Here is a 55,939-nt window from a genome sequence, read left to right as displayed (position 1 = left end):
GACATTCGCAAGGTGCTGCGAGTAATGACCGGTGCGGCCACGATCCCACAGATCTTCATCGGCGGTATTCACGTTGGCGGTTCGGTCGACCTGCTTCAACTTCATGATGCCGGCAAACTCGTATCGGTGCTCGATAAAGCCGGCGTTACTCCAACCGGCGCCATTACGCTGACGGCGCGGAGCTACCTGCCGAAATGGCTCGCCGCCCGGCCCGCCGCCTGATGTCCAGCAGATCCATCTCCAACGCGAGCCCGAGGTAACCTTCTTCAAACCCGCCAGATCCACTGCAACTGCTTCCTGGCCTGAAGGAGAAACATGAGGCTCCGTGATGCGGCACGACATGCGGCTCCGGCGCCATGGCGCTTCTCGATTAGTCCATGCCTCTTCGTCGAACGCAAAAGGCCGGAGCGATGCCTCATGGGATCGCTCCGGCCTGGGCATGAAACGAGACGAAACGCGTCCTCAGCCAGCCTTGGCTGTCTTGGCCGGCGGGGTATTGCGCCCCCAGCGCAACGATCCAAGGCCTGCGGCCTTGGCGAGACGGGAGCGCTCCGCAGCATAATTCGGCGCAACCATGGGATAATCCTCCGGGAGGCCCCATTTGCTCCGGTATTCCTCCGGCGACATATTGTATTTGCTGCGCAAATGCCGCCTCAACGATTTGAATTTCTGGCCGTCTTCCAGGCAGACGATGAAATCGGGCGTCACGGACTTGCGTACTGGTACAGCTGGACGCAATGGAGCCGCCTCTTCGACTACCGGCTGCTCCCGGAGCTTCGACAGGCTGTCGTGAACCATTGATATGAAAGATGGCAAACCGTCCGTCGGAATAGAATTATTAGCGACGTAAGCTGCGACGATATCCACCGTAATATCGATTAAATTATTGTCAGCTTCCTGCATATCCGAAACGATCCCCGATTCACGTTTGATGAAAGCAGCATTTTGCCACGTTGGGCCAAAAAAGCACATTACATTTCGTTATAGTTAGAAATCGCTGCCCGGATCGACAGCCGACAGCCGCGACATATTGAGGCAGCCTGACACTCAGGCCAGGAATATTTGCCCAAATACCATCCCTCCTCATTCATCAGACATGCCTTTGCGCAGGACGACGCCCGCCCTCCCGCGTTGCTTTCCCAACCAGCGTCGGCGTTTTGGGTTGCACGAAACCGCTCGTGAGGCCTTTTTAAAGAAATGGCCATCGGTGCTGCCGATCGCCGGCGGAAGGGGAAAGGACACCGGCACACACCCGTCGAGCCGCCCGCTGGGCAAAACTCCGTAATGCTGCCATGACGGCCATGCACGGTGTCGCCGACGATGCGGTCGCCGCGGGAGAGCACTCGCCGGGACTCTGTGCCAACTGCCGCCTGTTTTTGCGCGTGCTCGCGGCCTGATCCGCCAGGAAGCCGGCGCTAGAAGAGGTCGGGCATCCTCGGAAACGGCAGCGAATCCCCGGCAGGGAACGCGCCGTATCACAACGAGGGAGACGCGGCGATCTAACGCAGCGATTGGGTGAGCGATACCGAGCGGCCCGGCCCGGATATCGGCCTTTTCTTCAAGGTGGCGGATTCGGCAATCATGGTGACCAGGATCGCGATTGCCAGAACGGCGACGATGCAGACGGAGAAATGGAACTGTCGGCCGGCATCGCCACGCGAGACACGGCGGAGACGGTGGTTTTCCTCGGTGAAGTCCAACAGCGTTTCGTCGCGAGGCATGGCAGCACTCCCTCTGTCACGACAGGCTTCCGATGCCCCTCAATGACAGCCAACCGGTGCTCCGCTCTGTGCGAAATTGCACAGCAGTCTTATGAATTTCGACCGTTTCAGCCCAAGAATTGATGGTACATGCTGGTTTAAAATGAAAACCGATGATCGTAAAATGGCCGGAATCGAGCCGTTACGAGAAGAGGCAATTCTATGGAAAAGCCCTTAGTTAGATTCCTGGGAACGAAGCCGACGCCGACCAGGCGATATTGATTGTACTTCTGCAGCCGATCTCTACGCTACCGCGATCAAAATGACATCGTATGAAGGAAGCCTTATTCCGTCCGCGTTGAGCCGGTTGCGCAGCAGGAGATCCCGCATCCTCGGGCTGACAGAGGAACATTTGAGCGCCCGGATGCATTTGCTTGCAAAGAGGTATTGCAACCATGATCCTAGACGACAGAAACACCCTCGTGCTGGTCGGTGATGGCAGGAAGGCGCTTTTTCTGCGCCAGATCGGACGTGGCAACAAGGCCAGTCTCGCCGTCGACCAAGTTCTGCAGGACGACAACCCCGCCACGCGGGAACAGGGCACCGACCAACCCGGGCGTACGGGCACGGGCAGCAATGGCCGCACCAGCGCCATCAAGGAAACCGATTGGCATCGGCTGGGCGAAGAGCGTTTTGCGGCCGGCCTCGCCGAAATGCTGTATCGGCGTGCTCATGCCGGCCAATTCGACAGGCTGGTCGTGGTCGCTCCGCCAAAGGTGCTCGGCGATTTGCGTCAAGCCTTCCACCAGGAAGTCCTGGACCGCATCAGCCGCGAAATTCCCAAGCAGATGACCTCGCACCCGATCGAAGATATCGCAAGAATGCTGCGGGAATAGCGACGCCGTCATCCGATTTTACAGATCGCAGCGGCCGATCCGGCGCTTGAACAGGACCGGGGAGGCGAGCGAGACATGGCTGGCCGGGCCTCTCGATGAGCTGCTGGTTTTTCAAGTCCCCTCCTGGCGCCCCTTATCGGGCCGGGCCGCACAGCTCATAGAGCGCCTGGCCCATCGTCACATTGACCGGGCGCGATCTGGCCAGAGGATGGCGGACGACATAGCGATCGAGCAGTTCGACCGCCGCCTCGTCGGTTACGCCGGCGAGGCACTGACGGCGGTGGCTGGTAACCTGGCAGCCATCGCCGAGGCAGGTCGAAAGCTGCTCCATCACGATGGCCAGGGCGAAGCCACGTCTATAATCGTCTGGCCAGCCGAGCCAAACATCGTAGCCCTGCGCCGGCGCCCCGGCACCCTCCCCGCTTTTGGAAGCGGAGAGAATGGTGGCGGGCGCTGTAGCCGCCTCGTTTCTGGCCAAACCTGGTTCGAACCCACCCCAGGGCGGGAACACCGCCGCTATGAGCAATCCACTTGCTGCAAGCCAGTTGCCGCTCTGCATCGCGCTCTCCCGCTGCTCCGGATGGCCGGATCGCATCGGTCTGCCGAAATCCGGCACCTCCTTTGCGGGTATCGGGAGATACACCCAAACAAGGCGTTGCGGGCGTGCGTCGCGCTGGCGGGATGACGTATCGCCGCGCGCCGGCAGCGGCCTATTTGAACGGGCGGGCCCATTCGGCAAGCCGGCGCCGAAAAGCTGCCGGCCAGGCCTTCACATCAGGCCGCACGACGATGAGCTTGCTGTGTTCCTTCCAGGCCAGAAAGGCCTGCTTCTTCGATACGTCGACGATGTAGAATGCCGTTTCGTCCGGGCAGTAGATCTTCAGGCAGGAAGAGCCGATCACTGCATCGTCCTCGACATCGACGCTGCCCAAGCCGTTCAGGAGGCGCTTGAATGTCGCCTCGTCCGGCCCGAGCATCTCGACCAGCCGGCTGGCGATCGTGCCATAGCTGAAGATCTGGCCGGGATGCTCCGCCTTCAGCTCGAGCGCGTTCTGCCAGATCATCGGATCGGGCGTGGTGGCCGTCTTCTGCGGGGCGGAAAAGCCCGTCTCCGGCAGCCACACCCATCGGGTGCCATTGCCATAGGAAGTGATTTCCTCGAAGACGAAGCCGACACCGGAGCTCACGAATTCCACATTCTGGCATTCCCCGATGGGACCATCAAAGCGCGCCGGCTTGCCCGGCAGGAACGCGATGATGAACCGGGCGGGCGCGCAGGCATTGCCGCCGCTGCCGGCATAGCCGATCGCATAGCCGGTCTGGCCGATGACACCGATCTTCTCCAGAGCGATCACGTGGTTTTCGGCGACGACCTTGCCCTCGACCTCGAGCTGGCGGCCATCCTCGTCGGTCTCGACGAGGGCAATCTTGCGCCCGAACAGTTCCAGAGGCTGCCAGCGCACGGACTTTCCGGCGTGGGCAGACGCAGCCAGGAAGAGGGCAACGCCAAGCCCCAAGCAGAGTTTCACGGCAAGACCCACACATGGGCCCGGCCGGAAAGCTCTGTAAAGGATTGGCACCCTGCAGATGCCTCGCGCTCGTACCCACAGGCCGATCGCAAGAAACTTGCCCCGCCTCATCGCACCCAGCATCGATGTACTCCTGTCAGACAGGCGTCGATAACGCGCATCTAATAGCACTCGGCCAGTCGCCGCCACTGTTCCGGCCGGAGCAGCCCGCGCCCGAAACCACCGCCGCGCGATACCTCTCTTGGAACCGATTCGGTCGACGTCATTCGAGGTGCCCATCTCCGTTCCCAAACGCACGAAGCGGACAAGGCCATCCGGCTGGGCAGATCAAATGGCGCATTGATCTTGCGTCGCGCGACGGCTACGAATTTTACCATCCGGTTACGCTGGAGTATCTCCGCCCTCAATCAACGACGATGCTTCAAAGAGGCTGGACAAAATCTCAATGCTCGTGGATAGCACGAGCCAAGAAAAAGCAGAGGAAAGAAGAAGCCATATGTTTCCAGATCCCAGAGGAATGTTACTGCAAGTTCTACCCAAAGGGGGTATCGGTGCCGAGATAGGCGTTCTTATGGGCGATTTCTCTGCTCAACTGCTGCAGGCTACCCAGCCCCGGAAACTATATCTGGTCGATCCGTGGATGCATTTCGACGATGCCGCCCATACGACAACCCTCTATGGTGGGACAGCTTTTACGCGCGAGGAAGTCGAGGGCCGCTATCCACGAGTGCTCGAACGATTTCGTGAGCAGACACAGGCAGGGCTAGTCGAGGTCGTTCGGGACTTCTCTACTCGATGGGCCAAGCGGGTCGAGGATGGGACGCTCGACTATGTCTATGTCGACGGCGACCATAACAAGGATGCGGTTGCCGCCGACATCGATGCATTTTGGCCGAAACTGAAGCTCGGCGGCATCATGGCATTCGACGACTACACCTTGGGCGGATGGTGGAAGGATGGCGTGGTTGCGCCCGTTCACGCTTTGCTCGGCCGCGAGCGCTGCCAGTTGGAACTAGCAATCGGCAGCCAAGTCGCGGTGCGCAAGCTATAGTGCCTGATGTGCCTTCCTATCGTTCAGGGAAGGCACATTCGGCCACCCACGCTGGTCGCAACGATATTTTCTCATCAGTCGTTTATCCATGTCCTCGTCACCCTCCGCTCAGTGGCGACGATGTCACCTCCACGGTTGGCGCCTCAAACCCCTTACGGTAGCTCCAAACAAGCGAGAGCGCAGAAATCTTGCTATCAGGCTGTGATGAGGCGCAGCGGCGTTATTTTGGGCGAGCATGCGCTGGTTCGTCCCGCTCTGCTAGAGTATCGGGACACCACCCCAGAGAAACGCTGGGTAAAATGGCAGAACATTCGCCGTCCTCTGCCGACAAAAATTGCAAGATCGCGATACTTGAATTTTTGCGAATTGAACTTGTAGAAATAGAGGATAGCCTCTCCGGCTAATGTCCCGAGAGGCTATCTCCGTTGGCGTATCACCGCACTCGAACACACTGCCCACTGCCGCTGAGGCCGGCTGAGCCTGAATAGAGAGCCGCCCCGATCAGATAGATAGGCGTCGTCCCCTGCGTTGAGGTCAAATCAAAGGTATGCGGGCCAGCACGCAGGGTACCGCTGCCAGGAATCTGCGACATCCCATAGCCAGGTGCAAGCGGCCAAGAATTGGGCGCCGTGTTGAACGAAACCTGCGTTGTCGTGATCGAGCTGCCGGTTCCCGCCACTGCAATTAGTCCCGCGGAGCACTCCCACATACCGGGCGTTAGATTGACCGTTGCAACAGTCACAGGACTTCCATTGGGCACGGATGCCACCGACCCAGCAACGCTCGCGACCTCGCCCGGCTGGCCCTGGTAAAGCGCCGAGGCTGCATCGGTAGGGCCCCAACTGAAGGCATTTACCGGTGGATGACTTTCCGCTCCATTTAAGCCAGCAAATACGTTGTCACGTACCGTTACGCTGGTAGCAGTCGGATCTACAACGATCAAGTTATTGTACTGCAAATTGTAGTGATAGAGGTAGTTATTGATGACCCGCACACCATTCGCGTTTCCTTGGGTTCCGCAAGGATTATTTGAACCAAATACGTGGATATAACTACCAATTGCAGCGCCATTTCCGTCGTTCGACAACCAAGCCTGCTCCAAAGTTCCGTTCGATACTCGGCAGAAACGAAAGAAATCCTGGTTTTGACCCTTCCATGTTGCGTTTGCGTCGGTAAACGGCTTGGCAACCAGCCAGTCCCCGCCGCGGATTGTCAGGAGACCGACAGACTGCGCGTCAACAAAACCGGATGTCGCATTGCAAGAGAAATTATCGATGTTGTATTCGAGGGGAGAGTAATCCGCTTTTGACGAATATATTTTGATACATTGCTTCGCGTTACCGGCGGCACTGTTAAGAATTGATACGTCCTCAAAAGGCCCTACGGCACCGGCTGCCCCGCTTGCATAAAAAGTGTAACCGGTCTTATAATTCTGTACGATTGTATTAGTGATATGATTTACAAAAGCTCCTCTTCCTATCATCGTAATACCATCTCCCACTGTAGGATCGGTGGTCCCGATGGGCTCAGAGTTGCCGTCGAAATAATTTATACCACTATAACAAGACGTATTTTCGATCTGAGATCCTCCAGCATTAACAATGTACATACAATTATTAAAGTTATTTATTTTAATATTGTGCGTGTAAAGATTCTTTGATGGCTTAAATACTCCATAGAAACCATAATTATTTCCGCCAACTTTCGCTTGCGCAGCCGTTAAATCCCGCAGCTCTATTCGATCCTCATCGGGGACATTGCCAATCGTGGAGGTACTGCATATATTCACGCCGTCTACAAATTTATCCTGAATCGGATTACCCGAGCTGTCCAAGAGCGGGCCTGTACCAGCATTATTCTTCCAGCTGCTGTCTGCTCCGAATATCAGATTGGTCTGATCCTGCCCGCTTCCCTGGAATACGATGGATATTCCACAGCTTTTAATAGGGCTGCTAAAATAAGCTCTCCCCTTTGGGAAACGTATATATAGATCGTTCCCAGCAAATGTCGTCCTATATTTTTGAATGATGGAATTGACAGCCACACCATCAATTTCATCATCGAGGGAATTCGCGACAAGGCCGGCATTCGTTTTCCACTGCGCAAGCGTCCAACCAGTGGAGTTCATGCCATTGAAGTTCGTAATCTCGAAAAGCCGGTGATGGAACCCGTCTCCCATATAGCCCCAGCCGCGCAGCGTTCCCTCATCCACATTGATCTGGTTTTGCGACGCCGGCAGCGGCGCCGAGCCAATGCCGAGCGTTCGAAAATCCTGGGGTGTTGCAAAGAGGGGGCTCGAATATTGCGGCGCTGGCACGGTCGTATCCGGAGGCAAAGTATCAGCCAGCAGAACTCCATTTTGCGACAGGAGACCCCCCAGCAGAGATCCCACGACTGTTATTTTCTTGCATACATATTCTAATTTCATACCGTCACCTCTCTAAATGTCGGATCAGATCTGAAAAACCTCTATTTTTCAGCCGCAAGACGAAGCTCCCACTAACTCAGACGGGAATTGGGTGCTTCTTCTTCATTGCGTGAACAAATGATGAACAAATAGGGATGATGTCTCAACGGCGGGCGTGTTACGAAAATGAGAGAGTCACCTCCTTGCATTTTGGAAAAAGGATATTTTTGGGGAGCTACGGCGCGCCGATGATGGACAACCGGCTGATATGTAGCGCGGCTTGTAATTCGACGAGCCTCGCATCCAAGCGAGGCGCTCGACGTCGGCGAGGTCCTGAAGCGTTCAATACCGCCTTCCCCCAAGGCATCCGAAGGATGCTTCGGCTGTAGCAACTCGACCTGCCTTCATGGGGGCGGTGGCGCAGAAAGGTGGAGTGCGGTTCAGTGCATGCAATTTTGGCAATAGGCAGCGCACAAAGCCGGCGCCCGGCCAAGCTTGCATAAAAGCCCGGAGCAACGCAGTGGTCCGCAAGGCTGCACCTGCGAACAACACCCTGCTCGATCATCTTTTCTATGAAAAAAATGGTAGCGGGAGAGGGACTTGAACCCCCGACACGCGGATTATGATTCCGCTGCTCTAACCAGCTGAGCTACCCCGCCACGAGGCCCGGCGCTGCCGGACGGGCGGCTTATGCAAGGCTGGGCCGAAACTGTCAAGCGGGTGGGAGAGGAAATCTTCTCCCCTCCCCGTCTTTACTGCGGTTTTGCCTTCGAATCCGCGCCGTCAGGCCTTGGCGAAGAGGCCGAGCAGGCCCTTGTGGATGGCTTCGTTGCCGGCCACGATGTCGCCGGTGTCCAGCATGGTGTCACCGCCACGGATGTCGGTGACAAAGCCGCCGGCTTCGCGCACCAGCACGATGCCGGCTGCCAAGTCCCAGGAGGAGAGCCAGCGCGAGGCGAGGCCGTCGAGGCGGCCGGATGCGACATAGGCCAGGTCCAGGGCGGTGGCGCCGAAATTGCGCACGCCGGCGACCTTGCCCATCACGGCGCCGAGATCGGCGAGATTGGTCTGGTGCTGGCCGCGGCCGAGGCGCGCCAGGCTCATGCCCACCATCGAATCCTCCATCAGGCGGCGGCCGGAGACGCGGATGCGCCGTTCGTTGTGGAAGGCGCCCTTGCCGCGCTCGGCCACGAACAGGTCCTCGGTGGCGGGATTGTAGACGACGCCGGCCACCAGCAGCCCCTCGCGCTCCAGCGCAACGGAAACCGCGAAGAAAGGCACGCCATGCAGGAAATTGGTGGTGCCGTCGAGCGGATCGATATGCCAGCGATGGGTCTTGTCCGCGCCTTCGACGACGCCGGTCTCCTCCATCACGAAGCCATAGCCCGGGCGGGCCCGCTCGAGTTCCTGATGCAACGTGCGCTCGGCCTTCTTGTCGGCGACGGATACGAAATCGCCCGGCCCCTTGGCCGAGACCTGCAGGTTCTCGAGCTCGCCGAAATCGCGTTTGAGCCCCTTGCCGGCCTTGAGCACGGCAGCAACCATCACATTCATCAAAGGTGAACGCAGCATCATGGAACTTTCAAATAACGGTCGCCCCGGAACACGGGGCGCAGGAATGGGAAGCGGCCTGTCTAATGGAAAATGCCGCCGATATGAACGGGAAAATGCGGCCGTAGTGAAAATTCGAATCGCCGCGGCCGGCGGGGCTCACAGGTCCCGGTAATAAGCCTTCCCATGGCCGTGCAGGGCCTCTTCCTCCGCGCCGATGTCATAGGCGGGCGACGAGATCGGCTTCACCGCCTCGACGCAAACGCTACGAAATGCGGACGCAGGGCGGCGAGGCCTCACTGGCCCGCTCGATGATCTCGCAGATGCCGCGCACACACGCACCCCGCCGGGCCAGTACGTCGACGAAATTGATCTCGACCACCGGGCGCTCCCGGGTTCGACGTACCGTGCGCCTTGACGCTCGCCACATAGCCGCGCGAATGACGCTCGATTACCGCCCTCGCCGCGGCATCCAATGCGGCCATGCCGCTCCCGATCCCTACATGCCGTAGAAGCGAGCGCCCTGAATGGCTGCGGCCCGCACTTCAGGCGTTTGCCGCGCGACATATTCGTCGAGCTGCTTGTCCTCGAGCCCAGCCGCCTTGGCCAGCAGATGCCACATGCAGGCCAGCACCGGATTGGGCGCCAGGCCCATGCCGGCCGCATACATCCGTGCCAGGCGGTTGCGGGCGATCGGCGAACCGCGCAGGGCGGCGCGCTCGAACCAGTCTGCCGCCATTTCCTGGTCGCGCGGCACCCCCTCCCCGTTGAAGAGGGCGATGCCATATTCCACCATGCCGTCGATGTTGTTGGCATTGGCGGAGGCAAGGAAATAATCGGCCGCCTTCTTCTTGTCGGCCGTTACGCCCTTGCCTTCCTTGGTCAGCACGCCGAGCGAATAGAGGGCATCGCCATTGTTGGCGAGCGCCGCCTGGCTGAAGCGCTTATAGGCGGTGGCATAATCGGGCGGGCCATTGGTGGTGCGCAGGGCGATGATGCCGAGATTATAGGCCGCCTCCGGCACGCCCAGCTCGGCGGCGCGGTTGAGCAGCAGCATGCCGCCCGGCTCGTCCTTGGGCACGGTCTTGCCCAGGAGCTTGGCCATGCCATAGGCGAACATGGCGTTGCGGTCACCGCGCTCGGCGGCTTCGGAATACCATTGCGCCGCCTTCACCGGATCGGGCGGCACGCCAAGGCCATTGGCATAGAGCTGGGCGATCAGGGTCATCGCCGCGGGGTCCTTGTCGGACACCACCCGTTTGGTGGCTTCCTCCAGGGCCTTGAGATAGTAGCCGCGCTGGAAGGCGCCATAGGCCAGATCCGGTGGCGGGCCGGACGGCGCAGCAGGCGCCGCGGCCTCCGCCGGCGTGGCCGCATCAGCCGGCGGGGGAGCGTCACCGGGCTTGTTCTCGGCCGGCTGGGCTTCCGCGGGCGCGGGTTTGGTTTCTTCGCCGGCGTTGGCCGCCTCGGCGGGCTTGCCGGCATCGGGCTCGGCCGGCGTGCCAGCGTCGGCGGGCTTGGCAGCTTCCGCGGGCGGCGGCGCCTGCGCCTGCCCGGGCATGGCGGCGAGAAGAACCGGCAGCGCGAGCGCGGCCGCAACAGCGATGCGCTTCATGCGAGACTCCCTCTCTGCTTCAGCAGCCGGTCCGACAGCGCAACCGCTTCGGCGGGCCCCTGCTCGTGATTCCAGACGGCATTGCCGAGCGCCACGAAATCGGCGCCGGCATCGGCGAGCAGCGGCACCGCCGCCAGATCCGGCGCAAAGGCGACGCAGGGCACCTCGAAAAGCTCGGCCCACCAGGCGGTGCGCTCCACCACGCCCTCCAGCGGCGGCAGGCGGCCATCGCGCGCCGGCTCGCCGAACATGACGTAGTCGACCCCGCTTTCAGCGACGGTCATGGCCTCGTCGCGCGTCCGGATACCGCCGGCCCCGACGATGCGCTCGGGCTTGAAGCTGTCCAGCGCCTCGGCGAGGCCCTTGCGGCCGTCATTGAGATGCACGCCGTCGGCTCCCGCCCGCGCCACCACCGCGCTCCAGCCGCTGACGAGCAGCGCCGCGCCGGCGCCCTGCACCACGGGCGCGATCTCCTTGATCAGCTTCTTGGCGCTGTTGTCGTCGCCGGCCACCGGGGTGAACAGTACGCAGGCAATGTCGCCGGCCGACAGCGCCGCCCGCAGGGCCGGCAGGAAGGCAGCGACATCGTCGATGGCAGGGGTGACCAGATAGATCTGGACGGGGGGGCGGGGTGGAACTTCAGCCATGGCGGGAATCCCGGGAATCCTTCTTCTCGCTACCACACTGCCGCCGATCCCGGAATCGGCGCCAATACTGTAAGGTTTCGCCTCCGCTTCGCATTGCGTCGGGAATGCGAAGCTTTTGTCCGGAATCGCTCACGCGAATTTCGGCTCGAACTTGCCGGCCTTGTAGCCCTTGGCCATCTCGTGCAGCGGGATGACCTTGATCTTGGCCGCCTGGCCCGCGGTGCCGAATTCCTCGTAGCGCTGCTTGCACAGCTTGATCATCGCATCCTGGGCGGGCTTCAGATATTTGCGCGGGTCAAATTCGCCCGGATTTTCGGCAAAGATGCGGCGGATCTGGCCGGTGATCGCCATGCGGCAGTCGGTGTCGATATTGACCTTGCGCACGCCATGTTTGATGCCGAGCTGGATCTCCTCCACCGGCACGCCCCAGGTCTGCGGCATCTCGCCGCCATATTTGTTGATGATGTCCTGGAGTTCCTGCGGCACCGAGGAGGAGCCGTGCATGACCAGATGCATCTCGGGCATGCGCTGGTTGATCTCCTTGATGACGTTCATCGCCAGGATGGCGCCATCGGGCTTGCGGGAAAATTTGTAAGCGCCGTGCGAGGTACCCATGGCGATGGCGAGCGCGTCGACCCTGGTGTCCTTGACGAACCTCACCGCCTCGTCGGGATCTGTGAGGAGCTGGTCATGCGAGAGCTCGCCCTCGGCGCCATGGCCGTCCTCGGCCTCGCCCATGCCGCTTTCCAGGCTGCCGAGCACACCGAGCTCTCCCTCCACCGAGGCGCCGACCCAATGGGCCATGTCGACAACACGGCGGGTGATGCTCGCATTATAGGCATAGTCGGCCGGCGTCTTGCCGTCCTCCTTGAGCGAACCGTCCATCATCACGGAGGTGAAGCCGACCCGGATGGCGGTCAGGCACGTGGCTTCGTTGTTGCCATGGTCCTGGTGCACGCAGACCGGAATGTCCGGATAGATCTCGACCGCCGCATCCATCATCTTGGTCAGCATGATGTCGTTGGCATATTGGCGCGCCCCGCGGGAGGCCTGCATGATAACCGGCGAACCGGTGGCCTTGGCGGCCTCCATGATGGCGATCACCTGTTCCATATTGTTGATGTTGAAGGCCGGGACGCCATAGCCGTGCTCGGCGGCATGGTCGAGCAGCTGGCGAAGGGTGATGCGTGCCATTGCGAGGTCTCCAGCGGCATGGGGCGGATCTTACACCCTCCCCTGGACGGGGAGGGTCGGCCTGCAAGGCCAGGGCGGGATGACGTGGCCCTCAATTCTCAAAAGTGATCCTGGACAGAGCGCGATTCGTGCGAAGAAGCCGCCCCACGCCAAGGTTTCGCATCGCCCCTCCCCTCCAGGGGAGGGTACCGCCCGCTCAGGCGCGCAGGATCTCCACGCCCGGCAGCGGCTTGCCCTCCAGCCATTCGAGGAAGGCACCGCCCGCCGTCGAGACATAGGAGAACTGCTCGGCCACCTTGGCGTGATTGAGCGCCGCCACCGTGTCGCCGCCGCCGGCGACCGAGAGCAGCTTGCCGGCCTTGGTGCGCGCTGCGACATGCTTGGCGGCCGCCACCGTGCCATGATCGAAGGGATGCAGTTCGAAGGCCCCCAGCGGGCCGTTCCACACCAGCGTCTCCGCCTCGTCGATGGCGCCCTTGATACGCTCCACCGATTGCGGGCCGGCATCGAGGATCATGCCGTCGAGCGGGATGGAATCCAGCCCATAGGCATGGTTCGGCGCATCGGCGGCGAAATGATAGGCCACCACCGCATCGACGGGCAGGATGATGGCGCAATTGGCTTTCTCAGCCTTGGCGAGGATGGAGCGGGCGGTATCGGCGAGGTCGCGCTCGGCCAACGACTTGCCGACCCCGACGCCCTGGGCATGCAGGAAGGTGTTGGCCATGCCGCCGCCGATGATGAGGGCGTCGACCTTGGCGACGAGATTGCCGAGAAGCTCGAGCTTGGTGGAGACCTTGGCGCCGCCGACCACGGCGACGACAGGGCGCTTGGGCTGTTCGAGCGCGCGCGAGAGAGCCTCGATCTCGGCCTGCATGGTGCGCCCGGCATAGGCGGGCAGAACGTGCCCGAGGCCCTCGGTGGAGGCATGGGCGCGGTGGGCGGCCGAGAAGGCATCATTCACCCAGATGTCGCCATTGGCCGCCAGCGCCTTGACGAAGTCGGGATCGTTCTTTTCTTCGCCCGGATGGAAACGGGTGTTCTCCAGGCAGAGGATGTCACCCGGCTGCAGGGCGGCGACAGCCTTGGCCGCCACCTCGCCGATGCAATCCTCGGCGAAGGCGACGGGGCGCTTGGCCACCTCCGCGAGCTTGGCGGCAACCGGCTTCAGGCTCTCCTTGGGGTCCACACCCTTGGGCCGGCCGAAATGGGCGAGCAGGATGACCTTGGCCTTGGCGCGGGCGAGCTCCAGGATGGTGGGGATGATGCGCTCGATGCGGGTGGCATCGCTGACGACACCCTTCTCCATCGGGACGTTCAGGTCGACGCGTACCAGAACGCGCTTGTTTTCCACATTCACGTCGTCGAGGGTGCGAAAAGCGCTCATGCCTGTCCTGTCCATCTGTTTTTCGGCAAGGTGCCCAGGTCGTCAGCACGGATTGGGCACCAACCCATACCGACGACACGCCCTAGCACACCCCGCCCGCCTCGCAAAATCACCGGCGAGCAATAGAGCAAGCGGGCGGATCGATCCAGCGGTGAACGTAAGAAACGGGCTGAAATTGCGTCGCCCGGCCAGGCAATGGCCTGGGAGCGTAGATGTCTTGGAGGGCAAACGCCCGCTGCTTCACTCCGTGTTCGAATGGTGATTCAGATTCGACCAATTGCTGCCATTTTCAGTTTCACCATGGCTGCTGTGCCGATTGATCTCACTTCTCTCGCGCATGCGATAATGGAAAGGCAGCGTGTGCCTGAAGGCGAGAAACAGAAAGCCCGCCAGTGCCACAAGGCCCTGCAGCCCGACGAACGTGTCCCCCATCGCACGCCCCCTTGATCAGCAGCACACGCCGATCCTACCACATCGCACAACAGAAACGGCGCCCCGGTTTCCCGGAGCGCCGTCTTCAACTCAATTCGAGCGTGCCGCTCAGATCAAGCTGGCGAAATGCACCGCCGTGTCGGCCATGCGGTTCGAGAAGCCCCACTCATTGTCGTACCAGGTCAGGATGCGCACGAACTTCTCGTCGATGACCTTGGTCTGGTCCAGCGCGAAGATCGAGGACGCCGGGTGGTGGTTGAAGTCACGGCTCACCAGCGGCTCGTCGGTATAGGCCAGCACGCCCTTGAGCGGGCCGCGCTTGGAGGCCTTGATGATGGCCTCGTTGACCTTCTCGACGCTGGTCCTCTTCCGGGTGTTGAACTTGAGGTCGACCACCGAGACGTTGGGGGTGGGCACGCGGATCGAGGTGCCGTCGAGGCGGCCCTTCAGCTCCGGCATCACCAGGCCGACGGCCTTGGCGGCGCCCGTCGAGGTCGGGATCATCGACAGCGCCGCGGCGCGGGCTCGGTAGAGATCCTTGTGCATCTGATCCAGCGAGGGCTGGTCGTTGGTGTAGGAATGGATCGTGGTCATGAAGCCGCGCTCGATGCCGAAGGCGTCGTGCAGCACCTTGGCAACCGGCGTCAGGCAGTTGGTGGTGCAGGAGGCGTTGGAGATGACCAGATGATCCTTGGTCAGGTCCTGGTGGTTGACGCCATAGACCACGGTGAGATCGGCACCGTCGCTGGGGGCCGAGACGATCACGCGCTTGGCGCCCGCCTTGAGGTGGGCAGCGGCCTTGTCACGCGCGGTAAAGATGCCGGTGCACTCCATCGCGATATCGATGTTCAGCTCCTTGTGGGGAAGCTGGGCCGGATCCTTGATAGCGGTGACCTTGATCTTCTTGCCCTGCACGACGATGGAATCGCCCTCGACCTTCACCTCGGCCGGGAAGGTGCCGTGGATCGAATCGTAGCGCAGCAGATGGGCGTTGGTCTCCACCGGCCCGAGGTCGTTGATGGCGACGACCTCGATATCCTTGCGCTTGCCCTCGACGATGGCGCGCAGGATGTTGCGGCCGATGCGGCCAAAGCCGTTGATGGCGACACGAACTGTCATCCGATATTTCCTTTCTCTGCCTTCAGCTAGAGCATTTTCCGGGAAAGCCGATCGACTTCTCGATTAGGAAAACGCATCAAAACAAAGAGTTAGAGCAAAGCGCGCCTGGGCACGCCTCGCCCGCTTACAGCTCATGCTCAGCCGTTGTGGCGGCGCAGGGCGGTTTCGGCCACGGCTTCCGCCGTGATGCCAAAATGGTTGTAGAGGTCCTTGATCGGGCCGGAGGCGCCGAAGCCGGTCATGCCGACGAAGCCTCCGTCGATGCCGATCACGGCGTCCCAGCCGAAGCGGACGGCCGCTTCCACCGCGACCTTCACCGGCGCGTCGCCGATGATCTTGGCCTTGACCTCTTCAGACTGCGCGATGAACAGCTCCAGCGAAGGCACCGAGACCACCCGGGTCGGCACGCCGCGCTGATTGAGTATGGCGCGGGCATTCATGGCGATCTCGACCTCGGAGCCCGAAGCGAACAGCGTCACCGCGGCCTTGCCGCCGCCGGTGCCGGCCAGCTCATAGGCGCCCTGAGCGCACAGATTGGCCGTCGTGGCTTCGCGCAGCAAAGGCAGGTTCTGGCGGGTCAGCGCCAGGATGGTCGGCCCATTGGTGCGCTCGAGCGCGAGTTGCCAGCATTCGGCCGTCTCGATCGCATCGCAGGGACGGAACACCCGCATGTTCGGAATCGCACGGCAGGCGGCCAGATGCTCGACCGGCTGGTGAGTCGGGCCATCCTCGCCGAGGCCGATCGAGTCATGGGTCATGACGTAGACCGGCGCGGTTCCCATCAGCGCCGCAAGGCGGATGGCCGGACGGGCATAGTCGGTGAAGACGAAGAAGGTGCCGCCGGCGGGAACGAAGCCGCCATGCAGGTAGATGCCGTTCATCGCCGCGGCCATGCCATGCTCGCGGATGCCCCAATGGATATAGCGGCCCTTGAAGTCCTTCGGCGTGATCTCGACCAGGCCCTTGGCCTTGGTGTTGTTGGAAGGCGTCAGGTCGGCCGAGCCGAGCACCAGTTCCGGCATGACCTCGACGATGGCATTGAGGGCGGCCTCGGAAGACTTGCGCGTCGCCATTGCGGTGGGGGCAGCGGCTAGGGCCTTCTTGTGGGCGAGAATGGCTTTGCCGAGCTTGGCCGGGCGCACATGGCCCATGCGGCGGTTGAATTCGGCCTGCTTGCGCTCGGAGAGGGTAGCAAAACGCTCTTCCCAGGCTTGGCGGGCAGTGGCGCCACGCGAGCCGGCTTCGCGCCAGGCCTTGAGCACGTCGGCGGGCACCTCGAAGGGGGCACCGGTGATGCCGAGATTCTCCTTGGAGAGCTTGGCCTCTTCCGGCCCGAGCGGCTCGCCATGGGCCTTGGAGGTGCCGGCGCGATGGGGCGAACCGAAACCGATGGTGGTCTTGCAGGCGATCAGGGTCGGCTTGTTCGACTTCTGGGCAGCCTCGATGGCGGCCGCGACGGCATCCTGGTCATGGCCGTCGACATTCACGGCGCGCCAGCCGGCGGCCTGGAAGCGCTTGATCTGGTCGACCGAGTCCGAAAGCGTCAGCGGGCCGTCGATGGAGATACCGTTATGATCCCACAGCACGATCATCTTGTTGAGCTTGTAATGGCCGGCGAGCGCAATCGCCTCCTGGCTGACGCCTTCCATCAGGTCGCCGTCGGAAGCCAGCACATAGGTGTAGTGGTCGACCACCTTCTTGCCGAACTGGGCGGCCAGCATCTTCTCGGCGAAGGCAAAGCCGACGGCGGTGGAGATGCCTTGCCCGAGCGGGCCGGTGGTGGTCTCGACGCCGACGGTGTGGAAATTCTCCGGATGCCCGGGGGTCTTGTGGCCGAGCTGGCGGAAATGCTTGAGCTCCTCGACCGTCATGCCCGGCACGCCGGTCAGGTAAAGCAGCGAATAGAGCAGCATCGAGCCATGGCCCGCCGACAGGATGAAGCGGTCGCGGTCGGCCCAATGCGGATTGGCGGCATCGAACTTCAAGAAACGCGTGAAAAGGACGGTGGCGACATCGGCCATGCCCATGGGCATGCCGGGATGGCCGGATTTGGCTGCCTCAACTCCATCAATCGCCAAGCCACGGATGGCATTGGCCAGGCGGTTCTGCATTTCGGTGAGTGCCATGGAGTGTTTCCTGATGAAATTCGCCGGAATTTGGCAAAAAAGGGCGGTGGGTTCTTAGCACCTCATCCCCGACTGTCAATGATCCCCAGGCTTGTGCCTGAAATTCACGCAACCGGCGGTGAGGCGATCGAAAGCCAGAGGTATCATCAGGGGAAGGCCGGCGGCTTTCGCTTGGCCGCGGTGCGAAACCGCGATACTTTGATATTTAAGCAAAAACGCGGAGCGGCGCCGTCATGATTCGATGGAATGCCGCGATAGGGAAAGAGTGAGTAGGCCCTTGTCTGTGGATGCAGCCTTGCAACGATTGAATACGGCCCTGGCCAAGCTCGAGGAGGCCGCCGAGCATCGCGCGGAACTCGACCGCACCATCGGCGGACATCGCATCGAAGTGCAGGCGCTCTCGGAAGACCGCAATCGCCTGGCCTTGGAACTCGACGCGAGCTATGCACGTTTCGCTGCGATGGAAACCGCCAATCGCGACGTATCGCGACGCCTCGACCAGGCGATGGATTCTATCCGTTACGTGCTTGAGCCGCAGGACAGCTAGCATGGCGCATGTATCCGTCACCATTGCAGGCCGTGCCTATCGCATGGCGTGCGACGAGGGCCAGGAGGAACATCTCCTCGGCCTCGGTCGTCAGCTCGACGCCAAGATCGATGCCCTGCGTTCCTCTTTCGGCGAGATCGGTGACATGCGCCTGGCCGTGATGGCCGGCATCATGGTCGCGGACGAACTGTCGGAAATGCAGCGGCGGGCAGCAACCCTGCAGCAGGATCTCGATGAATTGCGCCAGACCCGCGACAATGCCCTGCAGCGCGAGCAGCAGACCCAGATGCGCGTGACTCAGGCCTTGACCGACGCCGCCAGCCGGGTCGAGAAGCTGATCGATTCCCTGTCGAAGACCGGCGTCTAGAGCAAAGCGCGTTCAAGTGTGAACGCTTATTTGCCCTAACTCATTGGCTAGACGCGTCTTTGTCTTTTCCGGGATCGCGGGATGCCTGCGATCCCGGGCCGTTCGCGCTCTCAGCAATATTTTCATCGCCCTCTGGCGCTCGCATCGTCTCGACCCTATTATCTCGGCGCGGTGCTGCCTGGTTCGTCAGGACAACTGTATCCCCGGGGCCATACGACTCCCAAGGGAGCTGTCACTGTTCTCGCTCGAGGGCTTGGACATTACGGCGCCCACCTACATCAGTAGGCGCCCGGGATCGAACCGTCCAACGGCCGAGGTGGCCCGCTCCCTCCTCTTTTCATGCGCGTAATGGCCTCCACCGATCACAAGACCCAGTTGCGCCACAAGGCGATGGCGGCGCGTTCAGAGATCCGCGGTCATCAGCGCCAGGCAGCGACGGCGAGAGCCGCCCATCACGCCTTCAGCCGCCTGAAATACACCAGCGGCATCGTCGGCCTCTATCAGGCCTTTCGCGACGAGATCCATCCGGACGAAGTGGCCGAGCGCCTGCACCATGCCGGCCGCAAGCTGGCGCTGCCGACCACGCCGAAATACGGCCACCCGCTCACCTTCCGCGCCTGGGCGCCTGGCGACCCGCTGGTGGTCGGACGCCACAACATCCCCGAACCCTCGCCCGAGGCGGAGGAAGTCCATCCCCAGGTGCTCCTGGTGCCGCCCGTCGCCTTCGACCGCCGCGGCTACCGCATCGGCTATGGCGCGGGCTTCTACGACCGCACCATTCCGCAGTTGCGGGCGATGCATCCCGTCTTCACCCTCGGCTATGCCTTCGCCTGCCAGGAAGTCGCGTTCCTGCCATCCGAGCACCATGACGTGCCGCTCGATGCCATCGCCACCGAAAACGAAATCATCACAGTGACGGGGCGTTAGGGTCTACCCTCGGCCGTGATTTGGAATTTGATGAGGTCAAAAATGATTGGATGGGAGGAGCCAGCGCTGCCCAGACTCCCGTCTTGGCAAGCGAAGCGACGCTGCAGACGACCATTTTTAACCTCACCGCCTTCGGCGGCGGGGCGCTTTTGGCCGATGAGCGCGTCGTATCAGCCACAGGCTTTGCCTGTGGCGGAAGTAGCAAGCCGAAAGGCTTGCGTCCTCGAACTCCCGCGCACTTGCTCCACAACTGCGGACATCCTCGGCCAAAATCGCTCCCGTCAAATCCAAACCATAGCCGAGGGTAGACCCTAACATGCGCTTGCTTTTCCTCGGCGACATCGTCGGCCGCACCGGCCGCAATGCAGTGATCGAACGCCTGCCGGGCCTGCGCGAAGCCTGGAACCTCGATGCCGTCATCATCAATGGCGAGAACGCCGCCGGCGGCTTCGGCTTGACGGAGGCGATCTTCGACGAGGTCGTCGCCGCCGGTGCCGATGTGGTAACGCTCGGCAATCACTCCTTCGACCAGCGCGAGGCCCTCGTCTTCATCGAACGGGCGCCGCGACTGATCCGTCCCGCCAATTATCCCAAGGGCACGCCGGGGCGCGGCGCCACACTGGTGGACCTGAGGAACGGAGCCCGGCTGCTGGTGATCCAGGTGATGGGCCGGGTCTATATGGATGCGCTCGACGATCCCTTTGCGGCGCTCGAACGAGAGCTCGCCGCCTGCCCGCTCGGTCTCGGCGCCGACGCGGTGGTGGTGGACGTGCACGCCGAGGCCACCAGCGAGAAGCAGGCGCTCGGCCATTTCGCCGACGGGCGCGCCAGCCTGGTGATCGGCACCCACACCCATGTGCCGACGGCGGATCACCAGATTCTCAGCCACGGCACCGCCTATATGTCGGATGCTGGCATGTGCGGCGACTATGACAGCGTGCTCGGCATGGACAAGGAAGAGCCGGTGCGGCGCTTTATCCAGAAGACACCGGGGCTGCGCTTCGAGCCGGCGACCGGCGAGGCGACCCTGTCGGGCCTGGCGGTGGAGACCGACGACAGCACGGGCCTTGCCGTGAGGATCGCGCCGGTGAGAATCGGTGGGAAACTGTCGCGGGCCGAGCCGGCTTTTTGGGGAGTCTAGCGCACCGGGAACCCGCGGCATCTCGCCTGGCATCCCGGGATTTGCCTCTCGGTATGGATTTTTTCCGCCGCCTTTTCTATAAGCCGCGCCACAATTCATTGGGTTCGCTTCGCGGAGCCTCAGATCGACACAAGGCAGGACACATGGCCGGTCATTCCCAGTTCGCCAACATCATGCACCGCAAGGGCAAGCAGGATGCCAAGCGTTCCAAGCTCTTCTCCAAGCTCGCCCGTGAAATTACGGTGGCGGCCAAGCTCGGCCTGCCCGATCCGAACATGAATGCGCGCCTGCGCGCGGCCGTGCTGGCCGCCCGCGCCGAGAACATGCCCAAGGACAATATCGACAGGGCCATCAAGAAGGCTGCTGGTGCCGATGGCGAGAACTATGACGAGATCCGCTATGAGGGCTATGGCCCCGGCGGCGTGGCCCTGATCGTCGAAGCCCTCACCGACAATCGCAATCGCACCGCCTCGGACGTGCGTTCCTATTTCACCAAGGCCGGCGGCAATCTGGCCGAAACCGGCGCTGTGTCCTTCATGTTCGACCGGGTCGGCGTGATAGAATATGACGCCGACAAGGGCTCGCCGGATGCCATGCTGGAAGCCGCCCTGGAAGCCGGAGCCGATGACTGCGCTTCCTCCGAGGATGGCCATGAATTCATCTGCGCCGCCGAGAATCTCGCCGAAGTGACCAAGGCTCTGGAAACCCAGCTCGGCGAAGCCCGCAAATCCGGCCTGGTCTGGCGTCCGCAGAACACGGTGGCCGTCGACGACGAGACCGGCGAGAAGCTGATGCGCCTGGTCGACAATCTCGACGACCATGACGACGTGCAGCACGTCTATGCCAATTTCGAGCTCTCCGACGCCCTGATGGCGAAGCTGGCTGAGTAATCCGGGGACCGCCGGCTTTCAGTCGGCTCTTGGAATCAGACCATTCTCAGGAAAGGGAAGAGCCGGCTGAAAGCCGGCGACCCCAGGAAAATATGTCCCAGACCCCCATCCGTATCCTCGGCGTCGACCCGGGCCTGCGCCGCACCGGCTGGGGTGTCATTGAAGTACTGGCCAACCGATTGACCTTCATCGCCTGCGGCACGGTGTTTTCCGACGACAATGAGGAACTCGCCCACCGCCTGCTCGAACTGCACAAGGGCCTGACGGAGGTAGTGACCCGTTTCGAGCCCGACGAGGCGGCGGTGGAAAAGACCTTTGTCAACAAGGATGCCACGGCAACCCTGAAGCTCGGCCAGGCCCGCGGCATTGCCATGCTGGTGCCAGCCCAGGCCGGCCTTGCCGTCAATGAATATGCGCCGAACCTGGTCAAGAAGACCGTGGTGGGTTCCGGCCATGCCGACAAGCAGCAGATCCACCTGATGATCAAGGTTCTGCTACCCAAGGCCGACCCGAAGTCGGATGACGCGGCCGACGCCCTGGCCGTCGCCATCACCCATGCCCATCACCGCACCAGCCATAATCTGGCAGCGGTCCTGAAGCGGTCCTCCTGAGACGCCGGCATCTCGCAGATGCACGCGCTCCCAGGTAAATAGCGCTTGCCACCCCGGTTTGCCGCCCCTAGAACAAATCGTGAATTTATTCGAGGATTCGCCATGACCCAGGCTCGCCGCGCCGCCGTGTTCTCCGAACTGCACCAGCGTCCCGAACTTTTCCTCATTCCCAACGCCTGGGATGCCGGGTCCGCCAAGCTTCTGGATTCGCTTGGCTTTTCTGCCATTGCCACCACCAGCGCCGGCCTCGCCTTCACCTTCGGGCGCAAGGATGGCCAGATGTCACGCGAGGAAACGCTCGCCAATGCCCGGGCCATCGTGGAAGCGACCGGCCTGCCGGTGAGCGCCGATCTCGAAAACGGCTTCGGCGATGCGCCGGAAGACTGCCGGGCCACCATTCTCGCGGGCATCGAGGTCGGGCTCGCCGGGGGCTCGATCGAGGACGCAACCGGCCGGCCCGAGCAGCCGATCTACGAATTCGGCCATGCCGTCGACCGAGTGCGCGCCGCGGCCGAAACCGCGCGGGCCGGAGGTTTCGTGCTCACCGCCCGCGCCGAGAATTTCCTCCACGGCATCGCCGACCTCGACGATACCATCCGCCGCCTCCAGGCCTTTCAGGAGGCAGGGGCGGAGGTGCTCTATGCGCCGGCGCTGACTCGCCTCGACCAGATTGCCAGCGTGCTGAGCTCGATCGACCGGCCGCTCAACGTGCTGTTCACGGTGGGCGGGCAGGATTTCACCGTCGCCGACCTCGCCAGGCTCGGCGTGCGCCGCGTCAGTGTCGGCGGCTCGTTCGCCCGCGCGGCTTTCGGCGCCCTGAAGCGGGCCGCCCTCGAGCTGCGCGACCAGGGTACCTTCGGCTTTGCCAAGGATGCCATGTCCTATGCCGAGCTTTCTGCTCTCTTCGGCAAGTGAGAAATCGTGGGATCGCCGGCTTCCAGCCTGCTCTTGAAGCCGCGACACCGGCGGGAGCGAGAGCAGGCTGGAAGCCGGCGGTCCCAGGATTAGGCCCATGCCCCGAATCACGGCAAAGCATTAGAACTGCCGTGAGAGGATTTTCATGATCGGTAAACTGCGCGGGATCGTTGACAGCTATGGCGAGGATTGGGTGATCCTCGACGTGCAGGGCGTGGGCTATGTCGTCTATTGCTCCACCCGCACGCTCAGCGCCCTGCCCTCCGTCGGCGAAGCGACGGTGCTCGCCATCGAAACCTATGTGCGCGAGGACCAGATTCGCCTGTTCGGCTTCACCAGCGACAATGAACGGGATTGGTTCCGCCTGCTGCAGACGGTGCAGGGCATCGGCACCAGGGTGGCGCTCGCCATCCTCTCTACACTCAAACCGGCGGATCTCGCCTCCGCCATCGCGCTGGGGGACAAGGCTGCCGTGGCCCGCTCGCCCGGCGTCGGCCCCAAGGTTGCCCAGCGCATCGTTTCCGAGCTCAAGGACAAGGTGCCGAGCTTCGGCCATGTTCCCGCCGACGTCATCAGCCTGCAGAGCGATCTCGGCGAACAGCGCGCCGCCGGCCCCGTCAGCGATGCGGTTTCGGCCCTGGTCAATCTCGGCTACGCCCAGACCCAGGCTTCGGCTGCCGTCGCCGCCGCCTTGCGGGAAGCGGGTGAAGGCGCGGAGACGGCCAAGCTCATACGCCTCGGCCTGAAGGAATTGTCACGATGAAGCCCACGCGCAAGAGCGCCGGCGGCGAGGCACCCAAATCCGCCCGCCTCCTGAGCGGCGATTCGCGTGACGAGGATGCGGCCGATTCCAAGCTGCGCCCACAGGACCTCGGCGAGTTCGTCGGCCAGGCCAAGGCGCGCGAGAACCTGTCCATCTTCATCGAGGCCGCCCGCAAGCGTGGCGATGCCCTCGACCATGTGCTGTTCGTCGGCCCCCCGGGCCTCGGCAAGACCACGCTGGCCCAGATCGTCTCGCGCGAGCTCGGGGTCAATTTCCGCGCCACCTCGGGGCCGGTGATTGCCAAGGCCGGCGATCTGGCCGCCCTGCTCACCAATCTCGAAGAACGCGATGTCCTCTTCATCGACGAGATCCACCGCCTCAATCCGGCGGTGGAGGAAATCCTCTACCCCGCCATGGAGGATTTCCAGCTCGACCTCATCATCGGCGAAGGACCGGCGGCGCGATCGGTGCGCATCGATCTCGCCAAGTTCACGCTGGTGGGCGCCACCACCAGGGCCGGGCTGCTGACCACACCGCTGCGCGACCGCTTCGGCATTCCCATTCGTCTGCAATTCTACACGGTGGAGGAGCTTGAGCTGATCGTGAAGCGCGGCGGCCGCGTGATGGGCACGCCGATCGCCGATGACGGCGCCAACGAAATCGCCCGCAGGGCCCGCGGCACGCCTCGCATTGCCGGCCGCCTGCTGCGCCGTGTGCGCGACTTCGCTGCGGTGCTCGGCGCCGAAACCATCACCAGAACCATCGCCGACAAGGCCTTGAGCGCGCTGGAAGTCGACCAGGCCGGGCTCGATGCCATGGACAACCGCTATCTGAACCTGGTGGCGCTGAGCTTCGGCGGCGGCCCGGTCGGCATCGAGACGATCGCCGCGGCGCTGTCCGAACCGCGTGACGCCATCGAGGACATCATCGAGCCCTATCTTATTCAGCAGGGCTTCCTGCAGCGCACGCCGCGCGGCCGGGTGATGACGCCGCATGCCTATCGCCATCTCGGTCTGGCAGTGCCGAGTTCGACAGCGCCCCAGATGCCGCTGTTCGGCGACGAGGACTGACGCAGCTTTTAAAGCGTTTTACAGAAAAGTTGATGGACTTTTCGATTAAAAAACACTGAGAAACAGAGAGTTAGAGAAAAACAAGAGGCGGACAGGACGCCCGCGGTCCCCACCTGAGCGTTGCCGTTGCAAACCTTGCAAGGTTCGTGTGGCCAATGCTTCGGCTGGAACCGCGGACGTCTCGTCCGCCTCAAAAAACACACAGGATCAGGCGGGTCCGAAGACCCGCCCCCGCTTAAGAATTGCCGCCGTTCAGCACGGTGACGGCGCGGCGATTCTGCGACCAGCAGGAAATGTCGTTGCAGGTCGCGACCGGGCGCTCCTTGCCGTAGGAGATGGTGCGCATGCGGCTGCCCGAAATGCCCTGCGCCATCAGATAGTCGCGCACGGACTGGGCGCGGCGCTGGCCGAGGGCGAAGTTGTAGTCGCGCGTGCCGCGCTCGTCGGCATGGCCTTCGATGGTGACGGAGTAGCGCGGATAGGCCTTCAGCCACTGGGCCTGCTTGTTCAGCGTCTGCTGCCCTTCGGGGGTGATGTCGGACTGGTCGACAAGGAACAGCACGCGGTCGCCGACATTCACGACGAAGTCCTGCTGGCTGCCGGGCGATGCAGCGCCGCCGGCGCCGTAGCCGCCACCACCAGCACCGCCGGGCCCGCCAAGGCCATCGCCGGCACCCGACTTACTCTTACAGGCCGCCAATGCGAGCACGCAGGTCAGTGCAGCGGCAAAGCGCAGTGCAGGGACCGCGCGCAGGGACGTCATCATTCCGGTTACTCCTCCGGTCGTCAGAATTGGTAAACCAGCCATAGCGAAAGCTGGTTAATCGAACGTTCCGCAAACACGGCCCGCGGCGATTTCTTGACCGCCGCGCCGCGGTCGCACCCCACCCCAAGAGCTAAACTGCCACTATGGTTAACCAAGTGCTGATCAATTCCGGCACAATGGTGGCCCCGGCTGGGCTCAAGCGAGGCGCGCCGCCATTCCCCGCCACTGTCGCATTTATGTCACACAGAGGCCACATGTGGATTGAGCTATAATACCTTTAGTCCATGCATTTTATAGATTGACAAGGTTGATTGATTTAGTGGAGATTTGGTCAGCTTCTCTCTCGACCGGAAACCATCCCATGACGATCAAAACGCTTCGCCTTGCGCGCCTTAGAGATACGCTCGGCGTCCTCCTCGCCCTGGGCCTGGTGCTCTGGCTGATTTTCGGCGCGCTCGCAGGGGCTCGCGCCGCCGAACTGCTGAATGTCTCCTATGACCCGACGCGCGAGCTCTACAAGGAGATCAACACAGCCTTCATCGCCGATTGGAAGGCCAAGGCCGGCGAAGACCTCACCATCAAGCAATCGCATGGCGGCTCAGGCAAGCAGGCACGCTCTGTGATCGACGGCCTCGAGGCGGATGTGGTGACCCTCGCTCTGTCCGGCGACATCGACGCCATCGCCAAGGCGACCAAGAAGCTCCCCGACAATTGGCAGTCGCGCCTGCCCCACAACTCCTCGCCCTACACCTCGACCATCGTCTTCGTGGTGCGCAAGGGCAATCCCAAGGGGGTCAAGGACTGGGACGATCTGGTCAAACCCGGCATCGCTGTGATCACTCCCAATCCTAAGACCAGCGGCGGGGCGCGCTGGAACTATCTGGCCGCCTGGAGCTATGCCTTCGACAAGAACAATGGCGACGAGGCCAAGGCCCGCGATTTCATTGCCGCCCTCTACCGCAACGTGCCCGTGCTCGACTCGGGCGCCCGCGGCTCTACCGTCACCTTCGCCCAACGCGACACCGGCGACGTGCTGATCGCCTGGGAGAACGAGGCCTTCCTGACGCTGCAGGAGTTCGGCGCCGACAAATACGAGATCGTCTCGCCCTCCTCCTCCATCCTGGCCGAGCCGCCGGTCGCGATCGTCGACGCCAATGTGGATGCCAAAGGCACGCGCAAGCAGGCCGAAGCCTATCTCAACTTCCTCTACACGCCGGCCGCCCAGAAGATCATCGCCCACAACTTCTATCGGCCGATCGACGAAAAGGCCGCCGATCCGGCCGACCTCGCCCGCTTTCCCAAGCTCAAGCTGGTGACGATCGACGATGCCCGCTTCGGCGGCTGGAAGACCGCCCAGCCCAAGCATTTCGGCGATGGCGGCGTGTTCGACCAGATCTATAAGCCGCAATGATGCGGCCAACCGACGAAGCGAAGCGGGCCTGCGGGCCCGTTTCTTTTTGGGACTACCCTGCAAAATGCTGCCTGACTTCCACAGTCGCTCGATCGGCGGGTTCGGTCGGGATAGTCCACATATAACACGTAATTGTTGTGGAATTTATCGAATTTAACACATTGACAATGTCGATTGATTTAGTGGATATATGAAGAAGTTGTAAATTCTCCTTTCCCGCTTCCAGGTTGTGAAATGAACGGCATGATCAGCCTCACCCGCCTTCGCGACACCCTCGCCGTGCTGCTGGCCCTCGGCTTCGTGCTGTGGATGACCTTCGGCGCGCCCACGCGCGGCCATGCCGCCGAGTTGCTCAACGTCTCCTATGACGCCACGCGCGAGCTCTACAAGGAAATCAACAAGGCGTTCGCAGCGGATTGGAAGACCAAGACGGGCGAGGACCTCACCATCAAGCAGTCCCATGCCGGCTCCGGCAAGCAGGCGCGCGCCGTCATCGACGGGCTCGACGCCGATGTGGTGACGCTGGCCTTGTCCAATGACATCGACTCTATAGCCAAGGCGACCAAGAAGATCCCGGAGAACTGGCAGGCCCGCTTACCGCGCAATTCCACGCCCTATGCCTCCACCATCGTCTTCGTGGTACGCAAGGGCAATCCCAAGGGCATCAAGGACTGGGGCGACCTCGTGCGCCCCGACGTTGCCGTGATCACCGGCAATCCCAAGACCGGCGGCGGCACGCGCTGGAACTATCTGGCCGCCTGGGGCTATGCGTGGGACAAGACGGGTGGAGACGAGGACAAGACGCGCGAATTCGTGGCGGCCCTCTATCGCAATGTGCCGGTGCTCGACAGTGCCGCCCGCGGCGCCACCATCACCTTCGCGCAACGCGAGGTCGGCGATGTGATGATCGCCTGGGAGAACGAGGCCTTCCTGACGCTGAAGGAATTCGGCGAGGACAAGCTCGAGGTGGTGGTACCCTCGATCTCGATCCTGGCCGAGCCGCCGGTAAGCATCGTCGACGCCAATGTGGATGCCAAGGGCACCCGCAAGCAGGCCGAGGCCTATCTCAACTTCCTCTACACCCCGGCTGCCCAGAAGATCATCGCCCATAACGGCTATCGCGCCAGCGACGAGTCAGCCGCCGATCCGGCCGACCTCGCCCGTTTCGCCAAGCTGAAGCTGTTCACCATTTCCGACCCGCAGTTCGGCGGCTGGGCCAAGGTCCAGGCCAAGCATTTTGCCGATGGCGGCATTTTCGACCAGATCTACAAGCCGAAGGGGTGAAGGCACGTCATCCCGGACGCGATGCGGCACGCAGTGGCGCTTCGCAGAGCCGGGACCGAGCTCCGAATAGAGCGCCTTTCTCGTTTTACGGTCCCGTGTCTGCGACGCAGCATCTCATGCTGCATCGCGCACGGGATGACATTCCACCCAGGAACCGCCCATGGCTCTTGCCGCCACCCTTCGCGCCCCTTTCGTCAAGCCGAGTGCCCTGCCGGGCTTCGGCCTGACGCTCGGCTATACGATCTTCTATCTCAGCCTGATCGTGTTGATCCCGCTGGCCGCTCTGCTGCAGAAGGCGGCTGTGCTCGGCCCCTCCGGCATCCTGGCCATTGCGGCCGAGGGGCAGGTTGCCGCGGCGCTGAGGGTCACCTTCGGCATTTCCCTGATCGCCGCCCTGGTCAATGTCGTCTTCGGCGTCATCGTCGCCTGGGTGCTCGTGCGCTACGACTTCCCGGGGAAGCGCCTGGTCGACGCCGCCGTGGACCTGCCTTTCGCCCTGCCGACGGCCGTGGCGGGCCTGGCCTTGTCGAGCCTTTATGCCTCCAATGGCTGGATCGGCCAGTTCTTCGCCCTTGCCGGCATCAAGGTCGCCTTCACCACCAAGGGCATCTTCGTCGCCTTGGTCTTCATCGGCCTGCCCTTCGTGGTGCGTACGCTCCAGCCGGTGCTGGCCGAGATCGACAAGGAAATCGAGGAAGCCTCCGCCACGCTCGGCGCCACGCGCTTCCAGACGGTGACGCGCGTGCTGCTGCCCCCGCTGCTGCCCGCCGTGCTGACCGGCTTTGCCCTCGCTTTCGCCCGTGCCGTCGGCGAATACGGCTCGGTGATCTTCATCGCGGGCAATATTCCCTATGTCTCGGAAATCGTGCCGAGCCTGATCTTCCAGAAGCTCGAGCAGAACAAATATGCCGATGCCGCCGCCATCGCCATCATCATGCTGGCAATCTCCTTCGCCATGCTGCTGGCGATCAACCTGATCCAGGCCTGGAGCCGCAGGAGGATGGGCGATGCCTAATTCGACCTCCGAACTGGCGATCGAGCTTTATCGCGAACCGCCGGTCAGCCGCGAGCATGCGGTCACCACCGAGACATCCTGGGTTCGCCGCATCCTGATCGGCATCGCCCTCGTCTTTCTCGCGGCCTTCCTGGTGCTGCCGCTGATCGAGGTGTTCTACCAGGCGTTCCGTAGCGGGGCTGCCGCCTATTTCGAGTCCTTCGAAGACCCGGATACCCGCACCGCCGTCTGGATGACCCTGATCGTCGCCCTGATCGCCGTGCCGCTCAACATCGTCTTCGGCGTGATCGCGGCCTGGGCCGTGGCCAAGTTCGATTTCAAGGGCAAGAGCCTGCTCATCACTCTGATCGATCTGCCCTTCTCCGTCTCGCCGGTGGTGGCGGGCCTGGTCTTCGTGCTGCTGTTCGGCGCCCAGGGCCTGTTCGGATCCTGGCTCAGCGCCCATCGCATCCAGATCATCTTCGCCCTGCCCGGCATCGTGCTCGCCACCATCTTCGTGACCTTCCCCTTCGTGGCCCGCGAGCTCATTCCGCTGATGCAGGCCCAGGGCAAGGCGGACGAGGAGGCGGCGCTGACGCTGGGCGCCTCGCCGCTGAAAATGTTCTGGACCGTGACCGTGCCCAACATCCGCTGGGGCCTGCTCTATGGCGTGCTCCTGTGCAATGCCAGGGCCATGGGCGAGTTCGGCGCGGTCTCCGTTGTATCCGGCCACGTCATCGGCGGCACCAACACCATGCCGCTGCATATCCAGATTCTCTATGAGGGCGGAGGCTCGGCCGCGATCGCCGCTTTCGCCGTCGCCTCTCTGCTGGCGATGCTCGCATTGGTGACCCTCGTGGCCAAGACGCTGCTCGAATGGCGCTATGGTGACGAACTCGCTCACGGCGCCAAACACTAATTCGTTGTTTCGACGCACCTTCTGAACCGAAAAGCCTGCCAATTTTCCAGAAGATGCTTTAGCAAGGACCAGATCATGGATATCCGCGTTACGGGCCTGACCAAGAGCTACGGCGTCTCGCCGGCCCTGCACGGCATCGATCTCGAGATCAAGTCGGGCGAGCTTCTCGGCTTGCTCGGTCCTTCCGGATCGGGCAAGACCACGCTGCTGCGCATCATCGCCGGGCTGGAGCGCCCGACCACCGGCACCGTCTTTTTCGGCGCCGACGACACCGCCGGCCTGACGGTGCAGGAACGCCGGGTCGGCTTCGTGTTCCAGCACTACGCGCTGTTCCGCCACATGACGGTGGCCGACAATGTCGCCTACGGCCTGAGGGTTCGTCCGCGCGCCAAAAGGCCGGCCGAAGCCGAGATCGTCAGGCGCGTGGCCGAGCTGCTCGATCTCGTGCAACTGGGCGCCTTCGGCCAGCGTTACCCGTCCCAGCTTTCCGGCGGCCAGCGCCAGCGCGTCGCTCTCGCCCGCGCCCTCGCCGTCGAGCCCAAGGTGCTGCTGCTGGACGAGCCCTTCGGCGCCCTCGATGCCAAGGTCCGCAAGGATCTGCGCAGCTGGCTGCGCACGATCCATGACAAGACCGGCCACACCACCATCTTCGTCACCCATGACCAGGACGAGGCATTGGAACTGTCGGACCGCATCGCCGTGCTCGAGAAGGGCCGCATCGACCAGCTCGGCGTGCCCGACGAGATCTACGACCATCCGGCCACACCCTTCATCTTCGGCTTCATCGGCGAGTCCAGCCGCGTGCCGGTGGCGATCTCGCAGGGACGCATCCTGCTCGACGGCACGGCCCTGCCCTTCAATGCCGACGGCCTACCGGACGGGCCGGCCAGCCTGTTCGTGCGCCCGCACGACGTCACGCCAGTGGAGCCGGGCGCCTCGTCTCTCAATGGGCTGATCGTGGCGCAGCGCCGTGTCGGCGCCACTCGCCGCCTGGAAGTCGCCTTGGGCACGCAAGGCACGGTAGTGGAGGTCGATACGGCAAGTCTGCGCAGCAGCGAGAACAACAAGCCGGTCGGCCTCAAACTGCTCAACGCCGCCGTTTTCGCCGCCAATGGCGAGGCCCGCTATTTCCGCGGCGCGGCGACGGAGCCGGTGGTGGTCCGGCCGAGCGCCTTCCAGCGCGCCTGAGCCCAGTAGTCATGCGGGGCGGCCGCCTCTGCGGCTCCCGCCCCACTGCGCGTGCATAGCAGGTCTGCGCAGGCCCACGACGCCGCGGGTGAGGCTTCCGCCCCTCGCAAGGATGGGTTAACGCTGGGTAGCATTCCAAGGGTGCCGTCTCGCCGCCGCCCGTTGCGGCAATACCGTTTGTCCCGGTCAGGTGATCATCAACTTGCTCTCGCGCTTCCGTCCCGACAATTTCATGCTGATGCTCCTGGGTGTCGTGGCGTTGGCGAGCTTCCTGCCCGTTGCGGGGCGGCCGGCCGAGATATTCGCAGCCTTGGCCAATGGTGCGATCGCCCTGCTTTTTTTCCTGCACGGCGCCAGGCTGTCGCGCGACACGGTGATTGCGGGCCTTTCACACTGGCGTTTGCACCTCACCATCCTGCTGGCGACCTACGCCCTCTTCCCGGTGCTGGCGCTCGCGCTCGATTACGGCCTGGTGTCGCTGCTGACGCCGACGCTCGCCAGCGGCATCCTCTTCCTCGCCATCCTGCCCTCGACGGTGCAGTCCTCGATCGCCTTCACCTCGATAGCGGGCGGCAATGTCCCTGCCGCCGTCTGCGCGGCATCGGGCTCCAACATTCTCGGCATCTTCATCACGCCGCTGCTGGCGGGCCTGCTTTTCGCCTCGCGCGGCGTGGGCTTTTCGGGCTCGGTGCTGATCACCATCGTCACCCAGCTCCTGCTGCCCTTCGTACTCGGCCAGGTGCTGCAGCCCTGGATCGGTGGCTTCGTGCGCCGGCATCGCCTCGTGCTGAGCTTCGTCGACCGCGGCTCGATCCTGATGGTGGTGTATCTGGCCTTTTCCGATGCCGTGACGGGTGGACTGTGGCGGCAATTCTCGGCCACGGCCCTGCTCACCATGGTGTTCGTCGATGCCGCCCTGCTCGCCCTGGTGCTCCTGATCACCACCTATGGCAGCCGCCGTCTCGGCTTCTCCAAGGAGGACGAGATCACCATCGTGTTCTGCGGCTCCAAGAAGAGCCTCGCCACCGGCGTGCCGATGGCAACCGTTATCTTCGCCGGCCAGAACATCGGCGCCATCGTGCTGCCGCTGATGCTGTTCCACCAGATCCAGCTGATGACCTGCGCCATCCTGGCCCAGCGCTATGCCCGGCGCCTCAAGGCCCTCGACGCGAGCCAGGAAGAAGACCCGACAGAAGATTGGCCCGAAATCGAGGCAGGCACTCAAGAAGCGTCATCCCGGGCCAAGTAGCCCCCGGGATCGCAGGCATCCCTGCCTGCTCTTGGAAGGCCGCGCTTGCGAAAGGAAAGCAGGCAAGGAGGCCTGCGATCCGCGGAATTGCCGTCAGTTCTGCTTGAACAGATTGGTGGACCAAGCCGGATCGGAGGCAAAGCCCTGCGTCGGTACGCGCTGCTCGGGCGTGCCGAAGATCGAGGCCTGCCAGAGCTGCGGTCCCTGGCCGAGGTCGCGGAACCACATCAGATAAAGGCCGTTCGGCGCCCAGGTCGGGCCTTCATTGTGGAAGCCCTCGGTGATCATGCGCTCACCCGAACCGTCCGGCTTCATGATGCCGATGCCGAACTGGCCGCCCTTCTGGCGAGTGAAGGCGATCAGGTCGGAGCGGGGCGACCAGACCGGCGTGGAATAGCGGGCACCGCCCTCGCCACTGGAAATACGCTGCTGGTTCGAGCCGTCAGCGTTCATGATGTAGATTTGCTGGGTGCCGCCGCGATCGGATTCAAACACAATGCGGCTGCCGTCCGGCGAATAGGAAGGCGAGGTGTCGATGGCGCTGCCATTGGTGAGCTGGGTCGCCTGCTTCGACTGCAGGTTCAGGACCTGGATGGTCGAAGAGCCGTTCTTCTCATAGCTCATGATCACCTTGCGCCCGTCCGGCGAGAAGCGCGGCGAGAAGGTCATGCCCGGGAAATTGCCGACCACACCACGCTGGCCGGTCTGGACGTTGGCCAGGAAGACGCGCGGATCGGCATCACCGAACGACAGATAAGTCAACTCCTGGTTGGTCGGCGAGAAGCGCGGCGTCAGCACCAGATCGGTGCCGCGGCTGAGATAGACGGTGTTGGCGCCGTCCTGGTCCATCACGGCCAGGCGCTTGACCCGCTTGTCCTTGGGGCCGGATTCGGAGATGAAGGCGATGCGCGTGTCGAAGGCACCGGGCTCACCCGTCACCGCCTTGAACACGGTGTTGGCGGCGATGTGGCCAAGCTGGCGCCAGTTGTTGGCCGAGGTCGAGAATTGCTGGCCGGCGATCTGCTTGCCCTGTGCAACGTCCCAGACACGGACTTGGATACTCAGACCGTTGCCCGAGGGCACGACCTGGCCTGCGACCACGACCTGCGCGTTCAGCGTCTGCCAACTAGAGAAGTTCGGCGGCGTATTGGGACCAACCTGCTCGACGAACGCCTTCGGATCGATCGGCTGGAACAGACCGGAACGGCTAAGATCGTTGGAGATGACGCTGGACAAGTCCTTGCCACCACCCGAAATATTCATGATCGCCACAGAGATAGGCTGAACGCCGCCGGATCCCGAACCATAAAGATCCAGCATTTGAGCTGAGGCAGATGTTACGCCCCATGCTGCAAGCGACGAAACGGTCGCTAGACCAAATTGCATGAATCCGCGTCTATTCAAATCCATTTGTTAGGCTCTCTCGTCACGTTCGTTGGCTTCAGAATGGGGATCAAAAGCCACCCGGTTTATGCGTATAGGTGAATTCTTTCCACGCTGCATAAGTCTGCGGGTCAAAGTGCAGAGGCTTACCCGGCCCTATGCAACGGCTCACTGCTCTCAGCAAGGCGCCCCCAGTTGCAGGATCGCTCGAGCTTACCAGCACAGGTCGAGCGGCCAGCGTGCCATCTTGATTCATTGCCAGTTGTACCTTGGCAACAGCACCGCCGGCGTCAGCCGAGAAGTTTGGCGGCATGCAAGGCTTGATCTGGTCTTCGACCATCTTGCCCATGGCTCTCTGTTGTTGAAGGTTGAGCTTGGGCGCATTGGCATCCTGCCTGCCGGTCGTCCCGGTCTGGTTGACATTGTCACGGGTGTTGCCGGCCCGCCCAGAGGGCTTGCTCGGCGTCGTTGCAGGAACATTGCTTGCCACCTGCTGGCCTTCCTTGGCCTTGCGCTTGGCCAGGATGCCGTCGATGCCGTCGAGCTGCTTGGCGTTTTTGGCGGCAGCCGCCTGCTTGGCAGCCTCGGCCTTCTTATCGGCGATGACCTTGTCGATGGCAGCCTGACGTTCGGCGTCGGCCTTGGCATCGGCGAGCTGCTTCTGCTTCTCGGCCTCAGCCTTCTTCGCAGCCTCAGCCTCGGCGAGCTTACGCTGTTTCTCGGCCTCAGCCTTCTTCGCGGCCTCGGCCTCCGCGAGCTTGCGCTGTTTCTCGGCTTCGGCCTTTTTCGCAGCCTCAGCCTCCGCGATCTTGCGCTGCTTGTCGGCTTCCGCCTTCTTGGCCGCTTCAGCCGCCTCGGCGAGCTTTTGCTGACGCTCGGCCTCCGCCGCTTCCTTGGCCGCAGCCTCGGCCTTGGCGGCAAGCTCGGCACGAGCCTCGGCCTGCGCTTTCGCAGCGGCATCGGCGGCAGCCTTGGCCTGGGCCGCCTTCGCGACGGCGTCCGCCTTGGCCTGGGCGGCCTTCGCTGCGGCAGCGGCCTTGGCCTGCTCCTGCGCCTTAGCGGCTGCCTCGGCAGCGGCAGCCGCCTCGGCCAGCTTGGCGAGAGCTTGCGTGTCAGGTTTCGGATCGGGCTTGGGCGTAGGCAGTGGCGGCGGAGCGTCGTCGGCATTGTCGGCGACTTCGGCATCCGGCACATCACGCGTCGGCGGCGTCGGCGGAGCCTGCACCTTCTGCGGCGCCTCCTGCCCGCCACCGCCACCGCTGGCCGACGGAGTCGGATCGCCCTTCATGATCTGGTCGTATTGTTCCGGCGTGACCATATCGACCGGAATGGCCGGGGCCGAGTCGAGCGGCTTGGCGGCCGGAAACGCGAACAACAACGCTCCCAGCAAAATTGCATGCACCGCCGCCGAAACGGGAAGTCCATAATCACGCATCGTACTCAAACCGGCCTTTCAAACCCCAATCCCGACGTCATCGCCCGTTCGATACCCTGCGACGTCGCCAAGCTGCCCCGTTCCCGTGCCCGCCCGTCAGCGCGCGCATCAGCCGAAACGAGGTAAATGCGAGCATTCCCGTTTCTAGCTCTGCGGCTGGGTTACCAGCGCGGCCTTCTTGAAGCCGGCGCCGGTGATGTCGCTCATCACCTTGGCGATTTGGTCCCAGCTCGCCTTGCCGTCTCCCTTGACGAAGATGCGCTCTTCCACACCTGCCCCATTCTCCGTCATCGCCTTGAGGCGACCGAGCAAATCGGGCTCCGGCTTGTCGCTGTCGTTCAGATAGGACTGGCCGTCCGCCTTGATGGAGACGGTGATCGGACGCTTGTCCACCGAGATGGCCTTCGCCTGAGTCTGCGGCAGATCGATATCGACGCCTTGGGTCAACAGCGGCGCGGCGACCATGAAGATGATGAGCAGCACCAGCATGACGTCGATGAACGGCGTCATGTTGATATCGGCGATCGGCGCCTTGTGACGGCGCCGGCGGCGCGTCCCGCCGCCCGAGCCGCCGGATCCTGTCGCAACACTTCCACCCATGATGCTTTCCTCGAGATAGGGGTCGGAACGAGGCGGCCGCTCAGGCGGCCAGGCGCTCGTCGATCTGGCGCGACAGGATGGCGGAGAATTCGTCGGCGAAGCCTTCCAGGCGAGCCTGCTGCTTGGCGACTTCCGCGTTGAACTTGTTGTAGGCGATCACCGCGGGAATGGCGGCGACCAGGCCCATGGCGGTAGCGAACAGGGCTTCGGAAATGCCGGGCGCCACGGCGGCGAGCGAAGTGTTCTTGGTGGCCGCGATCGACTGGAAGGCGGTCATGATGCCGACGACCGTACCGAACAGGCCGATGAACGGGCTGGAGGAGCCGACGGTGGCGAGCACCAGGAGCTTGGATTCCAGACGCTCCACCTCACGCTGAACGGTGACGTCCATCACCTTCTCGATGCGGGCCTGCAGGCCGAGGAAGGAGCGGCCGGGCGATTCGAGCGAGCGCTTCCACTCGCGCATGGCCGAAACGAACAGGCCGGCCATACCGTAGTTCTGGCGCTGCGACAGCGAACGATAGAGCTCCTCGAGGCTCTGGCCCGACCAGAACACCTGCTCAAAGCGGTTCATGGCGGCGCGCGACCGGGAGAACAGGATGGCCTTGTCGATGATGATGGCCCAGCACCACACCGAGGCTGCCATCAGGCCCAGCATGACGATCTGGACGACCAGACCGGCGTTCATGATCAATCCGAGCAGGCTCACATCGGTTACCGGAGCCAGGGCCGTCTGGGCCATATCGGCGGTCGCTTCCATTCCTTCAATTCCTCGTCCTGAGGCCGGCGGGCCAAAGCCGATCCCGAGGATCGGCGTCTTCTCAGTCTATCCGGTCCGCAGGGGATCGGCACATTCGAGCTAGGCTGATCCGCGCAAGATCGGCATATTCGCAGCAACATTCGGCGAGCCCAATCTCGATCCTGAGCTTCAAGCCAAGATCAAGCCTGCCTCAGGTGCCGCCCCGGCACACACCAAACGTTACTCGGGAAATCCATGCGCCTGATTGTGCAGAGCAACAATTCCAGGCGTCACGGGCTCCTTTTGACGTTTGAATGTGACCGCAGTGCGGCACCCCTTCCCAACCGCGATAAGCGGCGGATTCCAGGCCTATTGATCATCGGTACCGTTAATGTCGGGTTACGGACGGCCTCGATTCGCGAATTCTTATTTATGATGCGCCGCAACATTGATGACGGCGGCTCCAGGTCCCCCGATTACTGATCCCGACTGAAGCGTTCTGCGATTCGAGGAAAGCTGCCCGGACCGCAAAGAAGTGCGCAAACAAAGGACCGGAGCAAAGAAGCGTTTACGCTCCGACGCACTATGCTCCTGATAGCACAGTACGCAGACTCTCCGGCAGGCGCTGCGGCCTGCCGTTACGGATACAGACCACGAGCACCTTGGCGGTGGTCAGGACTTCCTCGCCCCGCCGGATGGTCTGTTCGAGATGCAGCGAGGGCCCGCGTACTTCACCCGCCTTGGTCTCCACCTCGATGATGTCGTCCATCAAGGCAGGACGGATGAATTCGACCTGGATCGACCGCACGGCGAAAGCGATTCCTTCTTCGCGATGGAGGGCGAGCTGGTCGACCCCGAGCGCACGGATGAACTCGGTCCGCCCCCGCTCGAAGAAGCGCAGATAATTGGCATGGTAGACGATGCCGGAGAAATCGGTGTCCTCGTAATAGACCCGAAGAGGCAGCGTGTGGCAGACATCGTTAAGCATGCCGCCGAAATTTGGCGGGGTTTGCGCCTTTTCTATCATGGGGAAAGCCGTTTGTTCAAAGTTTCGCCTGACTTGACCTGTGTGGTATCGACGTGACCGGAGCATGATGCGTTGTGGTGAGAACACGCCTTGCTCGAATGCCGAGTTTCGACACATCCTTGCGATTTACGGCGATTCCGCCAGATCGCAGAACGCTTTGGATTGATTGCAACCGAATGAGCCGCCCTATGCTCCGCCCCGCTTCCGCCGCCCTTCTGCTGGCCGTGACCCTGGCCCTGCCCTCGGGCCCGGTACGCGCAGCGTCCTATGACGAGGGACTGATGCCGCCCGGCAGCGTCGGGCAGGACCAATCCGCGCAGGATAATGGCTACACGCCCGACCAGCCTTACCCCCAGCCGCCTGCCCAAGCCGAATATGACGGCACCGTCACCGGCTCGACCTATGAGCAGCCTCCCGCCGCCGCAGCGCCGACCCCGTCGCAAGGCGGCTACGTCGTGGCCCAGGAGTCCACCATGGGCGATCTCCTCGTACGCGTACAGCGGCTGGAAGGCGAGAACCGCAGGCTGCTCGGCACCGTCGAGGATCTGCAGTCTCAGGTGCGCCGCCTCCAGGACGAGATGAAGCGCCAGCAGGAGGATACCGAATATCGCCTGCAGGCCCTCGAAGGCGGCGGCAAGGCTTCCGCCCCCAAGCCCGCCCCCAGCGCGCCTCCGCGCCAGAAGAGCGGCCAGAACGCTCCACCCGCCACCCAGCCCAATTCCCTGGGCAGCCTTCCCGCCGGCGGCGGCGACGACGTCGCCATGCAGGACTCCACCGGCGATGTTCCCGACCAGGCGCCGCCCTCGACGCCGCGCCCGCGCAACTCCACCGTCGCCCCTGGCCTGCCGGGCATCGCCGTCGACACCTCGCGCCCCATGGCGAGCAACGAGCCCAATGCCGGCGCCGAACCGGCGCCGGCTCCCGGGGCTCCAGCCACGCCGGAAGCCGAATATGCCGCCGACTATCGCCTGATCGAGACCCAACGCTACGACCAGGCCGAGGCCGCCTTTCGCAATTTCATCGCCAGCCATCCCAAGGACAAGCGCGTACCCGACGCCATCCATTGGATCGGCGAGAGCCTCTATCAGCGCAAGCAATATACCGACGCAGCCGAGCAGTTCCTGAAGGTCACCAAGACCTACGCCAATTCCAGGCGCGCGCCCGCCAGCATGCTCAAGCTGGGTATCACCTTGGCGGCCATGGGCGAGAAAGACGCCGCATGCGCAGCTCTCCAGGCGGTCGGCAGCAAATATCCCAAGGCCGGACCGACCATCCTCAGCGGAGCCGATCGCGAGATCAAGAAGAACGCCTGCAAGGTGGGGTGAGGATGTTGTCGTCGCTCACGCTTGCCCTCTCCCGATCGGGGAGAGGGTAAGGGCAAGGATAAGGGGTAGGGAGCGGCCCCGAAAGACTTCATGACGCGCGGTGCCGTGCAACGGGAAGCCACTTTGTCTACGCCCATCGCCCCCGACGAACTCCCCGCTTTGTTCGCCGATTTCCATGATCGCACCCATGTCGTCCTCGCGGTCTCCGGCGGCGCCGATTCCACCGCTCTGATGCTGCTCGCGGCATGCTGGCACGCGCAGAACCCGCAAACCCGTCTCACCGTCGCAAGTATCGATCACGCCCTGCGTCCGGAAAGCGCGGAGGAATGCCGTATCGTTTCCACGAGAGCCGCCGATCTCGGCTTGCCCTGCATCATCAAGCGCTGGGAGGGCGACAAGCCGGCCGCGCGGCTGCAGGAGGCAGCCCGAAGCGCCCGCTATGCCCTGCTGGCCGAAGCGGCGGCTGAAATCGGAGCGGATGCGATCGCCACGGCCCATACGCTCGACGACCAGGCCGAAACCGTGCTGATGCGCTTGCTGCACGGCTCCGCCATCGACGGCCTGGCCGCCATGCGCCCGCTCACGCCCCTCAGTCCCGGCCTCGGCCTTCTGCGTCCCCTGCTCGGCACGACCCGGGTCCGGCTGGTGACGACCCTGCAGGCTGCCGGCATGACCTGGCTCGAGGATCCCTCGAACCGCAACGCCCGATTTGAGCGCGTTCGCCTGCGTGCCCTTCTCGACCAGCTCGCCCCGCTCGGCCTCGACCCGGCACGCCTGGCCCTGCTCGCCCGCCGGGCCGCGCGCAGCAGCGATGCGCTGGAAGCCATTACGGCCGAGCGCTTCGAGATCCTCGCCCAAGGAGACCAAGACCGTCTGCGGCTCGACGGCCCCGGCCTCGCCGCCTGCCCGGCCGATATCAGGCTGCGTATCCTGGAGCGGGCCATCCTGCTCGTGCAGGACAAGAGCAGGGGATCGGCCTATGGCCTGCGCCTCGACCGCCTGGAGGCGCTGGGGGCGGCACTCGAGCAGGCCCTCGATCCGAGCCACGGCCGAGGCAGGTCCTGGCAGCGCAGCCTCGGCGGCACCCTGCTGCGGCTGGACAGGTGCGGCAATCTGCAGGTCACCCGTGAGCCCGAACGCCGGCGCGGTGCCATAAAAAACAAGATGTAGAAATTGTCATTTTCTGCCGACTGCCCTAGAAGCGGCAAAATAACGGCCTATTTCAAGAAATTAGCGGCGCATGCGCCACTCGAATCTTCACCGTGACAAGCCCTCGGCACTTCTATAAGGGAGCGCAGGGCTATCTATCCCACCGGCTTGCCTTGGCATTTGGCTCGCCTGTGCCTATTTTAGCCGCGATATGCTGTGGCGTCCCCTGCTTGAGGCAGGCCGTCCGCCGCGAAAGGCGAGAGATGAACGCGAACTTCCGAAATTTTGCGCTTTGGGTGATAGTCGTGCTGCTGCTGCTGGCGCTCTTCACCCTGTTCCGGCAGACGGGCAGCCAGAGCGCTTCCGCCAACAGTGCCATTTCCTACTCGGAACTGGTGAAGTCGGCCAAGGACGGCAAGGTCAAGGATGTCACCATTACCGGCAACGAGCTGACCGGCACCTACTCGAATGGTGAGAAGTTCAGCGCGCAATTGCCCAACGACCCGGGCCTGGCCAAGACGCTGAACGATCTCAACGTGCAGGTCAGCGCCGCCCCGCCCGCCGAAACGCCATGGCTGTTGCAGCTGTTGCTGCAAGCCCTGCCGATCCTGGCGCTGATCGGCGTCTGGATCTTCCTGTCCCGGCAGATGCAGGGCGCCGGCGGCAAGGCGATGGGCTTCGGCAAGTCCAAGGCCAAGCTGCTGACCGAGGCTCATGGCCGCGTCACCTTCGATGACGTCGCCGGCATCGACGAGGCCAAGGAAGATCTGCAGGAGATCGTGGAATTCCTGCGCGATCCGCAGAAGTTCCAGCGCCTGGGCGGCCGTATTCCGCGCGGCGTGCTGCTGGTCGGTCCGCCCGGCACCGGCAAGACCCTGACGGCGCGCGCCGTCGCCGGCGAAGCCAATGTGCCCTTCTTCACCATTTCCGGTTCCGACTTCGTCGAAATGTTCGTGGGCGTCGGCGCCAGCCGCGTGCGCGACATGTTCGAGCAGGCCAAGAAGAACGCGCCCTGCATCATCTTCATCGACGAAATCGACGCGGTCGGCCGCCATCGCGGCGCCGGCCTCGGTGGCGGCAATGACGAACGCGAGCAGACCCTCAACCAGCTGCTGGTCGAGATGGACGGCTTCGAGACCAATGAGGGCATCATCATCATCGCGGCGACCAACCGCCCCGACGTGCTCGACCCTGCCTTGCTGCGTCCCGGCCGCTTCGACCGCCAGATCGTGGTGTCGAACCCCGACCTCTCCGGCCGCGAGAAGATCCTGCGCGTGCATGTGCGCAAGGTTCCGCTCGCCCCCGACGTCGACCTCAAGATCATTGCCCGCGGTACGCCCGGCTTCTCGGGCGCCGACCTGATGAACCTGGTCAACGAAGCGGCCCTGCTCGCAGCACGCCGCAACAAGCGTATGGTCACCCACCTCGAGTTCGAGGACGCCAAGGACAAGATCCTGATGGGTGCCGAGCGCAAGACCATGGCGATGTCTGAAGAGGAAAAGCGCCTCACCGCCTATCACGAGGCGGGCCATGCCATCGTCGGCCTCAACGTGCCCAAGGGCATTCCGGTGCACAAGGCCACGATCATTCCGCGCGGCCGCGCGCTCGGCATGGTGAAGTTCCTGCCCGAGGGCGATCGCTACTCGATGAAATATATCGAGTTCACCTCCCAGCTCGCCGTCGCGATGGGCGGCCGCGTGGCCGAGGAGATGATCTTCGGCAAGGAGAACATCACCTCCGGCGCTGCCGGCGACATCGAGCAGGCCACGCGCATGGCAAAGGCCATGGTCACCCGCTACGGCTATTCGGACGAGCTCGGCACCGTGATGTATGGCGAGAACCAGGACGAGGTTTTCCTCGGCATGTCCATGGGCCGTACGCAGAGCGTATCGGAGGCGACCTCCCAGAAGATCGACGCCGAAGTGCGCCGCCTGATCAACCAGGGCTGGGACGATGCCAAGCGTATTCTCACAGAAAAGCGGGACGACCTTGAGGCCCTGGCCCAGGCGCTGCTCGAATATGAGACGCTGACCGGCGACGAGATCCGGGACCTCCTCAATGGCAAGCCGCCGTCCCGCGATCCGCTGGAGGAGCCGCAGACGACACGCGGTTCGGCCATCTCCGCCGGCAAGCCGCGCCGCCCGCCGCCGCAGCCCGAAGGCGGCATGGAGCCGGCGCCCTCCGCCTGACAGGCGGCTTCCCATCAGAGACAATCAAGGCCGGTCCCCGCGACCGGCCTTTTTCATGTCGTGAGGGACTACCCGGTAAGAGGCGGTGCGTAGCGCCCTCGTGGATAGGCGTGGTTGCGAAAATCGCGGAAGGAACCGGCCGGACTCCATTTTAATTGTTACCTGCGAAACACTGCCTCTTCTCAGCTTGAATCGCCCCTGTTCAGCTTGCGGAGGGTGAACTATGCAGCAATCGTCGCGGCGCCTCCGCAGGCGTGGCGGCGCCCCTCCAGCCCAGCCGCTCTGGCGGCCGACAGAGACAGTCCCATGCTGAGATATTTCGCCGGCGCCGCTGCGCTCGCTCTCCTCGCCGCTTCGCCCGCCGCAGCCCAGAGCTGCGCGCAGAATCTGAGGACCTCCGGCGTGCCGCTGCTCACTGGCCTGACCTACTCGACTTGGGCTGTGTTTCCCAAGGTCGCTCCCGCCAGGGCCCTCGACAATGTCGGCCGCGCCCTGTCCGCCGAGGGCATCGATGTCGTCAGCGTCGACAAGCGAGCCGGCGTGCTGATCGCCGACCAGGATGGCGCCAATAATGGCCGTCGCCAGACCGTCCGCGTCACGGCCCGCAAGACCGGCAACAGCACCCGAGTCGATCTGCAATTCCACGTACAGGCCGGCCAGATAGCCACCGAGGACGCTCTGCGCTCGCATATCTGCCGTGTCGTCAACACCGCGGGACGATAGGAGGCGTGGTGTCGGGCCGCCCGTCCCGCCTCGGGGCCGGACACGGGCTTTTGATCGTCCCCGCATGATTTCCGCCTCATTCGCCGGCCAGTCTCGCTCGGCCGAAGTCGGTACGAGGGGGCATCGATGACGATCGCGATCGAACGGCGCGTTTTTCTCTATCTCGCCGGGGCGGGCGCCGCCATCAGTTTGGCGCCGAAGGCCTTCGCCCATCACGGCTGGTCATGGGCCGAAGGCGAGCAGATGGAATTGAAAGGCACCATCAAGACCGTTTCGATGGCGCCGCCTCATCCTTCGCTGGAAGTCGCCGCCGAAGACGGCGTGCTGTGGCGGGTCGACCTCGCCAATCCCGGCCAGACGCAACGCGCCGGCTTTACCGGCGACACTGCCAAGCCGGGCGATGCCGTCACGGTGCTGGGCAACCGCGCCAAGGATCGCAGCAAGGCCTGGATGAAGGCCGTACGCGTCACCATCGCCGGCAAGAATTACGACATGTATCCCGATCGGATCCAGACACGCTGAATCCGGCGCCCTTCCATGTTGGAGATTTTCGCAGCCTGGCCGGGAGCGGTACTTCTGCGCGACACGCCCGCGGCCTATATCTTCGTCAATGCCGGGCACATCCTCGGTATCGGCTTGCTGCTCGGCGCGGTCCTGCCGCTCGATCTGCGGCTTGCAGGACTATGGCCCAAGGTGCCGGTCGCGGTCATCGGGCCGTTCCTGACCCGCACGGCCGCCACCGGCCTCGGCCTTACCCTCGTCTGCGGCCTATGGCTGTTCAGCGTACGTCCGGCGCACTATGCCGACAATGCCGCCTTTCAGGCCAAGCTCGCTCTGCTCGCGCTGGCCCTGATCAATATCGGCCTCCAGCACCGCCGCCCGGCCTTCCGCGCCGCTCTCGCCGGTGGGCCATTGGCGGCGAGCGTAAGGGTATCGGCCCTCGTCTCGGCCTTGCTCTGGCTCTCGGTGCTGGTGGCCGGGCGCTGGATCGGTTTCCTGTAGCCGGCCTGGCTCAGGCGGCGTCCCTGAACTGCAGCTGCGCCAGCCGGGCATAGAGGCCGCCCCGCGCCACCAGGGCCTCGTGCGTGCCCTCTTCGACGATGCGTCCGTCATCCAGCACGATGATCCGGTCGGCCGCCTGCACCGTCGCCAGGCGATGGGCGATCACCAGGGTGGTGCGTTCGGTCATCAGGCCGTCGAGAGCTGCCTGGACCGCCTTCTCGCTTTCGGAATCGAGCGCAGAGGTCGCCTCGTCGAGCAGCAGAATGGGCGCATCCTTGAGGATGGCGCGGGCGATGGCGATACGCTGGCGCTGGCCGCCCGACAGCGTCACGCCACGCTCGCCGATCGGGGTGTCGTAGCCTTGCGGCATGGCCCGGATGAAGCTGTCGGCCGCGGCCAGGCGTGCCGCCTCCTCCACCTCGGCATCGCTCGCGTCGGGGCGGCCGAAACGGATATTGTCGCGGGCGGTCGCCGCAAAGACCACCGGATCCTGCGCCACCACGGCAATGCGCTGGCGCACGCGCTTGGGATCGGCCTGCGGCAGCGCGACCCCATCCAGCCTCACGCGTCCGAACTGGGGATCGTAATAGCGCAGCAGGAGCTGGAACAGCGTGCTCTTGCCCGCGCCGGACGGTCCGACGATGGCAACCGTCTCACCCGCCTTCACCGCGAGATCGACATCGTGCAGCACCGGCTTGTCCGGCTGGGCGGAATAGGCGAAGGTCACACCCTCGAAGGCGACGGCGCCGCGCGCCGGCTCGGGCAGGGCCAGCGGCCGGGCCGGCGCGGAGATCGCCGGCCTTTCGCCGAGAAGCTCGCCCAGGCGCTCGGCGGCGCCGGCCGCCTGCACGAGTTCCGCCCAGACCTGGCCGAGTTCCGAAAGGGCGCCGGCACCGAACACCGCGTAGAGCACGAATTGCGACAAGGTGCCGGCCGTCATGGTGCCGGCGACCACGTCATGGGCGCCGAGCCAGAGCACGCCGACCACCGAAGCGAAGACCAGGAACAGCGCGATCGCCGTCAGCACCGCACGCGAGCGAGTGGAGATCGCCGCCGCCTGGTAGGCGTTCTCGACCTCGCCCGAAAAACGCCCGATGGCGAGCCGTTCGGCCGTGAACGCCTGCACCACCCGCATCGCGCCGATGATCTCGCTGGCATAGGCGGAGGCGTCGGCCAGCGTGTCCTGCGCCTTGCGCGAGCGCGTGCGCACGGACCGGCCGAAGGCCACCAGAGGCAGCACGATCAACGGAATGGCGATCAGCACCAGCGCCGAAAGCTTGGGGCTGGTCCACACCATCATCACCACGGCGCCGGCAAACAGGAAGAGGTTGCGCAGGGCGACGGAGGCGGAAGAGCCGAAGGCCGCCTTGATCTGCGTGGTATCCGCAGTCAGGCGCGAGAGCACCTCACCGGTCTTGACAGTGTCGAAGAACAGGGGCGAGAGCTGGGTGAGATGGGCAAAGACGGCAGTGCGGACATCGGCGACCACGCGCTCGCCGAGGGTCATCACCAGATAGTAACGGGCGGCGCTCGCCAAAGCGAGAATCAGCACCACGCCGGTCATGGCCAGGAAGTAGGAATTGATGGCGGCGGCATGCCCCACCGAGAAGCCGAAATCGATCATGCGGCGCATGGCGACGGGGACCACCAGCGTCGCCGCCGCTGCCACCGTCAGAGCCACGAAAGCCATCAGGATGCGGCCGCGATAGGCCAGAGCATAGGGCGCCAGCGCCATCAAGGGGCGGAGAGACCGGCTGTTCCTGGCGGATTCCGCGGTGTTTTCTCGGATTTTCGGATCGGTTTCCGTGGCCACGTAGCATTCTTCCTTTCGAGCGCGCGGGACAATGCCCCGCTGTGGGCGCGGCTGCAATCTCACCGGCCCAAACCGCTTCAGTTTGCCGCGCTCTCCATATTATCGCGCAGTGCAAAAAAGCGCTTGACTGCGACGGCTGAGAGGCGCAAGTCGCGATTGTTCCGGCCTTTGGATTTATTCCAAAGGAATCGTCCCTGGCCGGACCCCACGAGATCAACGAGATCATGCCAAGCGACAGTAGCAGTCGAATGTTCGCGCCGTTGACGGCTTGTAAGGACTGACCGCTCGCGGGCTCGTCCTTCCGGCCGGCAACGGCCGAAAGGAAGGAAGAGCCATGGAAGACCTGGCTGAAAAAACGGTTGAGGTCGCTGACCGCGACATCCTCGAGGTTTGCCTCGGCCTCGAGCACGTAGCCGATATCGTCGAACTGCTCAACGAGCAGGAGATCGAAGAGCAGGCCCACGTCCTGGTGCACCTGCCCGACGAGCGGGCGATCGAAGTGCTCGACCAGCCAGGGCTGGACGATCCGGCGGCGCTGATCGAAGCCCTGCCCGCCGAACGGGCGCTCAAGCTGATGGCCGACATGTCCTCGGACCGCGTGGCGGATGTCTTCCGCTACATGGACGATCCGCCGCGCACCGATCTGCTCAACCGTCTCGATCCCGAGACCCGCGCCTCGCTCGACAGGCTGCTGTCCTATCCGGAGGACACCGCCGGCGCGCTGATGACCACCGAATTCGTCTCCGTGCCCTCGTCCTGGACGGTGGAGCAGACGCTCGATCACATCCGCCGCGTCGAGCGCACGCGTGAGACGATCTACTCGGTCTATGTCCTCGATCCCAAGACCCGCCAGCTCCTCAAGGCCGTGGCGCTGCGCCGCCTGATCACCGCCGATCCCAAATCCTCGGTGCTGACCGCCGCCCGCTTCGACAAGCCGATCACGGTTGCCCCCACTGCCGACCGCGAGGAAGTCGCTCGCCTGATCGCGAAATACGACCTTCTGGCCGTACCTGTGGTCGACGACAGCATGCATGTCATCGGCATCTGCACCTTCGACGACATCATCGACGCCATCGTGGCCGAAGGCACCGAGGACGCCCAGAAGTTCGGCGGCATGGAAGCCCTCGACGATCCCTATGACCAGATCGGCTTCTGGTCGATGATCAAGAAGCGTGCGGGCTGGCTGTCGGTGCTGCTGCTCGGCGAGATGCTCACGGCGAGCGCCATGCAATTTTTCGAGGGTGAACTCGAAAAGGCGGTGGTGCTCACCCTGTTCATCCCGCTCATTATGTCCTCGGGCGGCAATTCCGGCTCGCAGGCGACCTCCCTGCTCATCCGCGCGCTGGCGCTGAGCGAGGTGAAGCTGAAGGACTGGTGGCGGGTGGCCCTGCGCGAACTGCCCACCGGCGTCGTGCTCGGCGCCATTCTCGGCCTGATCGGCATCGTGCGCATCGTCGTCTGGCAGAAGGCCGGATTCTACGACTATGGACCGCATTGGGCGCTGCTGGCCCTGACCATCGGCTGCGCGCTCACGGCGATCGTCACATTCGGCTCGCTGACCGGCTCCATGCTGCCTTTCATCCTCAAGAAGGTCGGCTTCGACCCCGCCAGCGCCTCCGCCCCCCTGGTGGCCACGCTGGTCGATGTGACCGGCCTCGTCATCTACTTCACCGTCGCCCTGGTCATTCTGAGGGGAACGTTGCTGTAGCCGGCGCAGAAAGGCGATTCCCGCATGTGAGAAATGCGGGGCCAGTGCTTGTATCCGGACCGAAATTGCGCTATCGAGCCGCCCACTCATTCGAATTTGACTTGTCCGACCGGGGTAGCGCTCCGGCACAGAGCAGGATTTGACCCCATGAAGGCCGACATTCATCCCGACTACCACAAGATCAAGGTTGTCTTCGTCGACGGCACCGAGTTCTACACCCATTCGACCTGGGGCAAGGAAGGCGACACCCTTCAGCTCGACATCGATCCCAAGACCCATCCGGCCTGGACCGGCGGTTCGCAGCAGGTTCTTGACCGCGCCGGCCGCGTGTCGAAGTTCAACCAGCGCTTCGCTGGCATCAGCTTCAAGCGCTGATCGGAACGAACCTTTTCCATGTCGACGCAAGCGGGCCTTCGGGCCCGCTTTTGTTTTGGGCTTTGGGGATCCTGAGAAGCCTGGCTCAATCATCGCAAACAGAGCCGGAAAAGCTCGGTTCTGTGATGCGAGCTTGTCCGAGATACCGCCCCTTGTCTTGACATTGCGGCGCCGGATTGCCGGGACGAAGCCCGACAATGATAACGGCCGCGTTTTACAGATTTTTCGGTCAGGCTCTCCAGCCTACCGCGTCATGAAAGCTCGCTGCCTTTCTCTACCCTCGACTCGATGGGGAGGGTCGGGCCGCGGGGCCGAGGCTGGGTGATCATATGCAAGCTGCAGCGACGCCGCAGGATGCAGACCTGCTTTGCTCTTTCGCGAGACGCCGCGCTTCCACAGGAAGCTGACGATCCGTCCTCCACGACAAAAAGAAGCCGCGATAAGATATCGCGGCTTGTCCAAGTCGAAACAGGGAGGCGTCAAACAGAGTGAACAGGAGCCACTCGAACATCCAGCGAGCTGGAATGGCGTCGAGGCTATCGCAGAATTCTTGATGTTCGGTTAACGCCCGGCCCAGGTCAGGCAGCGGCCGCGCAAAGCCTGTCCTCCTTCGATGCCGGCGTCAGCCGGCACGATCCCAGCAGCGCCACCGTCAGCGCGACGAAACCAGCTGCAAGCGAGATCCAGAAGCCGTCGGCGGCGCCGAAACGGTCGATGACCCAGCCCGAGACGAAGGAGCCGACCGCCATGCCGATGCCGATGCCGGTCATCGCCCAGGTGATTCCTTCCGTGAGCTTTGCCGCCGGCACATGCCGCTCGATCAGACCCATGGCGGTGATCAGCGTCGGCGAGATCGACACACCGGACAAGAACAGCAACAGCGCCAGCATCGCCACGCCGGAAACGAACAGCAGCGGCACCGTGGTGGCAGCGGCGACTGCGATGGCGATCAGGAACTGCCGCTCGAGCGGCATCTTCAACTTCAGGGCTCCGAACACCAGGCCAACGACGAGCGAGCCTGCGGCATAGCCGGCGAGCACGAAGCTGGCCGCGCCGGCCTGCCCCAACTGCCTGGTGAAGGCGATCACGGTGACTTCCGCCGTTCCGAAGATCGTGCCGATAGCGACCAGGACGAAGGTCAGGATCTGCACTGGCGGCAGGCGGATGGCCGAGGAGCCGCCGCTTTCGGTGAAGCGGACCGGCGGTTCGGTGGATTTCTGCGTCACGAACAGCGCCGTGCCGACGGCGAGAAACACGGTCGAGACGAGGGGACCGGCTTCTGGGAACCAGGCCACGCTCAGACCGACCGCAAGGATCGATCCGGCCATGTAGACGACTTCGTCAGCCACCGATTCGAAGGCGAAGGCCGTGTGCAGCTGCGGGGTGTCGCGATAGAGCTCCGACCAGCGGGCCCTGACCATCGCCGGCATGCTGGGCATGGTGGTGGCGAACAGTGCCGCGGCAAACAGGATCCAGGCCGGCCAGTGGAAATGCGCGGCCAGCAGCAGAACCGAAAAGGCAGCAACCGACAGGCTGGTGGCAGGAATTAGGACGCGGCTCTGGCCGTGGCGGTCGACCAGGCGGGAAATCTGCGGGGACATGAAGGCATTGCCGAGGGCGAAAGTGGCCGACACGGCACCGGCGAGCCAATATTCGCCATGGGTCTGGGAGATCATGGCGACGATACCCATGGTCACCATCGCGAGCGGCAGGCGCGCCAGGAAGCCGGCAGCCGCGAAAGCCTTTGCCCCCGGCGCTCGAAAGATCTGGCTGTAAGGATTGGACATCGGGCACTCCAAAGCGGAAGAGAATACATTGACATACGCAACGTATGTATTCGTCATAGTTGCATACGCACCGTATGTCAAATAATATACGCAGCGTATATGAAGGAAATGGTATGGCCCGTAAACCGCGAGCCCAGATGATCGCCGAGACACGCGCCAAGCTGCTCGCCGCTGGGCGCGCGGCCTTCGGCACTGTCGGTTATGCGCAAGCGTCGATGGACGATTTTACGGCGGCGGCCGGCCTGACGCGCGGCGCGCTCTATCACCATTTCGGCGACAAGAAGGGCCTGTTCGCGGCGGTCATCACGGAACTCGATGCCGAAATGTCCAGGCGGCTTTCAGCGATCTCGGCCCAGGCCGAAGATCCCTGGCAGGGTTTCGTCGCCGAATGCTCGGCCTATATCGAGATGGCATTGGAGCCGGAAATCCAGCGCATCCTGTTTCGCGACGGCCCGGCCGTCCTCGGCGATCCCTCACAATGGCCGAGCCAGGATGGCTGCATCGCTTCGATGAGCGCGACCTTGGCTGCGCTGAAGCGGGAGGGTGTGCTCGCCGATATCGACCCGGAGGCCGCGGCCCGGCTGGTCAATGGCGCCACTTGGCATGCCTCGCAATGGATCGCCAATGCAGCCGATCCCAAGGCGGCATCCGTGCAGGCAGTGAGAGCCTTTCATGCGTTGCTGAACGGCCTTCGGCGTCATCCAGCCTGAACGTCAGCGTTGCCCTTGAGGGGGTCAGGTCTTGAAAAAGGCACTCGCCGCCGAGAGCGAGGCAGCCTTGCTGGCCTTGGCTTCCTCCAGGCGCACGATCTCCTGCCTCAAAGCCGCGATGCGTTCGTCAAGCTCGTGCAGCGACAGGGTCGAGAGGTCCTGTCCGATCTGATGTGCCACCGTTACCTTTCGCGGCTCGTCATCGAAAATCGCCATGTCGCCTCCTCACTTCCCATCCAAGCCAGCCCCGCTCCCCGAGCTCCGCTGCAGTGGCCACTCTAACCCCATTCGCCCCGATTATGAAAAGCTCATCGGTGAGCGGTTATGAGCGAGAGCCGGAATCTTCGCTCACATTCGCGGCAAGACCGGCCCGCGCGCCGTCTTTCGCAAACAGTTTTCGGTAGCACTCGCCGCCCTGGTACGGGCGGCGGCAAATGCGAGCAGTGCCTGCAGCACCCGACGATGACTGCTTCCACTCCGGCTCCGCCTCGCCATCGAGCCCTAGCCAGAGTGGGTTTCTGTCGACAATCCCGGCAGGAAAGCGGCGCAACAGACTTTCCTTTCGGGTCAACCACGACTATATGGGGTATGAATCCCGACAATCAGCTCGCGTCGGGCTTCGTTCCAGGAGGCTGGGGCGAGGCGGCAGCGAGCCCATGCTTTCCGAGGAGATGCAAATGTCGACCGCCCCGCTGATGCCGAAGGCCACTGCTGTCTGGCTGGTTGAGAACACCGCCCTCACCTTCGACCAGATCGCCGAGTTCTGCAAACTGCATCCATTGGAGGTCAAGGGCATTGCCGACGGCGAAGTCGCGGCCGGCATCAAGGGTCTGGATCCCGTGATCTCCAACCAGCTCACCCGGGAGGAGATTGCCCGCGGCGAGCGCGATTCCCATCATCGCCTCCGGCTGGCCGAGCCGAAGGTCAAGATCGCCGTCGCCAAGGTCAAGAAGGGTCCGCGCTACACGCCGGTCTCCCGGCGCCAGGACCGCCCCAACGCCATTCTCTGGCTGGTCAAGAACCATCCCGAACTCAAGGACGCCCAGATCATGCGTCTGGTGGGCACCACCAAGACGACGATCGCGGCCATCCGTGACCGCACCCACTGGAACACCGCGCAACTGACCCCGGCCGATCCGGTCATGCTGGGGCTGTGCACCCAGATCGACCTCGACTTCGAAGTCGCCCGCGCCTCCAAGGACCGGCCGCCCGAGGCCGAGAGTGCCACGCTGCTGCCGGCCGAGATCACCACGGGACCGGCGGCCGACCGGGGCCAGAGGCCGGACGACCCCTTCGCTTCGCTCGGCAACAAGCCGCGCCAGACGGAAGACGAGGACGAACTCGACGTCGCCAACGTGTTCGCCAAGCTCAAGGGCATCAAGCAGAAGGAAGACTGACGGCCTCGGTGGTCAGTCCATACCCGTCATGCGAAAAGGGCTCTTCCGTCGGCGCGGAAGAGCCCTTTTTCTTGCGCAAGCGCCTGCCGGCAGTGTCCGCGATCCCAGGCGCTGCACCTTAACCCACCTCCCCTTTCAAGGTGTTTGGACCAGGTCGCCGGAAAAGGCTGGTAAAGGGCATCGAGACCCCTCATCCGCCCCTTCGGGGCACCTTCTCCCGCAAGGGGAGAGGGCAACGGGCAAGCGCAGCGCCACGAAAACTGCCCCCTTCTCCCCTTGCGGGAGAAGGTGCCGGCAGGCGGATGAGGGGTTGCACCACCCTATCCCGACCTTTTCCCGGTTTGTTCGAAACACCTTGAAAGGGCTGCACCTTAACCCAGGCTCTCCTGCGCGGGATCCCGGCCACGCAAAAGGGCGCGATCGATGATCGCGCCCGGTGATCCCGCTGAGTTGCGGATCTTTTCCTCAGGGAAGCGGACGCCCGAACTCGTCCCGCACGCCCTCGTAGCGGACATAACCGACAGGCGGCACGTCGTCATCGCCATAAAGGTCGCGCGGGCGCCCCGCCTTCGCGGCCGCCTGATCCTGCCCTCTGAGCTGGGTCAGGCCGGCGGAGATCGTCTCGACGAAGGACATGGCGCCGCCGACCACGGCAGCGGCGATCGAATAATGCAGACGCACCTGCGTCCCGTGCAGGGCCGGGGAATAGCTCCAGTGCCGGCCCCATTCATCTTCGTGGAATTCGACGCTCGACATACTCGTACCCTCAACAAAAAGTAAATGCGCTCTCGCGATATGTTTCCTATTTTCAATGCTTTATGCTAGATTATCAACCGGGTGAACCTTTCTTCACCGTCAACAAAAACTTGATGATCATGAGGTGGGCATGAGCAAGTCGGGAGCCGGCCTTGGTGCGCTGTGGACCTTTGCCGTCGCCGCCCGCCATCTGAGCTTCGCCAAGGCCGCGATCGAGCTCGACGTGACCCCCGCCGCAGTCAGCAGCCAGATCCGCGCTTTCGAAGACCGTCTCGGCACCCGGCTGTTCTTTCGCACCAGCCGAAGCATGAAGCTCACTCATGCCGGCGAAGAGCTGCTCGAATCCACAAGCGGCGCTCTGCGTACCATCGACGAGGCCCTGCGCCGGGCCGCCAACACCACCCAGCGCAAGAGTTTCACCGTTTCTTCCGGTTCATCCTTCGCCGCCAAATGGCTGGTGCCACGCCTGCCGCGTTTCCGGCAGCAATTCCCCGATATCGACATGCGCATCGACATTTCCGACACGCTTGCCGATTTCAATCGCCAGGAAATCGACGTCGCCATCCGCTTCGGCCGCGGCGCCTATGCCGGCCTGCGCTCGGATCGCCTCTTCGTCGAGGACGTCTTTCCGATCTGCAGCCCTCAGCTCCTGCACGGGCCCGTTCCCCTGCGCGAACCCAACGATTTGCAGTATTTCACCCTGATCCATCTCGACTGGCACAGCCAGGATTCGATGTGGCCGGACTGGCGCATGTGGCTGATGGCTGCCAAGGCGGACAAACCCGATCCCACGCGCGGCCTGCATTTCAGCCAGTCGATCATGACCCTGCAGGCGGCCGTGGATGGCCAGGGCGTGGCGCTGGGCAACACCAGCCTGGTGGGCGACGATCTGGCCGCCGGCCGGCTGGTACGCCCCTTCGACCTTTCCTTGAAGATCGCGCCTGAATTCGCCTATCACCTGGTGGCGCCGAGGGCCAAGGCGGACAAGCCGATGATCAAGGCGTTCCGAGACTGGATGCTCGCCGAAATCGCCAGCGGCAAGGCGGTTTGATCGCCCGGATCGCATCAAACCCCACTGTTGGCGCCGCGGCGTCCGCCGCTCCCAAGCGTCAGGCGATGATGTCCGGCGTCAACAGGTCCTCCAGCAGGGACATGCGGTCCTTGAGATGGAGCTTGCGCTTCTTCAGGCGTTGAAGCTGGAGACGGTCAGGGGACCCCACCTGTTCCAGAGCGGCAATCGCGGCGTCGAGATCGCGGTGTTCCTGGCGAAGCTGCCCCAGCTCCGCAACCATCGCGGCTTCCTCCTCCTCGGTGAGCGGATTTGACAAGCCCATACCCTTCCATTCCGAATGGCAGCTTCGGTATTTCGACCATCCTGCTGCCCTATGCCCCTTCGGGCACGGTGCCGAACTATGCCGAGCCGATTCCCCGCCCGCAAGCGCTGCGGCAAGATATCGCCATCTATTTACACCCGTTTGGCAGAGCTTGCCGGACAACTTTCACAAGCCCTTCCTAGGCCTTTGATCCAGCATTCTTTTTATGCCCTCCACACCACATTACCGCGCGGTAACCTATTGTTCCGACTAAATTTATTGCTGCTTTGCACAATCGATTCAACGCTCGAATCCGCGATTTTCCTTCGACATAGGCGACTTTTCGTGAGAACGTTAAATGTCGGAACTGTGACACAAGGAGCCGTTAATGCCTGTGCAGTCGCATTTGGTCGAACTGGAGCGCAAACATCACGCTCTTGAAACGGAACTCACCATCGCACTGGCTCATCCCTCCTCGGATGACCTCAAGATCGCAGAGCTGAAGCGTAAGAAACTCCTTCTCAAAGACGAAATTGCAAGATTGAAGAGCGCCGAGAGGCTGCACTGAACCAGTCGACACTGGTGTATGTTGACCGCCGGACCGGAGCAAAAGCCGGTACCGGCGGTTTCATTTTGTGGCCAGATCTCGTGGATCCACGTGCCAATTGATACGGACAGCTCCCCCAGACAGGTTCAGGATCGGCTGCGATCAAAGCAACAACCCATGGAGGGTTTGCTATGGCCAGCACGACACGGCGTTGGGGGATCGGCCTGGTTTCTTCCTTTCTGCTGGCTTGCGCCATGCTGCCCGTTCCCGGTGCCGTCACCGGCCAGGCCCGGGCGGCACCCGTCGTAGCTGTCCAGGCGCAGGCCCCCAGCCTCGACGAGTTCAAGGCCGTACTGTCGGACTATGGCCAATATATCTATTCCGAACGCTACGGCGAAGTCTGGAAGCCTTCGGTGGTGCCTGCCGGCTGGCATCCCTATCCAGCCTGCCGCTGGGTCTATGACCGCACTTACGGCTGGACCTATGACGATCCCACCGTCTGGGGCAAGATCATCCATCATTACGGCCGCTGGGCCTCCGATGGCAGCAATGGCTGGGTCTGGGTGCCCGGCACGCAATGGAGCCCCGCCTGGGTGATCTGGCGCGGCGGCGGCGACTGGACCGGCTGGGCGCCGACCCCGCCCGCGACCGATCAGCAGGAGATCAGCCTCGCTAACTTCAACGTGGACAGGCAATGGACCTTCATCGAGACGACCAAGCTCGGCAATCGCTGCGACAATGGGCCTTCCTCCGCGCCGGCCGGCACGTTCGCTGGCTCGACTCCAGTGACCCGCATCAAGATCGTACGTGGCATCGCCGTGTTCGTGCTGCCGCAGCCGGCCCTCGTCATCGACTATGACACCGGCCCGGTGGTGCCCTGGTCGAACGAATTCCTGGGCGAATGGCTGCTCTGGCTGAATACCGCCGCTTCCGCCGCCTCGCTCAGCGTCGGGGACAGCCTGGCCGCCTGCGCGCCTCCTCCGCCTCCGGCGGCACCCATGGCGACGCCCGTCACTTTGCCGGCCCCAGCGGCGCCTCGCATGAAATCCTGGAGCCCGCCGCCGCCTCGCTCCAGCAAACGGCGTGAAGTGCGGGTCACGGTGCCGGAGATCCCACGCAGCCGACGCCGGATCTATGGCGGGCCTGGGCCCGATTATGGCGACGAGCCCCCGATCTACAGCCCGCCGCGCCGGCGCCGCCCGCCCGTCTGGGACGAAGGGCCGATCGTGCAGAGGTCGCCGCGTTATCCCAGACCCGGTCCCGTG

54 protein-coding genes, 1 tRNA gene, 1 other RNA gene and 1 pseudogene (2 of these 57 only partly in view) are annotated in these 55,939 nt (G+C 63.3%); 32 read left to right on the top strand and 25 right to left on the bottom strand.

Annotated features, from left to right (window positions below; translation table 11 throughout):
• Positions 1 to 222: the end of a pyridoxal-phosphate dependent enzyme gene (locus tag J8I29_RS19680; RefSeq protein ID WP_209432943.1), read on the top strand. The gene continues 1,278 nt to the left of window position 1, outside the view; the window shows 222 of its 1,500 coding nt (coding positions 1,279–1,500); its start codon lies off the left edge, out of view; its stop codon occupies positions 220 to 222.
• Between the two features lie 240 nt (positions 223 to 462).
• Here J8I29_RS19680 and J8I29_RS19675 read toward each other — a convergent pair whose 3' ends face one another.
• Positions 463 to 972 (bottom strand): MucR family transcriptional regulator, encoded by a 510-nt coding sequence (locus J8I29_RS19675; protein WP_342588436.1) that lies wholly within the window; start codon positions 970 to 972, stop codon positions 463 to 465.
• Positions 973 to 1,499: 527 nt separating this feature from the next.
• Complete coding sequence (locus J8I29_RS19670) at positions 1,500 to 1,721, bottom strand: hypothetical protein (RefSeq protein ID WP_209432942.1); 222 nt, start codon at positions 1,719 to 1,721, stop codon at positions 1,500 to 1,502.
• Positions 1,722 to 2,155: 434 nt separating this feature from the next.
• Here J8I29_RS19670 and J8I29_RS19665 point away from each other — a divergent pair, with 434 nt between their 5' ends.
• Complete coding sequence (locus J8I29_RS19665) at positions 2,156 to 2,596, top strand: host attachment family protein (RefSeq protein ID WP_105865033.1); 441 nt, start codon at positions 2,156 to 2,158, stop codon at positions 2,594 to 2,596.
• A 133-nt stretch (positions 2,597 to 2,729) separates the two neighbouring features.
• Here J8I29_RS19665 and J8I29_RS19660 read toward each other — a convergent pair whose 3' ends face one another.
• Together J8I29_RS19660 and J8I29_RS19655 are read right to left on the bottom strand one after the other, a co-directional pair.
• A complete protein-coding gene (locus J8I29_RS19660) occupies positions 2,730 to 3,155 on the bottom strand; it encodes a hypothetical protein (protein ID WP_209432941.1) in 426 nt (141 codons plus the stop codon).
• 151 nt (positions 3,156 to 3,306) lie between these two features.
• The gene (locus tag J8I29_RS19655) at positions 3,307 to 4,059 is read right to left on the bottom strand and encodes a hypothetical protein (protein ID WP_209432940.1); all 753 of its coding nucleotides are present in this window, start codon (positions 4,057 to 4,059) and stop codon (positions 3,307 to 3,309) included.
• A 562-nt stretch (positions 4,060 to 4,621) separates the two neighbouring features.
• Here J8I29_RS19655 and J8I29_RS19650 point away from each other — a divergent pair.
• The gene (locus J8I29_RS19650; protein WP_209432939.1) at positions 4,622 to 5,176 is read left to right on the top strand and encodes a class I SAM-dependent methyltransferase; all 555 of its coding nucleotides are present in this window, start codon (positions 4,622 to 4,624) and stop codon (positions 5,174 to 5,176) included.
• 433 nt (positions 5,177 to 5,609) lie between these two features.
• Here J8I29_RS19650 and J8I29_RS19645 read toward each other — a convergent pair whose 3' ends face one another.
• From J8I29_RS19645 to tkt, 10 genes are all read right to left on the bottom strand, one after another.
• A complete protein-coding gene (locus J8I29_RS19645; RefSeq protein WP_209432938.1) occupies positions 5,610 to 7,604 on the bottom strand; it encodes a hypothetical protein in 1,995 nt (664 codons plus the stop codon).
• Positions 7,605 to 8,165: 561 nt separating this feature from the next.
• Positions 8,166 to 8,242 (bottom strand) — tRNA-Met (locus J8I29_RS19640).
• A 124-nt stretch (positions 8,243 to 8,366) separates the two neighbouring features.
• Positions 8,367 to 9,155 carry an inositol monophosphatase family protein gene (locus J8I29_RS19635; protein WP_209432962.1) on the bottom strand — a complete coding sequence of 263 codons (789 nt, stop codon included), beginning with the start codon at positions 9,153 to 9,155 and terminating at the stop codon, positions 8,367 to 8,369.
• A 478-nt stretch (positions 9,156 to 9,633) separates the two neighbouring features.
• Complete coding sequence (locus J8I29_RS19630; RefSeq protein ID WP_209432937.1) at positions 9,634 to 10,749, bottom strand: tetratricopeptide repeat protein; 1,116 nt, start codon at positions 10,747 to 10,749, stop codon at positions 9,634 to 9,636.
• On the bottom strand, positions 10,746 to 11,396 hold the full coding sequence (locus tag J8I29_RS19625) for a thiamine phosphate synthase (protein WP_105865027.1): 651 nt from the start codon (positions 11,394 to 11,396) through the stop codon (positions 10,746 to 10,748). Before J8I29_RS19625 ends, J8I29_RS19630 begins: the two co-directional genes overlap by 4 nt.
• 129 nt (positions 11,397 to 11,525) lie before the next feature.
• Positions 11,526 to 12,590, bottom strand: a complete 1,065-nt coding sequence (fba, locus tag J8I29_RS19620; protein ID WP_209432936.1) for a class II fructose-bisphosphate aldolase — start codon at positions 12,588 to 12,590, stop codon at positions 11,526 to 11,528.
• A gap of 196 nt (positions 12,591 to 12,786) precedes the next feature.
• Positions 12,787 to 13,977, bottom strand: coding sequence for a phosphoglycerate kinase (locus J8I29_RS19615; RefSeq protein ID WP_245197156.1), 1,191 nt, complete (start codon positions 13,975 to 13,977; stop codon positions 12,787 to 12,789).
• A gap of 240 nt (positions 13,978 to 14,217) precedes the next feature.
• Positions 14,218 to 14,409 (bottom strand): hypothetical protein, encoded by a 192-nt coding sequence (locus tag J8I29_RS19610; protein WP_209432934.1) that lies wholly within the window; start codon positions 14,407 to 14,409, stop codon positions 14,218 to 14,220.
• A gap of 108 nt (positions 14,410 to 14,517) precedes the next feature.
• Positions 14,518 to 15,528, bottom strand: a complete 1,011-nt coding sequence (gene gap, locus J8I29_RS19605; RefSeq protein WP_105865024.1) for a type I glyceraldehyde-3-phosphate dehydrogenase — start codon at positions 15,526 to 15,528, stop codon at positions 14,518 to 14,520.
• Between the two features lie 137 nt (positions 15,529 to 15,665).
• Positions 15,666 to 17,654 carry a transketolase gene (gene tkt, locus J8I29_RS19600; protein WP_105865023.1) on the bottom strand — a complete coding sequence of 663 codons (1,989 nt, stop codon included), beginning with the start codon at positions 17,652 to 17,654 and terminating at the stop codon, positions 15,666 to 15,668.
• A 241-nt stretch (positions 17,655 to 17,895) separates the two neighbouring features.
• Here tkt and J8I29_RS19595 point away from each other — a divergent pair, with 241 nt between their 5' ends.
• The 10 genes from J8I29_RS19595 (at position 17,896) to ruvB (ending at position 24,885) form a co-directional block, all read left to right on the top strand.
• Positions 17,896 to 18,201: a DUF4164 domain-containing protein gene (locus J8I29_RS19595; RefSeq protein ID WP_105865022.1), complete on the top strand. Its 306-nt coding sequence runs from the start codon at positions 17,896 to 17,898 to the stop codon at positions 18,199 to 18,201.
• 1 nt (position 18,202) lies between these two features.
• On the top strand, positions 18,203 to 18,568 hold the full coding sequence (locus J8I29_RS19590; RefSeq protein ID WP_105865021.1) for a cell division protein ZapA: 366 nt from the start codon (positions 18,203 to 18,205) through the stop codon (positions 18,566 to 18,568).
• Positions 18,569 to 18,736: 168 nt separating this feature from the next.
• Positions 18,737 to 18,894, top strand: a non-coding RNA gene (gene ssrS / locus J8I29_RS19585) — 6S RNA.
• 22 nt (positions 18,895 to 18,916) lie between these two features.
• Entirely contained in the window at positions 18,917 to 19,495 is a 579-nt protein-coding gene (locus tag J8I29_RS19580; RefSeq protein ID WP_181161336.1) for a 5-formyltetrahydrofolate cyclo-ligase, read from the top strand.
• A 316-nt stretch (positions 19,496 to 19,811) separates the two neighbouring features.
• Positions 19,812 to 20,636: a TIGR00282 family metallophosphoesterase gene (locus J8I29_RS19575; RefSeq protein ID WP_105865019.1), complete on the top strand. Its 825-nt coding sequence runs from the start codon at positions 19,812 to 19,814 to the stop codon at positions 20,634 to 20,636.
• A gap of 143 nt (positions 20,637 to 20,779) precedes the next feature.
• The gene (locus J8I29_RS19570; protein WP_105865018.1) at positions 20,780 to 21,526 is read left to right on the top strand and encodes a YebC/PmpR family DNA-binding transcriptional regulator; all 747 of its coding nucleotides are present in this window, start codon (positions 20,780 to 20,782) and stop codon (positions 21,524 to 21,526) included.
• Positions 21,527 to 21,618: 92 nt separating this feature from the next.
• Positions 21,619 to 22,137, top strand: coding sequence for a crossover junction endodeoxyribonuclease RuvC (gene ruvC, locus J8I29_RS19565; protein WP_105865017.1), 519 nt, complete (start codon positions 21,619 to 21,621; stop codon positions 22,135 to 22,137).
• A 102-nt stretch (positions 22,138 to 22,239) separates the two neighbouring features.
• A complete protein-coding gene (locus tag J8I29_RS19560; protein ID WP_105865016.1) occupies positions 22,240 to 23,052 on the top strand; it encodes an isocitrate lyase/phosphoenolpyruvate mutase family protein in 813 nt (270 codons plus the stop codon).
• 145 nt (positions 23,053 to 23,197) lie between these two features.
• On the top strand, positions 23,198 to 23,815 hold the full coding sequence (gene ruvA, locus J8I29_RS19555; RefSeq protein WP_105865015.1) for a Holliday junction branch migration protein RuvA: 618 nt from the start codon (positions 23,198 to 23,200) through the stop codon (positions 23,813 to 23,815).
• Positions 23,812 to 24,885: a Holliday junction branch migration DNA helicase RuvB gene (gene ruvB, locus J8I29_RS19550; RefSeq protein ID WP_105865014.1), complete on the top strand. Its 1,074-nt coding sequence runs from the start codon at positions 23,812 to 23,814 to the stop codon at positions 24,883 to 24,885. Before ruvA ends, ruvB begins: the two co-directional genes overlap by 4 nt.
• Before the next feature lie 235 nt (positions 24,886 to 25,120).
• Here ruvB and pal read toward each other — a convergent pair whose 3' ends face one another.
• Positions 25,121 to 25,651 carry a peptidoglycan-associated lipoprotein Pal gene (pal, locus tag J8I29_RS19545; RefSeq protein WP_105865013.1) on the bottom strand — a complete coding sequence of 177 codons (531 nt, stop codon included), beginning with the start codon at positions 25,649 to 25,651 and terminating at the stop codon, positions 25,121 to 25,123.
• A 367-nt stretch (positions 25,652 to 26,018) separates the two neighbouring features.
• On the opposite strand from pal, the gene J8I29_RS19540 reads away from it, so the two are divergent.
• The 6 genes and pseudogenes from J8I29_RS19540 (at position 26,019) to J8I29_RS19515 (ending at position 32,696) form a co-directional block, all read left to right on the top strand.
• Complete coding sequence (locus J8I29_RS19540) at positions 26,019 to 27,062, top strand: sulfate ABC transporter substrate-binding protein (RefSeq protein ID WP_245443598.1); 1,044 nt, start codon at positions 26,019 to 26,021, stop codon at positions 27,060 to 27,062.
• A 309-nt stretch (positions 27,063 to 27,371) separates the two neighbouring features.
• On the top strand, positions 27,372 to 28,346 hold the full coding sequence (locus J8I29_RS19535) for a sulfate ABC transporter substrate-binding protein (RefSeq protein WP_209432961.1): 975 nt from the start codon (positions 27,372 to 27,374) through the stop codon (positions 28,344 to 28,346).
• Between the two features lie 160 nt (positions 28,347 to 28,506).
• Entirely contained in the window at positions 28,507 to 29,361 is an 855-nt protein-coding gene (cysT, locus tag J8I29_RS19530) for a sulfate ABC transporter permease subunit CysT (RefSeq protein WP_105865011.1), read from the top strand.
• Entirely contained in the window at positions 29,354 to 30,259 is a 906-nt protein-coding gene (gene cysW, locus J8I29_RS19525; RefSeq protein WP_209432933.1) for a sulfate ABC transporter permease subunit CysW, read from the top strand. Before cysT ends, cysW begins: the two co-directional genes overlap by 8 nt.
• Before the next feature lie 75 nt (positions 30,260 to 30,334).
• Positions 30,335 to 31,294 (top strand): annotated as a pseudogene (locus J8I29_RS19520) (sulfate/molybdate ABC transporter ATP-binding protein); the annotation flags it as partial.
• A 385-nt stretch (positions 31,295 to 31,679) separates the two neighbouring features.
• Complete coding sequence (locus J8I29_RS19515) at positions 31,680 to 32,696, top strand: bile acid:sodium symporter family protein (protein WP_209432960.1); 1,017 nt, start codon at positions 31,680 to 31,682, stop codon at positions 32,694 to 32,696.
• A gap of 93 nt (positions 32,697 to 32,789) precedes the next feature.
• On the opposite strand, the gene tolB is transcribed toward J8I29_RS19515, so the two are convergent.
• The 5 genes from tolB to ybgC form a co-directional block, all read right to left on the bottom strand.
• The gene (gene tolB, locus J8I29_RS19510; protein WP_245197154.1) at positions 32,790 to 34,082 is read right to left on the bottom strand and encodes a Tol-Pal system beta propeller repeat protein TolB; all 1,293 of its coding nucleotides are present in this window, start codon (positions 34,080 to 34,082) and stop codon (positions 32,790 to 32,792) included.
• A gap of 67 nt (positions 34,083 to 34,149) precedes the next feature.
• Positions 34,150 to 35,454: a hypothetical protein gene (locus tag J8I29_RS19505; RefSeq protein ID WP_209432930.1), complete on the bottom strand. Its 1,305-nt coding sequence runs from the start codon at positions 35,452 to 35,454 to the stop codon at positions 34,150 to 34,152.
• 204 nt (positions 35,455 to 35,658) lie between these two features.
• Positions 35,659 to 36,114: an ExbD/TolR family protein gene (locus J8I29_RS19500; protein ID WP_105865006.1), complete on the bottom strand. Its 456-nt coding sequence runs from the start codon at positions 36,112 to 36,114 to the stop codon at positions 35,659 to 35,661.
• Positions 36,115 to 36,154: 40 nt separating this feature from the next.
• Complete coding sequence (tolQ, locus tag J8I29_RS19495; RefSeq protein WP_068285660.1) at positions 36,155 to 36,874, bottom strand: protein TolQ; 720 nt, start codon at positions 36,872 to 36,874, stop codon at positions 36,155 to 36,157.
• A 562-nt stretch (positions 36,875 to 37,436) separates the two neighbouring features.
• A complete protein-coding gene (gene ybgC, locus J8I29_RS19490) occupies positions 37,437 to 37,841 on the bottom strand; it encodes a tol-pal system-associated acyl-CoA thioesterase (protein WP_209432929.1) in 405 nt (134 codons plus the stop codon).
• Positions 37,842 to 38,068: 227 nt separating this feature from the next.
• Here ybgC and ybgF point away from each other — a divergent pair, with 227 nt between their 5' ends.
• From ybgF to J8I29_RS19460, 6 genes are all read left to right on the top strand, one after another.
• Positions 38,069 to 39,205 carry a tol-pal system protein YbgF gene (gene ybgF / locus J8I29_RS19485; protein WP_209432928.1) on the top strand — a complete coding sequence of 379 codons (1,137 nt, stop codon included), beginning with the start codon at positions 38,069 to 38,071 and terminating at the stop codon, positions 39,203 to 39,205.
• Positions 39,206 to 39,295: 90 nt separating this feature from the next.
• On the top strand, positions 39,296 to 40,375 hold the full coding sequence (gene tilS, locus J8I29_RS19480) for a tRNA lysidine(34) synthetase TilS (protein WP_209432927.1): 1,080 nt from the start codon (positions 39,296 to 39,298) through the stop codon (positions 40,373 to 40,375).
• Positions 40,376 to 40,617: 242 nt separating this feature from the next.
• Positions 40,618 to 42,543 carry an ATP-dependent zinc metalloprotease FtsH gene (gene ftsH / locus J8I29_RS19475; RefSeq protein ID WP_105865002.1) on the top strand — a complete coding sequence of 642 codons (1,926 nt, stop codon included), beginning with the start codon at positions 40,618 to 40,620 and terminating at the stop codon, positions 42,541 to 42,543.
• A 306-nt stretch (positions 42,544 to 42,849) separates the two neighbouring features.
• Positions 42,850 to 43,266 carry a hypothetical protein gene (locus J8I29_RS19470; RefSeq protein WP_209432926.1) on the top strand — a complete coding sequence of 139 codons (417 nt, stop codon included), beginning with the start codon at positions 42,850 to 42,852 and terminating at the stop codon, positions 43,264 to 43,266.
• Between the two features lie 126 nt (positions 43,267 to 43,392).
• Positions 43,393 to 43,788, top strand: coding sequence for a DUF6152 family protein (locus J8I29_RS19465; protein WP_209432925.1), 396 nt, complete (start codon positions 43,393 to 43,395; stop codon positions 43,786 to 43,788).
• 15 nt (positions 43,789 to 43,803) lie between these two features.
• Entirely contained in the window at positions 43,804 to 44,268 is a 465-nt protein-coding gene (locus J8I29_RS19460; protein ID WP_209432924.1) for a DUF6644 family protein, read from the top strand.
• 10 nt (positions 44,269 to 44,278) lie between these two features.
• Here J8I29_RS19460 and J8I29_RS19455 read toward each other — a convergent pair whose 3' ends face one another.
• Positions 44,279 to 46,057 (bottom strand): ABC transporter transmembrane domain-containing protein, encoded by a 1,779-nt coding sequence (locus tag J8I29_RS19455; RefSeq protein ID WP_348536086.1) that lies wholly within the window; start codon positions 46,055 to 46,057, stop codon positions 44,279 to 44,281.
• Positions 46,058 to 46,415: 358 nt separating this feature from the next.
• Between J8I29_RS19455 and mgtE the strand changes: the two genes are divergently transcribed.
• Together mgtE and rpmE are read left to right on the top strand one after the other, a co-directional pair.
• A complete protein-coding gene (mgtE, locus tag J8I29_RS19450) occupies positions 46,416 to 47,789 on the top strand; it encodes a magnesium transporter (RefSeq protein WP_209432923.1) in 1,374 nt (457 codons plus the stop codon).
• 147 nt (positions 47,790 to 47,936) lie between these two features.
• A complete protein-coding gene (gene rpmE, locus J8I29_RS19445) occupies positions 47,937 to 48,164 on the top strand; it encodes a 50S ribosomal protein L31 (RefSeq protein WP_105864996.1) in 228 nt (75 codons plus the stop codon).
• Positions 48,165 to 48,742: 578 nt separating this feature from the next.
• Here the strand turns inward: rpmE and J8I29_RS19440 are convergent.
• Positions 48,743 to 49,951 carry an MFS transporter gene (locus tag J8I29_RS19440; protein WP_105864995.1) on the bottom strand — a complete coding sequence of 403 codons (1,209 nt, stop codon included), beginning with the start codon at positions 49,949 to 49,951 and terminating at the stop codon, positions 48,743 to 48,745.
• Positions 49,952 to 50,064: 113 nt separating this feature from the next.
• On the opposite strand from J8I29_RS19440, the gene J8I29_RS19435 reads away from it, so the two are divergent.
• A complete protein-coding gene (locus tag J8I29_RS19435) occupies positions 50,065 to 50,661 on the top strand; it encodes a TetR/AcrR family transcriptional regulator (protein WP_209432922.1) in 597 nt (198 codons plus the stop codon).
• Between the two features lie 24 nt (positions 50,662 to 50,685).
• Here J8I29_RS19435 and J8I29_RS19430 read toward each other — a convergent pair whose 3' ends face one another.
• The gene (locus J8I29_RS19430; RefSeq protein WP_105864993.1) at positions 50,686 to 50,877 is read right to left on the bottom strand and encodes a DUF1192 domain-containing protein; all 192 of its coding nucleotides are present in this window, start codon (positions 50,875 to 50,877) and stop codon (positions 50,686 to 50,688) included.
• Positions 50,878 to 51,338: 461 nt separating this feature from the next.
• Between J8I29_RS19430 and J8I29_RS19425 the strand changes: the two genes are divergently transcribed.
• On the top strand, positions 51,339 to 52,058 hold the full coding sequence (locus tag J8I29_RS19425) for a cell cycle transcriptional regulator TrcR (protein WP_105864992.1): 720 nt from the start codon (positions 51,339 to 51,341) through the stop codon (positions 52,056 to 52,058).
• Between the two features lie 465 nt (positions 52,059 to 52,523).
• Here J8I29_RS19425 and J8I29_RS19420 read toward each other — a convergent pair whose 3' ends face one another.
• Positions 52,524 to 52,814 (bottom strand): hypothetical protein, encoded by a 291-nt coding sequence (locus J8I29_RS19420; RefSeq protein WP_209432921.1) that lies wholly within the window; start codon positions 52,812 to 52,814, stop codon positions 52,524 to 52,526.
• A gap of 130 nt (positions 52,815 to 52,944) precedes the next feature.
• On the opposite strand from J8I29_RS19420, the gene gcvA reads away from it, so the two are divergent.
• A complete protein-coding gene (gcvA, locus tag J8I29_RS19415; RefSeq protein ID WP_105864990.1) occupies positions 52,945 to 53,865 on the top strand; it encodes a transcriptional regulator GcvA in 921 nt (306 codons plus the stop codon).
• A 58-nt stretch (positions 53,866 to 53,923) separates the two neighbouring features.
• Here gcvA and J8I29_RS19410 read toward each other — a convergent pair whose 3' ends face one another.
• Complete coding sequence (locus tag J8I29_RS19410) at positions 53,924 to 54,148, bottom strand: DUF465 domain-containing protein (RefSeq protein ID WP_105864989.1); 225 nt, start codon at positions 54,146 to 54,148, stop codon at positions 53,924 to 53,926.
• A 367-nt stretch (positions 54,149 to 54,515) separates the two neighbouring features.
• Here J8I29_RS19410 and J8I29_RS19405 point away from each other — a divergent pair, with 367 nt between their 5' ends.
• Positions 54,516 to 54,695: a DUF465 domain-containing protein gene (locus J8I29_RS19405; RefSeq protein WP_068285636.1), complete on the top strand. Its 180-nt coding sequence runs from the start codon at positions 54,516 to 54,518 to the stop codon at positions 54,693 to 54,695.
• A gap of 170 nt (positions 54,696 to 54,865) precedes the next feature.
• Positions 54,866 to 55,939: the 5' portion of a DUF6600 domain-containing protein gene (locus J8I29_RS19400; protein WP_209432920.1), read on the top strand. Its footprint extends 96 nt past the window's final position; 1,074 of the gene's 1,170 nt are visible here — the first part of the coding sequence; its start codon is at positions 54,866 to 54,868; the stop codon falls past the right edge of the window.

The sequence above is a fragment of the Labrys sp. LIt4 genome (assembly GCF_017813775.1).
Classification (GTDB): domain Bacteria; phylum Pseudomonadota; class Alphaproteobacteria; order Rhizobiales; family Labraceae; genus Labrys; species Labrys okinawensis_A.
This window is presented reverse-complemented; position numbering and strand designations above follow the sequence as displayed.

Coding starts and splice junctions, on each gene's coding strand:
- J8I29_RS19420 (WP_209432921.1), bottom strand. CDS start 52,814: ATGTCGAGCGTCGAATTCCACGAAGATGAATGGGGCCGGCACTGGAGC.
- ruvB (WP_105865014.1), top strand. CDS start 23,812: ATGAAGCCCACGCGCAAGAGCGCCGGCGGCGAGGCACCCAAATCCGCC.
- J8I29_RS19590 (WP_105865021.1), top strand. CDS start 18,203: ATGGCGCATGTATCCGTCACCATTGCAGGCCGTGCCTATCGCATGGCG.
- J8I29_RS19575 (WP_105865019.1), top strand. CDS start 19,812: ATGCGCTTGCTTTTCCTCGGCGACATCGTCGGCCGCACCGGCCGCAAT.
- J8I29_RS19430 (WP_105864993.1), bottom strand. CDS start 50,877: ATGGCGATTTTCGATGACGAGCCGCGAAAGGTAACGGTGGCACATCAG.
- J8I29_RS19660 (WP_209432941.1), bottom strand. CDS start 3,155: ATGCAGAGCGGCAACTGGCTTGCAGCAAGTGGATTGCTCATAGCGGCG.
- tkt (WP_105865023.1), bottom strand. CDS start 17,654: ATGGCACTCACCGAAATGCAGAACCGCCTGGCCAATGCCATCCGTGGC.
- J8I29_RS19675 (WP_342588436.1), bottom strand. CDS start 972: ATGTGCTTTTTTGGCCCAACGTGGCAAAATGCTGCTTTCATCAAACGT.
- J8I29_RS19470 (WP_209432926.1), top strand. CDS start 42,850: ATGCTGAGATATTTCGCCGGCGCCGCTGCGCTCGCTCTCCTCGCCGCT.
- J8I29_RS19440 (WP_105864995.1), bottom strand. CDS start 49,951: ATGTCCAATCCTTACAGCCAGATCTTTCGAGCGCCGGGGGCAAAGGCT.
- J8I29_RS19465 (WP_209432925.1), top strand. CDS start 43,393: ATGACGATCGCGATCGAACGGCGCGTTTTTCTCTATCTCGCCGGGGCG.
- J8I29_RS19435 (WP_209432922.1), top strand. CDS start 50,065: ATGGCCCGTAAACCGCGAGCCCAGATGATCGCCGAGACACGCGCCAAG.
- J8I29_RS19610 (WP_209432934.1), bottom strand. CDS start 14,409: ATGGGGGACACGTTCGTCGGGCTGCAGGGCCTTGTGGCACTGGCGGGC.
- mgtE (WP_209432923.1), top strand. CDS start 46,416: ATGGAAGACCTGGCTGAAAAAACGGTTGAGGTCGCTGACCGCGACATC.
- J8I29_RS19410 (WP_105864989.1), bottom strand. CDS start 54,148: ATGGGCTTGTCAAATCCGCTCACCGAGGAGGAGGAAGCCGCGATGGTT.
- cysW (WP_209432933.1), top strand. CDS start 29,354: ATGCCTAATTCGACCTCCGAACTGGCGATCGAGCTTTATCGCGAACCG.
- J8I29_RS19630 (WP_209432937.1), bottom strand. CDS start 10,749: ATGAAGCGCATCGCTGTTGCGGCCGCGCTCGCGCTGCCGGTTCTTCTC.
- gap (WP_105865024.1), bottom strand. CDS start 15,528: ATGACAGTTCGTGTCGCCATCAACGGCTTTGGCCGCATCGGCCGCAAC.
- ftsH (WP_105865002.1), top strand. CDS start 40,618: ATGAACGCGAACTTCCGAAATTTTGCGCTTTGGGTGATAGTCGTGCTG.
- tolQ (WP_068285660.1), bottom strand. CDS start 36,874: ATGGAAGCGACCGCCGATATGGCCCAGACGGCCCTGGCTCCGGTAACC.
- J8I29_RS19645 (WP_209432938.1), bottom strand. CDS start 7,604: ATGAAATTAGAATATGTATGCAAGAAAATAACAGTCGTGGGATCTCTG.
- J8I29_RS19635 (WP_209432962.1), bottom strand. CDS start 9,155: ATGCTGCGTTCACCTTTGATGAATGTGATGGTTGCTGCCGTGCTCAAG.
- fba (WP_209432936.1), bottom strand. CDS start 12,590: ATGGCACGCATCACCCTTCGCCAGCTGCTCGACCATGCCGCCGAGCAC.
- J8I29_RS19580 (WP_181161336.1), top strand. CDS start 18,917: ATGGCCTCCACCGATCACAAGACCCAGTTGCGCCACAAGGCGATGGCG.
- J8I29_RS19570 (WP_105865018.1), top strand. CDS start 20,780: ATGGCCGGTCATTCCCAGTTCGCCAACATCATGCACCGCAAGGGCAAG.
- J8I29_RS19535 (WP_209432961.1), top strand. CDS start 27,372: ATGACCTTCGGCGCGCCCACGCGCGGCCATGCCGCCGAGTTGCTCAAC.
- ruvA (WP_105865015.1), top strand. CDS start 23,198: ATGATCGGTAAACTGCGCGGGATCGTTGACAGCTATGGCGAGGATTGG.
- cysT (WP_105865011.1), top strand. CDS start 28,507: ATGGCTCTTGCCGCCACCCTTCGCGCCCCTTTCGTCAAGCCGAGTGCC.
- ybgC (WP_209432929.1), bottom strand. CDS start 37,841: ATGCTTAACGATGTCTGCCACACGCTGCCTCTTCGGGTCTATTACGAG.
- J8I29_RS19500 (WP_105865006.1), bottom strand. CDS start 36,114: ATGGGTGGAAGTGTTGCGACAGGATCCGGCGGCTCGGGCGGCGGGACG.
- J8I29_RS19460 (WP_209432924.1), top strand. CDS start 43,804: ATGTTGGAGATTTTCGCAGCCTGGCCGGGAGCGGTACTTCTGCGCGAC.
- J8I29_RS19405 (WP_068285636.1), top strand. CDS start 54,516: ATGCCTGTGCAGTCGCATTTGGTCGAACTGGAGCGCAAACATCACGCT.
- J8I29_RS19615 (WP_245197156.1), bottom strand. CDS start 13,977: ATGAGCGCTTTTCGCACCCTCGACGACGTGAATGTGGAAAACAAGCGC.
- ruvC (WP_105865017.1), top strand. CDS start 21,619: ATGTCCCAGACCCCCATCCGTATCCTCGGCGTCGACCCGGGCCTGCGC.
- pal (WP_105865013.1), bottom strand. CDS start 25,651: ATGATGACGTCCCTGCGCGCGGTCCCTGCACTGCGCTTTGCCGCTGCA.
- tolB (WP_245197154.1), bottom strand. CDS start 34,082: ATGCAATTTGGTCTAGCGACCGTTTCGTCGCTTGCAGCATGGGGCGTA.
- ybgF (WP_209432928.1), top strand. CDS start 38,069: ATGCTCCGCCCCGCTTCCGCCGCCCTTCTGCTGGCCGTGACCCTGGCC.
- J8I29_RS19670 (WP_209432942.1), bottom strand. CDS start 1,721: ATGCCTCGCGACGAAACGCTGTTGGACTTCACCGAGGAAAACCACCGT.
- J8I29_RS19425 (WP_105864992.1), top strand. CDS start 51,339: ATGTCGACCGCCCCGCTGATGCCGAAGGCCACTGCTGTCTGGCTGGTT.
- J8I29_RS19560 (WP_105865016.1), top strand. CDS start 22,240: ATGACCCAGGCTCGCCGCGCCGCCGTGTTCTCCGAACTGCACCAGCGT.
- J8I29_RS19625 (WP_105865027.1), bottom strand. CDS start 11,396: ATGGCTGAAGTTCCACCCCGCCCCCCCGTCCAGATCTATCTGGTCACC.
- rpmE (WP_105864996.1), top strand. CDS start 47,937: ATGAAGGCCGACATTCATCCCGACTACCACAAGATCAAGGTTGTCTTC.
- J8I29_RS19650 (WP_209432939.1), top strand. CDS start 4,622: ATGTTTCCAGATCCCAGAGGAATGTTACTGCAAGTTCTACCCAAAGGG.
- J8I29_RS19665 (WP_105865033.1), top strand. CDS start 2,156: ATGATCCTAGACGACAGAAACACCCTCGTGCTGGTCGGTGATGGCAGG.
- J8I29_RS19595 (WP_105865022.1), top strand. CDS start 17,896: ATGGAATGCCGCGATAGGGAAAGAGTGAGTAGGCCCTTGTCTGTGGAT.
- J8I29_RS19515 (WP_209432960.1), top strand. CDS start 31,680: ATGCTGATGCTCCTGGGTGTCGTGGCGTTGGCGAGCTTCCTGCCCGTT.
- tilS (WP_209432927.1), top strand. CDS start 39,296: ATGACGCGCGGTGCCGTGCAACGGGAAGCCACTTTGTCTACGCCCATC.
- gcvA (WP_105864990.1), top strand. CDS start 52,945: ATGAGCAAGTCGGGAGCCGGCCTTGGTGCGCTGTGGACCTTTGCCGTC.